At 71.3% G+C, this 57354-nt stretch carries 48 protein-coding genes and 1 pseudogene (2 of these 49 running past the window's edge); 17 read left to right on the forward strand and 32 right to left on the reverse strand.

Annotated features, from left to right (window positions below; genetic code table 11):
• The 5 genes from manA to ACQEU8_RS32030 form a co-directional block, all read right to left on the reverse strand.
• Positions 1-798 carry the 5' portion of a mannose-6-phosphate isomerase, class I gene (gene manA / locus ACQEU8_RS32010; RefSeq protein ID WP_433107298.1) on the reverse strand. It extends 384 nt beyond the left edge of the window, so only the first 798 of its 1182 coding nucleotides appear in the window; the start codon lies at positions 796-798; its stop codon lies off the left edge, out of view.
• Between the two features lie 84 nt (positions 799-882).
• A complete protein-coding gene (locus ACQEU8_RS32015) occupies positions 883-2187 on the reverse strand; it encodes an SIS domain-containing protein (RefSeq protein WP_433107300.1) in 1305 nt (434 codons plus the stop codon).
• 91 nt (positions 2188-2278) lie between these two features.
• Positions 2279-2452: a Trm112 family protein gene (locus tag ACQEU8_RS32020; RefSeq protein ID WP_078514689.1), complete on the reverse strand. Its 174-nt coding sequence runs from the start codon at positions 2450-2452 to the stop codon at positions 2279-2281.
• 109 nt (positions 2453-2561) lie between these two features.
• Entirely contained in the window at positions 2562-3947 is a 1386-nt protein-coding gene (locus ACQEU8_RS32025) for a phosphomannomutase/phosphoglucomutase (RefSeq protein ID WP_433107303.1), read from the reverse strand.
• Positions 3948-4032: 85 nt separating this feature from the next.
• A complete protein-coding gene (locus ACQEU8_RS32030; protein WP_433107305.1) occupies positions 4033-4479 on the reverse strand; it encodes a DUF3499 domain-containing protein in 447 nt (148 codons plus the stop codon).
• A gap of 289 nt (positions 4480-4768) precedes the next feature.
• On the opposite strand from ACQEU8_RS32030, the gene ACQEU8_RS32035 reads away from it, so the two are divergent.
• On the forward strand, positions 4769-5218 hold the full coding sequence (locus tag ACQEU8_RS32035; protein WP_433107307.1) for a metallopeptidase family protein: 450 nt from the start codon (positions 4769-4771) through the stop codon (positions 5216-5218).
• Positions 5219-5381: 163 nt separating this feature from the next.
• Here the strand turns inward: ACQEU8_RS32035 and ACQEU8_RS32040 are convergent, their stop codons facing one another.
• The 3 genes from ACQEU8_RS32040 to ACQEU8_RS32050 form a co-directional block, all read right to left on the reverse strand.
• A complete protein-coding gene (locus ACQEU8_RS32040; RefSeq protein ID WP_433107309.1) occupies positions 5382-7004 on the reverse strand; it encodes a DUF5719 family protein in 1623 nt (540 codons plus the stop codon).
• Complete coding sequence (locus ACQEU8_RS32045) at positions 7001-10768, reverse strand: glycosyltransferase family 2 protein (protein ID WP_433107311.1); 3768 nt, start codon at positions 10766-10768, stop codon at positions 7001-7003. Before ACQEU8_RS32045 ends, ACQEU8_RS32040 begins: the two co-directional genes overlap by 4 nt.
• A gap of 282 nt (positions 10769-11050) precedes the next feature.
• A complete protein-coding gene (locus ACQEU8_RS32050) occupies positions 11051-11314 on the reverse strand; it encodes a WhiB family transcriptional regulator (RefSeq protein WP_004952403.1) in 264 nt (87 codons plus the stop codon).
• Between the two features lie 795 nt (positions 11315-12109).
• Here ACQEU8_RS32050 and ACQEU8_RS32055 point away from each other — a divergent pair.
• The 3 genes from ACQEU8_RS32055 (at position 12110) to ACQEU8_RS32065 (ending at position 15121) form a co-directional block, all read left to right on the forward strand.
• The gene (locus ACQEU8_RS32055; RefSeq protein WP_433107313.1) at positions 12110-12604 is read left to right on the forward strand and encodes a cysteine dioxygenase; all 495 of its coding nucleotides are present in this window, start codon (positions 12110-12112) and stop codon (positions 12602-12604) included.
• Positions 12605-12710: 106 nt separating this feature from the next.
• On the forward strand, positions 12711-13706 hold the full coding sequence (cofD, locus tag ACQEU8_RS32060; RefSeq protein ID WP_433107315.1) for a 2-phospho-L-lactate transferase: 996 nt from the start codon (positions 12711-12713) through the stop codon (positions 13704-13706).
• Positions 13703-15121, forward strand: a complete 1419-nt coding sequence (locus ACQEU8_RS32065) for a coenzyme F420-0:L-glutamate ligase (RefSeq protein WP_433107317.1) — start codon at positions 13703-13705, stop codon at positions 15119-15121. The genes cofD and ACQEU8_RS32065 overlap by 4 nt, the downstream gene beginning before the upstream one ends.
• 90 nt (positions 15122-15211) lie before the next feature.
• Here ACQEU8_RS32065 and ACQEU8_RS32070 read toward each other — a convergent pair whose 3' ends face one another.
• The 3 genes from ACQEU8_RS32070 to ACQEU8_RS32080 all read right to left on the reverse strand — a co-directional run bounded on the left by ACQEU8_RS32070 (position 15212) and on the right by ACQEU8_RS32080 (position 19074).
• Complete coding sequence (locus tag ACQEU8_RS32070; protein ID WP_433107319.1) at positions 15212-16129, reverse strand: DNA-3-methyladenine glycosylase family protein; 918 nt, start codon at positions 16127-16129, stop codon at positions 15212-15214.
• Between the two features lie 111 nt (positions 16130-16240).
• Positions 16241-17323, reverse strand: a complete 1083-nt coding sequence (locus ACQEU8_RS32075; protein WP_433107321.1) for a sugar phosphate nucleotidyltransferase — start codon at positions 17321-17323, stop codon at positions 16241-16243.
• 185 nt (positions 17324-17508) lie between these two features.
• Entirely contained in the window at positions 17509-19074 is a 1566-nt protein-coding gene (locus ACQEU8_RS32080) for a peptidoglycan recognition protein family protein (RefSeq protein WP_433107323.1), read from the reverse strand.
• A gap of 78 nt (positions 19075-19152) precedes the next feature.
• Here ACQEU8_RS32080 and ACQEU8_RS32085 point away from each other — a divergent pair, with 78 nt between their 5' ends.
• The 4 genes from ACQEU8_RS32085 (at position 19153) to ACQEU8_RS32100 (ending at position 24987) form a co-directional block, all read left to right on the forward strand.
• Positions 19153-19908 carry a TIGR03089 family protein gene (locus ACQEU8_RS32085; RefSeq protein WP_433107325.1) on the forward strand — a complete coding sequence of 252 codons (756 nt, stop codon included), beginning with the start codon at positions 19153-19155 and terminating at the stop codon, positions 19906-19908.
• A gap of 149 nt (positions 19909-20057) precedes the next feature.
• The gene (locus tag ACQEU8_RS32090; RefSeq protein ID WP_433107327.1) at positions 20058-21209 is read left to right on the forward strand and encodes an LCP family protein; all 1152 of its coding nucleotides are present in this window, start codon (positions 20058-20060) and stop codon (positions 21207-21209) included.
• 201 nt (positions 21210-21410) lie between these two features.
• A complete protein-coding gene (locus ACQEU8_RS32095; protein WP_433107329.1) occupies positions 21411-23174 on the forward strand; it encodes an LCP family protein in 1764 nt (587 codons plus the stop codon).
• Positions 23175-23241: 67 nt separating this feature from the next.
• Positions 23242-24987 (forward strand): LCP family protein, encoded by a 1746-nt coding sequence (locus ACQEU8_RS32100; protein WP_433107331.1) that lies wholly within the window; start codon positions 23242-23244, stop codon positions 24985-24987.
• A gap of 110 nt (positions 24988-25097) precedes the next feature.
• Here the strand turns inward: ACQEU8_RS32100 and ACQEU8_RS32105 are convergent, their stop codons facing one another.
• The gene (locus ACQEU8_RS32105) at positions 25098-26153 is read right to left on the reverse strand and encodes a glycosyltransferase family 2 protein (protein WP_433107333.1); all 1056 of its coding nucleotides are present in this window, start codon (positions 26151-26153) and stop codon (positions 25098-25100) included.
• Between the two features lie 193 nt (positions 26154-26346).
• On the opposite strand from ACQEU8_RS32105, the gene ACQEU8_RS32110 reads away from it, so the two are divergent.
• The gene (locus tag ACQEU8_RS32110; RefSeq protein ID WP_433107335.1) at positions 26347-27762 is read left to right on the forward strand and encodes an LCP family protein; all 1416 of its coding nucleotides are present in this window, start codon (positions 26347-26349) and stop codon (positions 27760-27762) included.
• Between the two features lie 33 nt (positions 27763-27795).
• On the opposite strand, the gene ACQEU8_RS32115 is transcribed toward ACQEU8_RS32110, so the two are convergent.
• Positions 27796-28332 carry an acyl-CoA thioesterase gene (locus ACQEU8_RS32115; RefSeq protein WP_433107337.1) on the reverse strand — a complete coding sequence of 179 codons (537 nt, stop codon included), beginning with the start codon at positions 28330-28332 and terminating at the stop codon, positions 27796-27798.
• A gap of 129 nt (positions 28333-28461) precedes the next feature.
• Here ACQEU8_RS32115 and ACQEU8_RS32120 point away from each other — a divergent pair, with 129 nt between their 5' ends.
• On the forward strand, positions 28462-29733 hold the full coding sequence (locus tag ACQEU8_RS32120) for an LCP family protein (protein WP_433107339.1): 1272 nt from the start codon (positions 28462-28464) through the stop codon (positions 29731-29733).
• A gap of 75 nt (positions 29734-29808) precedes the next feature.
• Here the strand turns inward: ACQEU8_RS32120 and ACQEU8_RS32125 are convergent, their stop codons facing one another.
• Positions 29809-30192 (reverse strand): VOC family protein, encoded by a 384-nt coding sequence (locus ACQEU8_RS32125; RefSeq protein WP_433107341.1) that lies wholly within the window; start codon positions 30190-30192, stop codon positions 29809-29811.
• 134 nt (positions 30193-30326) lie between these two features.
• On the opposite strand from ACQEU8_RS32125, the gene ACQEU8_RS32130 reads away from it, so the two are divergent.
• Positions 30327-30872, forward strand: coding sequence for a CGNR zinc finger domain-containing protein (locus tag ACQEU8_RS32130; protein ID WP_433107343.1), 546 nt, complete (start codon positions 30327-30329; stop codon positions 30870-30872).
• A gap of 57 nt (positions 30873-30929) precedes the next feature.
• Here ACQEU8_RS32130 and ACQEU8_RS32135 read toward each other — a convergent pair whose 3' ends face one another.
• Positions 30930-32273 (reverse strand): UDP-glucose dehydrogenase family protein, encoded by a 1344-nt coding sequence (locus ACQEU8_RS32135; RefSeq protein ID WP_433107345.1) that lies wholly within the window; start codon positions 32271-32273, stop codon positions 30930-30932.
• 234 nt (positions 32274-32507) lie between these two features.
• On the opposite strand from ACQEU8_RS32135, the gene ACQEU8_RS32140 reads away from it, so the two are divergent.
• On the forward strand, positions 32508-33674 hold the full coding sequence (locus ACQEU8_RS32140) for an acyl-CoA dehydrogenase (protein WP_433107347.1): 1167 nt from the start codon (positions 32508-32510) through the stop codon (positions 33672-33674).
• A gap of 60 nt (positions 33675-33734) precedes the next feature.
• On the opposite strand, the gene ACQEU8_RS32145 is transcribed toward ACQEU8_RS32140, so the two are convergent.
• From ACQEU8_RS32145 to ACQEU8_RS32160, 4 genes are all read right to left on the reverse strand, one after another.
• A complete protein-coding gene (locus tag ACQEU8_RS32145; protein ID WP_433107349.1) occupies positions 33735-37010 on the reverse strand; it encodes an amidohydrolase family protein in 3276 nt (1091 codons plus the stop codon).
• A 149-nt stretch (positions 37011-37159) separates the two neighbouring features.
• On the reverse strand, positions 37160-38380 hold the full coding sequence (locus tag ACQEU8_RS32150; RefSeq protein ID WP_433107351.1) for a dipeptidase: 1221 nt from the start codon (positions 38378-38380) through the stop codon (positions 37160-37162).
• Positions 38377-38925 carry a 5-(carboxyamino)imidazole ribonucleotide mutase gene (gene purE / locus ACQEU8_RS32155; RefSeq protein WP_433107353.1) on the reverse strand — a complete coding sequence of 183 codons (549 nt, stop codon included), beginning with the start codon at positions 38923-38925 and terminating at the stop codon, positions 38377-38379. Before purE ends, ACQEU8_RS32150 begins: the two co-directional genes overlap by 4 nt.
• Before the next feature lie 81 nt (positions 38926-39006).
• Positions 39007-40176 carry a 5-(carboxyamino)imidazole ribonucleotide synthase gene (locus tag ACQEU8_RS32160; RefSeq protein WP_433107355.1) on the reverse strand — a complete coding sequence of 390 codons (1170 nt, stop codon included), beginning with the start codon at positions 40174-40176 and terminating at the stop codon, positions 39007-39009.
• 126 nt (positions 40177-40302) lie between these two features.
• On the opposite strand from ACQEU8_RS32160, the gene ACQEU8_RS32165 reads away from it, so the two are divergent.
• Together ACQEU8_RS32165 and ACQEU8_RS32170 are read left to right on the forward strand one after the other, a co-directional pair.
• On the forward strand, positions 40303-40776 hold the full coding sequence (locus ACQEU8_RS32165) for a protease inhibitor I42 family protein (protein ID WP_433107357.1): 474 nt from the start codon (positions 40303-40305) through the stop codon (positions 40774-40776).
• Positions 40777-40981: 205 nt separating this feature from the next.
• Positions 40982-41614, forward strand: coding sequence for a GtrA family protein (locus ACQEU8_RS32170; protein ID WP_433107359.1), 633 nt, complete (start codon positions 40982-40984; stop codon positions 41612-41614).
• On the opposite strand, the gene ACQEU8_RS32175 is transcribed toward ACQEU8_RS32170, so the two are convergent.
• Both ACQEU8_RS32175 and ACQEU8_RS32180 read right to left on the reverse strand, forming a co-directional pair.
• Positions 41534-42823: an ATP-binding protein gene (locus ACQEU8_RS32175; RefSeq protein WP_433107361.1), complete on the reverse strand. Its 1290-nt coding sequence runs from the start codon at positions 42821-42823 to the stop codon at positions 41534-41536. The genes ACQEU8_RS32170 and ACQEU8_RS32175 overlap by 81 nt on opposite strands.
• Positions 42824-42885: 62 nt before the next feature.
• Entirely contained in the window at positions 42886-43566 is a 681-nt protein-coding gene (locus ACQEU8_RS32180) for a response regulator transcription factor (RefSeq protein WP_209237437.1), read from the reverse strand.
• Positions 43567-43885: 319 nt separating this feature from the next.
• On the opposite strand from ACQEU8_RS32180, the gene ACQEU8_RS32185 reads away from it, so the two are divergent.
• The gene (locus tag ACQEU8_RS32185; RefSeq protein WP_433107364.1) at positions 43886-45412 is read left to right on the forward strand and encodes a peptide MFS transporter; all 1527 of its coding nucleotides are present in this window, start codon (positions 43886-43888) and stop codon (positions 45410-45412) included.
• On the opposite strand, the gene ACQEU8_RS32190 is transcribed toward ACQEU8_RS32185, so the two are convergent.
• The 5 genes from ACQEU8_RS32190 to ACQEU8_RS32210 form a co-directional block, all read right to left on the reverse strand.
• Positions 45384-46322 carry a neocarzinostatin apoprotein domain-containing protein gene (locus ACQEU8_RS32190; RefSeq protein ID WP_433107366.1) on the reverse strand — a complete coding sequence of 313 codons (939 nt, stop codon included), beginning with the start codon at positions 46320-46322 and terminating at the stop codon, positions 45384-45386. The two genes, ACQEU8_RS32185 and ACQEU8_RS32190, sit on opposite strands and share 29 nt — an antisense overlap.
• On the reverse strand, positions 46319-47365 hold the full coding sequence (locus tag ACQEU8_RS32195) for a COG1470 family protein (protein WP_433107368.1): 1047 nt from the start codon (positions 47363-47365) through the stop codon (positions 46319-46321). The genes ACQEU8_RS32190 and ACQEU8_RS32195 overlap by 4 nt, the downstream gene beginning before the upstream one ends.
• Positions 47366-47455: 90 nt before the next feature.
• Positions 47456-48214 carry an LPXTG cell wall anchor domain-containing protein gene (locus ACQEU8_RS32200; RefSeq protein WP_433107370.1) on the reverse strand — a complete coding sequence of 253 codons (759 nt, stop codon included), beginning with the start codon at positions 48212-48214 and terminating at the stop codon, positions 47456-47458.
• A gap of 267 nt (positions 48215-48481) precedes the next feature.
• Complete coding sequence (locus ACQEU8_RS32205) at positions 48482-48958, reverse strand: ATP-binding protein (protein WP_433107372.1); 477 nt, start codon at positions 48956-48958, stop codon at positions 48482-48484.
• Positions 48959-49371: 413 nt separating this feature from the next.
• Positions 49372-49770 carry an STAS domain-containing protein gene (locus ACQEU8_RS32210; RefSeq protein WP_433107374.1) on the reverse strand — a complete coding sequence of 133 codons (399 nt, stop codon included), beginning with the start codon at positions 49768-49770 and terminating at the stop codon, positions 49372-49374.
• Positions 49771-50031: 261 nt separating this feature from the next.
• On the opposite strand from ACQEU8_RS32210, the gene ACQEU8_RS32215 reads away from it, so the two are divergent.
• Complete coding sequence (locus tag ACQEU8_RS32215) at positions 50032-51021, forward strand: RNA polymerase sigma factor SigF (RefSeq protein WP_433107376.1); 990 nt, start codon at positions 50032-50034, stop codon at positions 51019-51021.
• Between the two features lie 115 nt (positions 51022-51136).
• On the opposite strand, the gene ACQEU8_RS32220 is transcribed toward ACQEU8_RS32215, so the two are convergent.
• The 3 genes from ACQEU8_RS32220 to ACQEU8_RS32230 are packed head-to-tail and all read right to left on the reverse strand — an operon-like array spanning position 51137 to position 53381.
• Positions 51137-51463 carry an antibiotic biosynthesis monooxygenase family protein gene (locus ACQEU8_RS32220; RefSeq protein ID WP_433107378.1) on the reverse strand — a complete coding sequence of 109 codons (327 nt, stop codon included), beginning with the start codon at positions 51461-51463 and terminating at the stop codon, positions 51137-51139.
• Positions 51460-51903: a MarR family winged helix-turn-helix transcriptional regulator gene (locus ACQEU8_RS32225; protein ID WP_433107380.1), complete on the reverse strand. Its 444-nt coding sequence runs from the start codon at positions 51901-51903 to the stop codon at positions 51460-51462. Before ACQEU8_RS32225 ends, ACQEU8_RS32220 begins: the two co-directional genes overlap by 4 nt.
• Complete coding sequence (locus ACQEU8_RS32230; protein ID WP_433107382.1) at positions 51900-53381, reverse strand: MFS transporter; 1482 nt, start codon at positions 53379-53381, stop codon at positions 51900-51902. The genes ACQEU8_RS32225 and ACQEU8_RS32230 overlap by 4 nt, the downstream gene beginning before the upstream one ends.
• 258 nt (positions 53382-53639) lie before the next feature.
• Here ACQEU8_RS32230 and ACQEU8_RS32235 point away from each other — a divergent pair.
• Positions 53640-53981 (forward strand): annotated as a pseudogene (locus ACQEU8_RS32235) (helix-turn-helix domain-containing protein); the annotation flags it as partial.
• Positions 53982-54051: 70 nt separating this feature from the next.
• Here ACQEU8_RS32235 and hutI read toward each other — a convergent pair.
• The 3 genes in view from hutI to ACQEU8_RS32250 are tightly spaced (at most 43 nt apart) and all read right to left on the reverse strand, a layout consistent with a single transcriptional unit that may run on beyond the window.
• Positions 54052-55236, reverse strand: coding sequence for an imidazolonepropionase (gene hutI / locus ACQEU8_RS32240; RefSeq protein ID WP_433107384.1), 1185 nt, complete (start codon positions 55234-55236; stop codon positions 54052-54054).
• Positions 55237-55279: 43 nt separating this feature from the next.
• Positions 55280-56695: a formimidoylglutamate deiminase gene (locus ACQEU8_RS32245; RefSeq protein WP_433107386.1), complete on the reverse strand. Its 1416-nt coding sequence runs from the start codon at positions 56693-56695 to the stop codon at positions 55280-55282.
• Positions 56696-56707: 12 nt separating this feature from the next.
• On the reverse strand, positions 56708-57354 hold the 3' portion of the coding sequence (locus ACQEU8_RS32250; RefSeq protein WP_433107387.1) for an allantoate amidohydrolase. The gene runs 556 nt beyond the window's last position; only the last 647 of its 1203 coding nucleotides appear in the window; its start codon lies beyond the right edge, outside the window; the stop codon is at positions 56708-56710.

The raw sequence follows: 57354 nt of genomic DNA on the forward strand, positions 1-57354 counted from the left end.
GGCCATGATCTCGACGCCGAGGCCGCTGAGGTAGGCGTGCGGGACGCCCGCTGCGAGGAACAGTGCCTCACCGGGGCGCAGCACGACGTGGTTGAGGAGCATCGCGGCGAGCACCCCGGGGTCGCCCGGGTAGTGGTGGGCGATATCCGCGTAGACGGCGTACTCGGGGCGTTCGGAGGCCGCTTCGGCGGCTTCGGCGACCGTGGCGGCCATCGCCTCCCGCTCGGCCGTCAGGAGAGCCGTCAGGACCTCGCGCAGCGCCTCGCTGCCGGGGCGGGCGCGCAGGATGTCGGCGTACGGCTTGAGCGCGTTCACGCCCAGGCCCTCCAGCAGCGCCGCGGCCTCCTGTGGGTGCCGGAAGCCGCACAGCCCCTCGAACGGGGTGAGGGCGCAGATGAGTTCGGGCTTGTGGTTGTCGTCCTTGTAGTTGCGTTCCGAGGCGTCCAGCGGGACGCCGCGTGCCTCCTCGTCGGCGTAACCCTGGGCCGCCTGCGTGCTGTCGGGGTGTACCTGGAGGGAGAGCGGAGCCGCGGCTGCGAGCAGCTTCAGCAGGAACGGCAGCCGGCGTCCGTACGTGCGCACTGTTGCAACGCCCAGTTCACGCTCCGGGCCGGCAGCGATCACCTCGGTCAGCGGGAGTGGTCCGGTGCCCCTGTCGACGCGGGAGGGTGCGCCGGGGTGGGCACCCATCCACAGTTCGGCCTGCGGCCGGCCGGTGGGCTGCTCGCCGAGCAGTTCCGGGATGGCGGTGGTGGAACCCCAGGCGTACGGCCTGACGGTGTTCTCCAGACGGTCCATAAGGTGTGCTGTTCCTGTCGTGCTCAGAGGAGTCCGTGCGGGGTGCGGAAGTCCGTGCGGGCTGCGGGCTGTCGGGCGCCGCGGTCACGCCCAAGGGGAGTCGCTGTCGGCGAGCGTGAGGTAAACGGCGGAGAAATCGGCGGTGGCGATCAGTTCGGCCGCCGCCTCCAGCGGGCTGCTGCCCTCGGCCGGTTCCAGCTCGCTGAGTGCTGCCTCGTGCGCGTACGCCAGATCGCGGGCCGCCACGGTCGCCGACTCGCCGCCGGGTGCTGCCTCGCGCAGCAGGACGACGCGGGCGCGGGTCGTCTCCGGTTCCTCGACGCGGTCGCGGAAGAAGTCGTCCGGGTTGGAGCCCGGGGCGAAGGGACCCGCCAGCAGCGCGCCGTGCGCTGTCATGGCCTCGGGCAGTTCCGCCGCGAGGGCGGGCCGGCCGCAGAGCGCGGCGAGGACGGCGGACCAGTGGCGCGCGGCGGCGCCCGCGATGCTGCCCTCGCTCCACAGCAGCGGCACGGCGCCCGACAGTTCGACGGCCAGGGTCTTGCCGGGGTTGCTGTAGGGCGCGATGGCGGGGCCGCAGCGTTCGGCGATCTCGTCCAGCCGGTCGGCGAGTGCGGTGAGGGCTGAAGGGCCGGTCTGGGTGAGGCCGAGCCGGTCGGTCAGGAGCAACAGCGGGGTGAGCAGCGCCCAGAACGTGCCGGGTGCGCCGATGGGCTGTCCGGCCTGCGTCGCGAGGGCCTGTCGAGACCCCGGGCCGGACTCCTCGCCGTCCGGACCGGCCCCGGGCCCGGCGTTCGGACCCGTCCCGCCGTTCCGGCCGTTCCCGCCGTCCGGTCCGGCAGGTACGCCCGCGTCCAGAGGGTGCTCGGGGACATCCGGCGAGGGGTAGATGTCGTACGGGCCCGGCGCCAGCGGCACCGCGAGGCCGCGGGTCTCGCCGAGCGCGTCGGCCAGCGGCGCACCCTCCGGCGTGACGGCGACGACGGTGCAGCCGCGGCGGTACGCCTGGTCGACCAGGGCCGTGAGGCCGGGCTCGGTCCCGTCCGGGGTGACGAGCAGCAGGAGGTCCACCGGTCCGGCCCAGCCGGGCAGCGGCCAGCGCAGTGCCCCGGTGGCCGCGTGGGCGCCGGAGGGGCGCAGTCTGGTGACGGGAACGGCGCCGTTGGTGAGGGCGCCGAGCAGGTCGGTGACGCACGCGGTGGCGGGTCCGGGTCCGGCGACCAGCAGCGCGCGGGGGCGGCCCTCAGGCTGGAGCTTGTCCAGGCCCGCCTCGGTGGCGTGGCGCAGCCCCGTGCGGACACGTGCTCCGGCCTGTGCGGCGCCGCGCAGCAGTCCGCGTACGTCGGCTCGGGCCAGAGCCTCGGGGGCATCGAGGAGCGTCTCGTCGAGCATCTTCCGTGGCCTCCGATCGGCTTCCGGTGCTGCGCGTACGGGCGCGTGCTGTGCGGTCCCGGCAGGAGTGCCGGATGACAGCTGGCGCCGACTAGGCGGGGCGGCGGGCCTCGTCCACCAGGAGCACCGGGATGCCGTCGCGCACCGGATACACCAGTCCGCACTCCGCGCCGCCGGTGCACAGCAGTTCGTCGCCCTCCTCGCGCAGCGGCGCGTGGCACGCCGGACAGGCGAGGATCTCAAGGAGTCCGGCTTCGAGCGGCATGTGTTCCTCCAGGTGCGGTGCGCGGCAGCTGTGTGCTGACTGTGCAGCTGTGTGCTGGCTTGTGCGGTCAGGGTACCGCCGGGGGCGGCCGACGGTACCGGGGCGGCTGTCAGACCGCTGAGGTGGGCTCGCCCTCCGCCCGGACGATGGCCAGCACCTCGTCGCGGATGCGCTCGACAGTTGCGGCGTCGCGGGCCTCCACGTTCAGCCGCAGCAGCGGTTCGGTGTTGGAGGGGCGGAGGTTGAACCACCAGTTGACGCCGGTGACGGTGAGTCCGTCCAGTTCGTCCAGTGTGACGCCCTCGCGTCCCGCGAAGGCCGCCTTGACGGCTGCTGTGCGGTTGAACTGGTCCTGGACGGTGCTGTTGATCTCGCCGGAGGAGGCGTAGCGGTCGTAGCGGGCGACGAGCCGGGAGAGCGTGCCGTCCTGCCGCCCCAGCGCGGCCAGTACGTGCAGGGCGGCGAGCATGCCGGTGTCGGCGTTCCAGAAGTCGCGGAAGTAGTAGTGCGCCGAGTGCTCGCCGCCGAAGATCGCGCCTGTCCTGGCCATCTCCTGCTTGATGAAGGAGTGGCCGACCCGGGTGCGGACGGGCATTCCGCCGCTTTCCCTGATGACCTCGGGGACGGACCAGGAGGTGATGAGGTTGTGGATCACGGTGGAGCCGGGCTCCTTGGCCAGCTCGCGGGAGGCGACGAGCGCGGTGATCGCCGACGGGGAGACCGGGTCGCCGTTCTCGTCCACCACGAAGCAGCGGTCGGCGTCGCCGTCGAAGGCCAGTCCGATGTCGGCGCCGACCTCGCGCACCCGGCGCTGGAGGTCGACCAGGTTCTTCGGATCGAGCGGGTTGGCCTCGTGGTTGGGGAACGTGCCGTCCAGCTCGAAGTACATCTCATGGAGTTCGACCGGCAGTCCGGCCAGTACGAAGGGGACGGTGAGGCCGCCCATCCCGTTGCCCGCGTCGACCACGACCTTGAGGGTGCGGATGTCCGCCAGGTCGACCAGGGAGTGCAGATGCGCCGCGTAGTCCTCCAGCATGTCCCGCTCGGTGACGGTGCCTTGGGGCTTGTCGGAGGCGGGCGCGCCGCCCGCGTCGGACCACTGCTCGACCAGGGAGCGGATCTCGGCCAGTCCGGTGTCCTCGCCCACCGGGCTCGCACCGGCTCGGCACATCTTGATGCCGTTGTACTGGGCGGGGTTGTGGCTCGCGGTGAACATCGCGCCAGGCAGGGCGAGTTTACCGCTGGCGAAGTAGAGCTCGTCGGTGGAGCACAGGCCGATCTCGGTGACGTCGGCGCCCTGTCCGGCCGCGCCCTGCCCGAAGGCCCGTACCAGGCCGGGCGAGGAGGGCCGCATGTCGTGTCCGACGACGATGGCGGAGGCCTCGGTGACGCGGACGAACGCGGCGCCGAAGAGCTCCGCTGTCGTCTCGTCCCACTGGTCCGGCACCACACCGCGCACGTCGTACGCCTTCACGAGCTGAGACAGATCAGCCACGGCCAGCCTCTCCTGGGGTCGTCGGTCGGCAACGGGGCCAAATCTACCCGCGCGGGTGAGGGCTGCCGCGAGGCAGCACGGTGCGCTACGGCTCCGGGGACCGCAGGACCCTCAGATGGCCGCGCCGGGCGACCTCCATGGGATCGGCATCGCGTCCGTCCGGGCCGCTGAGCCGGTCCTTGGGGGCGGGCTCCGGCGGCTCGGGGCGCGGCGTCCTGGCCGCTTCCCGCACGGCGTTGGCGAGGGCTTCCAGGTCGTCGCTGCTGGGGCGGGCCGCCGCCGTGTCGACGGCGAGCCTGACCACCTCCCAGCCGCGGGGTGCCGTGAGCCGTTCGGAGTGCTCCGCGCACAGGTCGTAGCAGTGCGGCTCGGCATAGGTGGCGAGGGGGCCCAGGACGGCGGTGGAGTCCGCGTAGACGTACGTCAGCGTCGCGACGGCGGGACGACCGCAAGCGGTGCGCGAACAGCGACGTACAGGGCTCACGACGTTGGACCGTACCGCACTCTTGAGCGGGCTGCGACGACTCTCCATGACGTCACCCTGCCGTGTCGTCCGCGTTCGCCGGAAACGCCTGATCTGCTGAAAGGCGTGCACGGCGACCGGGTGAGCGCCCCCTGGCCGACGGCCCGCGGACACGATCATTCCGCGAAGCGCTCGCCATTCGTCTGATTGCGGTCATTTCCCATGCCTCGTTCCGTCCAGAAGGGCGATCAAAGCGACAGAAAGGGCGAAGAGTCTTCATGCGCTGATATGCGGGAGATGCTCGGCAGCCGCCCGTCGTGCCTCGCACCGGACCAGCGGCGGGCTAGGCTCAGAGGTGATGGACAGCCCCGTACCGCCGCGCCGGGCCGAATCCCGGCCGCGCCGCCGAGACCGCCACGGCCGTGGCATGCGCGGCCCCATCGCCCCTCCCCAAGTGCCGCTCGCCATCAGCCGGGCGGAGGCGTTCGACGATCTGGTGCGCGACTCGGTGACCCGGCTGGAGAGGCACTGGCCGCAGCTGGCCGGCGTCGAGTTCGCCGTCCAGGAAGTGCCGCGGTCCGACAACGGCGAGGTGCGCGAGGGCGACGACGCCGTGCCGCTCGGCCGCGTCACACAGGGCGGCGGCGAGCGTCCGGACCGCGTGATCGTCTTCCGGCGCCCGGTGGAGATCCGCAGCCGGACCAGGGACGAGCGCGCCCTCCTCGTGCACGAGGTCGTCGTGGAACAGGTGGCCGAACTGCTGGGCCTCGCACCCGAGTCGGTCGACCCCCGGTACGGACAGGACTGAGCCCGCGCGCCGGCCGTATCCGCTCCGCACGGCCGTATCCCGCACCGCGGCGTGGGCGTCCTTCGTCCGCGGCCCGGTGGCCCGGCGCAGTAGAGGCGCGAGCGCACCGCTCGCAAGAGGCCGCCCCAAGGCGCAGCGGCTCACCTGTCGTCGGCGCAGCGGCTCACTTGTCGTCGTTCAGCACCGACAGGTCCTGGGCCGACTCCGGGACCGCCACCGTGCTCCGGTCGTCGGGGAGCGTCTGGACGGTGAAGGCCGGAAGGCCGGACTGTTCGCGCTCCAGGGTGCGGGAGGCGTACAACGGGCCGCCGGAGAGGCGCTCCACGGTCACGGCACAGGTGCCCTTGGCGCCGGTGGGCCGGGGCGGGGTGAAGGCCTTGGTGGTGTGGCCCTTGACCGTGACAGTGGTGCTCTTGGGACTGCCGCCGCTGCCGGGCGACGCGGTCACCCGCACCCTCGCCCCGGCCTCCGGCGCGGTCAGCGCCAGGGTGGCACCGGTCGCGCTGGTACCGGCGGCGGTGGCGCGCTTTTGCACCGGTGCCGTCGCGGGGATGAACGCCGTCTCCTGCTTGCCGCCCTTGCCGCGGAGGACCCGCGCAGCAGCCACCACGCCGGGAGCGTCCTCGCCGTCCTCCGTGGGGGAGAGCACCAGTGAACCGGCCTCGCCCTTGGTGAGGTCCTTGAGATCGACGGTGGTGACCATGCCCGCCTTCACATGCAGGGTCTCGTACCCGGCGGGGCTGATCAGCCCGGAGCGGCCCGCGAGCTTCACCTTGAGGTCGGCGTCCTCGCCCCCGGGTGCGAAGACCGACAAGCGGACCGAGGCGGCGTCCTTCGGGATACCGGGCAGCACCAGGCGAGAGCTCGGGTCGGTGGCGGGCGGCAGCCAGTCGCCGCCCAATTTCCGGTCCGAGGCCTGCACTTGCGCACCCACCCGGCCGGACCGTGCGGTCACGTGCAGCGTCACATTGGTGACCGGTTCGGCAGTGAGGGTGGACAGCAGTACGGGGACGGTGGAGTGCGGCGGAACGGTGATGGCCTCACCGGCCCCCTGGCTCGCCCTCTCCTTGCCCTTCTTGCCGTACAGCTCCAGGTCGACGACCGCACTGCTGCTGTCCGGGTTGGTGAGGTGGACGTAGTCCTGCCGGTCCTCTGCCGTGCTGACAGCGGGGAACCAGAACGACGTATCGGGCACCGAGCAGGACGTGCCCTGGAGACCGCGTCCCGCGCCGGCGGCGATACTCGTCGTCTGCTGCACCGTCCAGCCGGGGGCGAACGGACCATCGGCCGTGCCGGTCAGTGCGGGCGCCTTCGGGTCGTCCGTATCGGCGGTCACGGGCGTGCCGGGGCTGCTGAGGGGGAGGAAGGGTTTTCCGCTTCCCTTGTCGGCTGTCTCGCCGCCCCGGCCCTGCTGCCCGGCGTCCTCTTTGTCCTTGTCGCCCTTGTTGTCCTCGTCCTTCTCGTTCTTCTCGCCGTTCTTCCCGTCCTTTCCGTCGGCCGGGCTCTGCGGGGTGTCGGTCTCGGCGAGTTCGGCGGGGTACAGGGCCGCGCTGCCCTTCTTGCCGGAAGTGCCCTTGGGTGTGAACGCCTGGTAGGAGGTCTCCGCGACGTCGGAGGCGCTCGGCTGCGGGCAGACCAGAGTGGAGCGCTCCACGGGCTTGTGAGCGGCCGCCTTGGCGCTCTCGCCGCCCTGTGCCGCCTCGTCCGGCGCGGAGAGCGCGGCAACTCCGGTCACCGCGGCGAGCGCGACGGCGACGGCTCCGAAGCTGAGGACTGTGCGGTTCACTGCTGCTCGCTCCCGTTGCCGTTGCCGTACCTGCTGTCGTAGCCCTGCTGGTAGCCGTAGGGATCGGCGGGCTGCTGAGCCGCGTACTGCTGCGCCTGCCAGTCCTCGTAGGAGGCGGGCTGCTGATACGCGTCGTACCCCGGCTGCTGGTCGTAGGACGGCTGCTCGTAGGGCTGCTGCTGTTCGTACGACTGCTGTTGCTCATACGGCTGCTGCTCGTACGGCTGCTGCGGGACCTGGCCGTAGGAGGGCGCGCCGTAGGCGTCGTGGGAGGGCTGCTCGTACGGGGCGGCCGGGGCGGGCTGCCCGTAACCCGCCTGGTCGGCGTACGGGGGCTGCTGCGGCACATAGGGCTGCTGCTGACCGTACGGGTCGTACGCCGGCTGTTCGGGCACGGGCGGCGGAGCCTGCGGCGTGGGCGGCAGGTCGTGCGGTGCGGGCGGTGTCTGGGCCTCGGCGGCGGCGCGGAGCCTGCGCGCCCTGCGGCCCTCCCCCGCGGCGGACGGCTCCGGCACCGGCGGGGCGTCCGGCAGGTCGTCGTCCACGTGGCGCCGGCGGCCCGGCAGCGCGAGAACGAGGACGACGAGCAGCAGGAAGCCCTGCGTCCAGACCCAGGCCGTGTGCGTGAGCGGGGTTTCGTGACGCAGCTCCAGCTTGCCGCCCTCGGCGGGCAGTTCGAAGCCCTGGGCCCAGCCGTCGACCGTGACGCTGTCGAGCGGGCTGCCGTCGAGTGTGGCCTGCCAGCCGCTGTCGGCACGGTCCGCGAGCCGCAGCACCCGCCCCGAGGGCCCGGACGGCAGCGTCGCGTGCGACTCGACGGGCCCGGCCGGAACGGCCACAGGCGCTGTCACCGCGCCCGCTGAACCGTTCTCCTGCTTGCCGGGGACGATGGAGACGCGGGAGACCTGCCGGTCGACGCGCCACAGCGCGCTGCCGTCCGCCTGGCTGAGCCGGGTCAGCCCCGGCGTGGCGTCCAGGGTGCGGCTCATCTCGCGCGAGGCACCGTCGCGCAGCAGGACGTACTGCACGGCGTAACCGCCCAGCTGGCTGGTCTGGTCGGCGCCGGAGCCCGCGACGAGGCTGGAGACGATGTGGTCCAGACGCGCGTCGTCACCGTCGGCGGTGAGCTCGGCGTCGCCCAGCCGGGCGCCGGAGCCGCGCGCCAGTGTGTAGGTGACACCAGAGGTGCCCTCCGGCCGGTCGAGCACCAGCGTGCGGGCCTGGTCGCTGGTGCTGCTCTCCTCCGCGACGAAAGCGGGCACCTGCACCGGGTCGCGCCGCGAGAGGGGCCCGTCGGCGCCGCGCACCATCCAGCCGAAGGCGGCGCCCAGCGGGGCCAGCACACAGGCCGCGGCGATCAGGGCGGCCACCGGCTGGCGCCAGCCGAAGCTCTGTGCGGCCACCCGCTCCTTGGCCCCCTCGGCACCGACCGCGGCGGCGCACAGCAGCGCGAGCCCGTACACGAGCGTGGCGGGCCCGGCCCAGGCCGAGCTGTTGGACAGTGCCGCCGCCAGCAGTCCGGCCAGGGCCGCGACCCAGGCGGCGCGTACGGCCAGCTGCCGCTCGGTGCGCAGCAGTGCCGCGAGTCCGGCCAGCACCAGGCCGACGAGGAACAGCCCGTCCGTGGTGCCCGGGCCACCGGGCGAGAGGGTCAGCAGGTCGAGGGGGGAGGCCGCGCCGGTGCCGTACTCCAGTCCTGCCTCGCCCAGGAACCGCCCGGGGTCGGTGAACAGCGACAGCGACCAGGGGGCGAGCAGCACCAGCGGCGTCACCAGGACGACGGCCAGCCGGGCGGCGAGCGCACCGAGCGAGGCACCGTCAGCCCGGCGCGCCGCGAGTGCCGCCGGCGCCAGCACAGCGGCGAGCAGCCAGACGACAGGGGTGAACGCCATCGTGAGGGTCAGCAGCAGCGCGTACGCCCATGCTGCCCGCCAGCCGCCCTTGCCGCGCAGCCCACTCGCCGCCACGGCGGCACGTGCCAGCAGGGGCAGCAGTACGGCGAGCACAGCGGTACCGATATGGCCCTGGGCGAGCGCGCCGGTGGCGGCGGGCAGGAACGCGTAGGCGACGCTCCCCCAGGCGCGCACCAGGCGGGAGTCGACCAGTGGACGGGAGGCGAAGTAGGCGGTGACACCGGCGAGCGGAACGGAGCACACCAGCAGCAGCGTCAGCGCCAGGCCCGTACTGCCGAACAGCAGGGTCGCGAACGTGGCGAGGACGGCCAGATAGGGCGGCGCGGACTGGACGCCGCCCGTGCCGACGGGATGCCAGCCTTCCGTGTAGCGCGCCCAGAGATCCGACACCCCGTCAGGCACCGGCAGCAGCGCACCGCCCGCGAGCGCACCACCGCCGAGCAGTGCCCGGCAGGCCACCAGGGAGACAACCAGCAGTACGGCGAAAAGGACGGGACCCGGCTTCTGCGCGAGCCGCCTGAAGCGCGCGAACTGTTCGACCTCCAGGAAGTCCGCGTCCTCGTCTCCCGGCCCCGACTCGACGGCACCGTGCCGGCCCCCGGCGGAGGAGTCCGGCTCCGAGCGCCCGCTGAAGCTGCTGGTGACCTGTTCCAGGGTCGCCCGCAGGGTGGCTCCGGGCGGTGGGAAGAGGGGGCGCAGCTCCTTGTGCGTCACTGCCGGCCTGCCCCGTCTGCGGCGTGCGGACAGGATGCGCCCGCCGAGCAGCAGAGTGCCGGACAGTCCGGCGATTTCGTCCAGAGCTTGCCTGGGCACCTTGCCGACCAGATAGGCGAGAGTGCGCAGCAGTGTGCCGACAACGAGGCGCAGCAGTACCCAGGGAAGCAGTGCGCCGGGCATGTTGGCGAGCAGTGTGTAGACGGCGCCCGCCTTGTCGACGCGGTGCGGGCTGGCGCCGCCCCGGCTGGCGCGGCCGACACAGTCGACCGGGCGGCGCTCCCGCGAGGCCGCCTCGGCGTGCCGCATCACGGCGTCCGGCGCGGTCAGCACCCGGTGCCCCGCGGCCTGGGCGCGCCAGCACAGGTCGACGTCGTCCCGCATCAGCGGCAGTCGGCGGTCGAATCCGCCGAGCTGGTCGAAGACATCGCGGCGGATGAGCATGCCCGCGGAGGAGACGGCCAGCACGGGGCGCACCTGGTCGTGCTGCCCCTGGTCCTGCTCGCGCCGTTCGATGCCCGTCCAGCGCCGCCCGCTGTTGGCGATGGTGACGCCCGCTTCCAGCAGCTGTCTGCGGTCGTACCAGCCGCGCAGCTTGGGCCCGGTGACGGCGACCGACGGATCGGCGTCGACGACACGCAGCAGCTGCGTCAGGGTGTCCGGCTCGGGCGCACAGTCGTCGTGCAGCAGCCACAGCCACTGCACGGGTTCGCCGTAGGGCAGCTCCGGCATGTCGTACGCGTCGTCGCGCCAGGTGCGGTTGACCGGGTCCCAGCCGCTGGGCCGCTTGAGATACGGAAGGTCGTCGGGGGTGAGCCAGCGCGCGGTGCGGGCGGCCTCCTCTACGGCGGTGCCGAATCCGGTGCGCCGCGCCATGTGCAGTACGCGCTCGGCGCCGAGCGCGTCGGTCAGCAACTGGGCGGAGTTGTCCGCGCTGCCGGTGTCCGCGGCGATGATGTTCTGCACCGGGCGGCTCTGCTCCAGCAACCCGCTCAGCGCGTCGGGAAGCCAGCGTGCGCCGTCGTGGGCAACGATGACAGCGGTGACGACGTGCCGGGGGAACTCGGGCGGCTCCACGGGGGCCAACCCTGCTGCGGCCGCCTCGTAGTGGGCCGCCATATGGCTGTGCACGGACATCGAGGTAGGGGCCCTCCCCGGGTGCCGGGGCCTCGCGGCAGTGCCGCGGTCTGGCTGCAAGCCCCCGGAAGACGCGTATCGGAGCGGTGAACGCACGCCCTTGCCAGGGTGGTGCGTCGCGGACGGCCCCACACTAACGGCTCGTCCTTGCGCGTCCGGCGGTCCGTGGCAACTGTTCCGGGCGGGCTCCTGGTTGCCCGGGCGAGCGGTGCGAGGGGCACGGCTCGGGTTGCGGGGTGCTGCTGAGCTGTGGCTGGTCGGACGGTCCGATGGGGAACCGGGTCAGACAGCGGCTTTCTTCAGACGGCGCCGTTCACGTTCGGACAGGCCGCCCCAAATACCGAAACGCTCGTCATTCGCGAGGGCGTATTCGAGGCATTCGGAACGCACTTCACACGCGAGACAGACTTTTTTCGCCTCGCGGGTAGATCCGCCCTTCTCGGGGAAGAACGACTCAGGGTCGGTCTGAGCGCACAAGGCGCGCTCCTGCCAGCCCAGCTCCTCGTCCGCCTCTTCGACCAGCAGTTGTTGGAACAGCTCGGTCATGTGCGCCCCTCGATCCGTCTCTTCGACCCCGTGATGCTGTCGTTATCGAACCCTCTTGAACGACACGAGTGAAATTACAAGTGTGCCGATCCGGGGCAGTCAAGCCGAGATCTGCTATTGAGCCCGTTATTCACCCGGCGGAACCAAGCCTTCGCAGTAAGTGTTCAAATCACTACGAACTATGACACTCGCGCTTGGAGTCAGGGGGTTTTGCCCGACTCCTGTATTCAGAACGCGATGACCTGCGATCACGTTCCGCACCACCGCCCGGATGGCCCTGATCACACTCTGATCACGGAAGTGCAACGGCGCACAGGGGCGGCTGGGGCGCCACCTCTCCGGCACGGGGCGGCACAAACCTTTCGCCGCCCATGGGGACCGGAAGGAATGAAAGATTCGCCACAAACGCGACAACAGGTTGACACCTGGGGCACGGGGGCGCTGTTCTGTAGCGCATGGCAGTGACCTCTGAGACCCGTACGGCCCGTGGCGCCCTCGCCGCGCGGCCTGCCGGGGGTGCGCCCGCGCGCCTCCGCGCCGCTTCTCACGTCCTGGAGTCCCACCGCTGTCGCTGTCCGCGCGGCTGTCACGCACGCTGTTGCTGACGCCCGGCTCGGCCTGAGCCGAGCGCCGGCCCCGCTGCCGTCGAGCAACCGCTCCGGCTGAGCGTGCCGCGCTCCACCGCACTCCCCGCCGCGCCCCCGCGCGATCTCCACCGGCCCCGGCCTACCGCCGGTGTCGGTCCCGCCCTCCGTCCGGCCACCGGCCGGCTCTCGTACAAAGGCACTTCCGCACGTGAACAGCGACCTCGAAATCGCCGGCGACCCGCTCGCCATCCCGCACCTTCTCCCCCCTGCCCCCGCGCATCCCGCCACCGTCGCGGACTTCGCCGGGCTGATCCATGAGCTCGCCGCCGACCGGGCCGGCTGGGCGCCGCTGGTGCGCTACGACCCGACCCTGCGCTGGTACCACCGGCTGCGCACAGGCCCCGGCTACGAGGTGTGGCTGCTCAGCTGGCTGCCCGGGCAGGGCAGTGGACGACACGATCACGGGCGCTCGTTCGGCGTGTTCGGCGTACTTGAGGGCGAGTTGACCGAACACGGGCAAGGCAAACGTGTGCTCGGCACCGGAACGGTGCGCGTCTTCGCACCCGGATATGTGCACGAAGTGGTCAACGACGGTCTCGAACCGGTCGTGAGCGTCCACGTCTACGCCCCGGGGCTGACCGAGATGCCGCAGCACTGCTCCGTCGGGCCCGCCGCCGCGCGGGATGTGGCGCAGGCCCACTGACCATGTCGTCCTGGCGCCGTGTCCCGGTGCCGGATGCGGGCGGATGCTGACGGAGGCGTGGCGGACCTGATGTCGGGGGCGGGCACCGGGCTGCGAGACTGTGCCCATGCAGCGCATTGTGGTTCTGGCCGGGGGCATCGGCGGTGCCCGCTTTCTGCGCGGGCTCAGGTCCGCGGTGCCCGACGCGGAGATCACCGTCGTCGGCAACACCGGTGACGACATTCATCTGTTCGGCCTGAAGGTCTGTCCCGACCTCGACACCGTGATGTACACCCTGGGCGGGGGCATCCACGAGGAACAGGGCTGGGGCCGGGCCGAGGAGACCTTCACGGTCAAGGAGGAACTGGCCGCCTACGGCGTGGGCCCCGAGTGGTTCGGGCTGGGCGACCGGGACTTCGCCACGCACATCGTCCGCACCCAGATGATCTCCGCGGGGTATCCGCTCAGCGCCGTCACCGAGGCACTGTGCGCACGCTGGCAGCCCGGGGTGCGGCTGCTGCCGATGACGGACGACCGGGTCGAGACGCATGTGCTGATCGACGACCCGGACGCGGACGGCGGCGAGGGCACTGAGGGTGGCAGCGGCGGCCGCAAGGCGGTGCACTTCCAGGAGTACTGGGTGCGGCTGCGGGCCTCCGTGGACGCACACGCCGTGGTGCCCGTCGGCGCCGACGCGGCCAAGCCCGCGCCGGGGGTGCTGGAGGCCATCGCCGAGGCCGACACCATCATCTTCCCGCCGTCCAACCCGGTCGTCAGCGTCGGCACGATCCTGGCCGTACCCGGCATCCGGGAGGCCATCGCCGACGCGGGCGTTCCCGTCGTCGGGCTCTCGCCCATCGTGGGGAACGCGCCGGTGCGCGGCATGGCGGACAAGGTGCTGGCGGCTGTCGGGGTGGAGACCACCGCGGCGGCCGTCGCGGCGCACTACGGCTCGGGGCTGCTGGACGGCTGGCTCGTGGACACGGTGGACGCCGGTGCGGTCCAGGCCGTCGAGGACGCGGGCATCCGCTGCCGTGCCGTTCCGCTGCTGATGCGCGACGAACAGGCCACGGCTGTGATGGCGCGGCAGGCGCTGGAGCTCGCCGAGGAGGTACGGGCATGACCGCGGCGGTGACCACTCAGACGGCGGACGCCGCCGAGGCCGCTGAGACGACGGAAGAGGCGGGCGTCGGCGGGAGCGTTCCCGGCACCTCGTACGAGGTGTGGGCGCTGCCCGGCATTCCGGAGGTGCGCCCCGGTGACGACCTGGTGGAGCTCATCGTGGACGCCGCCGCCGCTCCGGGCGGGCGGGGGCTGGTGGACGGCGACGTGCTCGTCGTCACCTCGAAGATCGTGAGCAAGGCCGAGGGCCGCATCGTGCAGGCCGACGACCGCGAGGCCGCCATCGACGCCGAGACGGTACGCGTCGTCGCGCGGCGCGGCCCGGCCCGTATCGTGGAGTCCCGGCACGGCTTCGTGATGGCGGCCGCCGGGGTCGACGCCTCCAACACGCCCAAGGGCACCGTGCTGCTGCTGCCCGAGGACCCGGACTCCACCGCGCGGCAGGTGCGGGACGGAGTGCGGGACGCGCTCGGCGTCACCGTCGGCGTCGTCGTCACCGACACCTTCGGACGGCCCTGGCGCGAGGGGCAGACCGATGTGGCGATCGGCGCCGCCGGGGTGCGGGTCCTGGACGATCTGCGCGGCAGCGTCGACATGTACGGCAACCCGCTGGGGGTGACCGTCACCGCCGTCGGCGACGAACTGGCGGCGGCGGGCGAACTGGTCAAGGGCAAGGCGAGCGGGCTGCCCGTCGCAGTAGTGCGCGGACTGGCGCAGCATGTGCTGCCCGCGGACGAGCGGGGCGGCGACGGTGCCAGGGAGACGGCGCGGGCGCTGGTGCGCGAGGCCGCCAACGACATGTTCCGGCTGGGCACTTCGGAAGCCGTACGGGAGGCGGTGACGCTGCGCAGGACCGTGCGGGAGTTCACCGCGGAGCCGGTCGACGGACAGGCCGTACGGCGCGCGGTCGCCGCCGCCGTGACCGCACCGGCGCCGCACCACACCACGCCGTGGCGGTTCGTGCTGCTGGAGAGCGCCGAGTCCAGCACCCGGCTGCTGGACGCCATGCGGGACGCATGGATCACCGATCTGCGGGGCGACGGAAAAAGTGAACAGAGCATCGCCAAACGCGTCAGGCGTGGCGATGTGCTGCGCAACGCGCCCTGTCTGGCCGTGCCCTGCCTGGTGATGGACGGCTCGCACACCTATCCGGACGACCGCAGGAACGCCGCCGAGCGGGAGATGTTCGTGGTGGCGACCGGCGCGGGCATCCAGAACTTCCTCGTCGCGCTGGCCGGGGAACGGCTGGGGTCTGCCTGGATCTCCTCCACGATGTTCTGCCGCGATGTGGTGCGCGAGGTGCTCGAACTGCCCGATGACTGGGACCCGATGGGCGCCGTCGCCATCGGCCACCCGGCGGCTCCGCCCCGGGAGCGCCCGGCGCGCTCGGCGGCGGACTTCATCGTGGAGCGGTGAGGCGGCGCTCCCGAGGTCTTACGGCACGCCGCTCCGAGGTCTTGCGGCGCGCCGCTCCCGATGCCTTCACGGCGCGGCGCTCCCGCAGCCTTACAGCGGCGCTATGTTCCCCACCGGGAAGCGGGGCTGACGGCGTGGCATGCGCGGACCGCCCAGCAGGATGAGGCGGCCGGCCCGGTGCCGCTGCCCCGCGTAGGGGGCCAGCAGTTCCAGCATGCCGTCGTCGTCGGTGCCCCGGGCGCCGGTGAGCGCGTAGCCGATCAGGCGCGGCAGATGCAGATCGCCGACCGTGATGGCGTCCGGCTCCCCGTTCGAGCGTTGCAGCACCTCCGCCGCCGTCCAGGGACCGATTCCGGGGATGGCCTGGAGGCGGGCCAGCGCGGCGTCCAGCTCCATGTGTGCGGCCTCCTCCATCCGGCTCGCCCGCTGGAGGGCGCGCAGGATGGCGGCGGAGCGCTTCTGGTCGACACCGGCGCGGTGCCACTCCCAGGAGGGGATGCGCAGCCAGTCGCGAGGATGCGGCATCACCCAGAGGTTCGGGTGCGGTCCCGGGGCGCGCTGGCCGAACCGGCGGACGAGCAACAGCCAGGCGCGGTACGCCTCCTCCGTGGTGATCTTCTGCTCCAGGACGGTGGGGATCAGCGCCTCCAGCACCCGTCGCGTACGGATGAGCCGCAGCCCGGGGTTACGGCGGTGCGCCTCGTGGGTGATGGCGTGGTGCGGGACGAAGGCGTCCGGGTCGTCCTCGGCACCGAGCAGCGCGGGCAGCCCGTCCAGCAGCCACCCCGCCCCCGGCCCCCACGCCTGAGCGCTGACCACACCGTCCGTACCGCCCCGCCTGACGCACACGCGGAGCGTCGCCGGGCCGTCCGGGGTGCGGGTGCCGCGCCAGATCGTGCCGCCCTCGGTGCGGTACGTCGGGTCGTACGGTCCACGGCGCAGCACGCGCAGACTGCCGTGCAGGTCGTACGGGCCCGGCGGGGTCCAGGTGCGGGTGAGTGGCGACACGGGCAGCAAGCGTACGGGCCCGCACCGACAGCCCGGCCGCCCGGCTGCCCCGCTGCGCCGCTGCGCCGCTGCGCCGCTGCGCCGCTGCGCCGCTGCGCCGCTGCCGGGTGGCTACTGGTCCGAGGAGAAGCGCACCGCGCCGGCCGGTATGCGCGCGTCGCACCAGACGCGGATGCCGCCGCGCAGTTCGTTGCCCTCGCCGATGACGGCCCCGTCGCCGATGACGGCTCCGTCCAGCACGGTGTCGGCGCCGATGTGTGCGCCGGCGCCGATCAGCGAGTCCCTGATCCGCGCTCCGGGTGCCACTACCGCACCGTCCAGCAGTGCGCTGCCGTCGATCCGGGCACCTGCTCCGACCTCGGCTCTTTCCCCGGCGACGGTTCCACCGGTGAGCTTCGCGTCCCCCGCCACCGCCGCGCTGCCCAGTATCAGCCGCTCCCCGCATCTGCCGGGTACGGCGGGCGAGGGTGCGCGGCCCAGTACGAGGTCGGCGGAGCCGCGTACGAACGACTCGGGGGTGCCCAGGTCGAGCCAGTAGGTGGAGTCGACCATTCCGTGCAGCTTCGCCCCGGCCGCGAGCAGCCCGGGGAAGGTCTCCCGCTCGACGGAGACGGGCCGCCCGGCGGGGATGGTGTCGATGACGGAACGGGTGAAGACATAGGCGCCGGCGTTGATCTGGTCGGTGACGATCTCCTCCGGCGTCTGCGGCTTCTCCAGGAACGCCGTCACGCGGCCGGTGCTGTCCGTGGGGACGAGCCCGAACGCGCGCGGGTCGGTCACCCGCGTCAGATGCAGCGACACGTCCGCGCCGGCCCGGGTGTGCTGGTCGACCAGGGCCCGGATGTCGAGGCCGGAGAGGATGTCGCCGTTGAAGACGAGCACCGGCTCGTCGGGGCGGGAGTAGAGCCGGGACGCGACATTCCGGATGGCTCCGCCCGTGCCGAGCGGCTCCTCCTCGGTGACGTACTCCAGGTGCAGTCCCAACTGGGACCCGTCACCGAAGTACGGCTCGAAGACCTCGGCGAGGTAGGAGGTGGCCATCACCACATGGTCGACGCCCGCGGCGCGGGCCCGGGCCAGTTGGTGGCTGAGGAAGGGCACGCCCGCGGCGGGGACCATGGGCTTGGGGGTGTTCACCGTGAGCGGACGCAGCCGGGTGCCCTTGCCCCCGACCAGAAGGATCGCTTCTGTCACCTGTTGTCTCTGCTTCCTGCCGGGGTCCGCCGACCGCCCTTCGGATGGCCGGCGGACAGTGTATGCAGACACGTACGAACGCATGAGCGCCCCCGTTCGCCTGTCCCCGGCAGACGCCGTCGGCGGCTCGGCGGTTCACCGGCCCGGCTGCCGAGCCGGGCCGAGCAGGTGGGCGGGCGGATGGCTCAGCGGCCTTGCAGGCGGGCCGCCGCGGTGCGGATCGCACCGAGCTTGCCGTAGAGGCGGGCGCCGGGGCACTCGGTGACATACCCGTCCTTGTGCCCGGAGACCGCGTGGAACCTGATCCTGCTTCCCTTCTTGAACTTGTTGCCGCCGCCGGATTTGAGCCAGGTCTTCTCGCCCGCCCTGACGCCGAAGAGGCCCAGCTTCCAGGCGCTGAGCCGGGCGATGGCTTTGACGGTGCGCTTGGAGGGCTTCTTCTTGTCGTAGGAGCCGAGGACGGCGATGCCTGTGCTGTTGGTGTTGAACCCGTATGTGTGGGCCCCCATCACGGGTTTGGCCACGCCGCCGGCCCGGCCTTCGTAGATGGTGCCGCACTTGTCGACGAGGAAGTTGTAGCCGATGTCCCGCCACTTGCTGCTCTTGACGTGGTATCGGTACATCGCGCGAATGATGGAGGGCGCCTGAGAGCACGCGTAGCTGTTCGTCATGGCGGTGTGGTGCACGAAGGCGGCCTTCACCGTCTTGGTGTACGCGTATCCGGCTTCGCGGAGCTTCTCATCCGCTCCCCAGCCCTTGCGGGTGACGATGCGCGGGCGGGGTCCGACGCGCGCCTCAAGGGTTGGGTACTGGGCCTGGGTCGCCTCCTTGGAGAGCTCGGGCAGCACGGCGCCGCTCGCGACCTGGGCACTCGCGGAGCCAGTTCCGGTTCCGGGTCCGGTGCCCGCTTCCGACCCGGGTTCGGTGCCGGTGCCGGGTTCGGTGCCGGGTTCGGCACCGGTTCCGGTCCCGGGTTCGGTCCCCGTTTCGGCTCCGGTCCCGGTTTCTCCGGCCCCGGTTCCGGTTCCAGTTCCCGTTCCGGTTTCTGTTCCCGTGTCGGCTCCGGTGTCGGTTCCGGTGTCGGTTCCGGCTCCCTCGGGGGCAGTACCGGCCGCGTTGTCCCGCTCCCCTCCCGCGGGCACGTCCGCTGTGCCGGGTGCCTTGTCCGGAGCGGGGGCCTCGCCCGTGGCGGGGGCCTTGCTCGGGCCTGGGTCGACCAGTTCCAGGCGGAGCCCTTCCGGCAGCGGCTGGTGGGTGTTCCGGTCCGGCAGGATCCGGGCCTCGACCCCGTCGGAGCGCCCGACCCACAGCGGGGCCGTCGCGCCCCGGGCGTCTCTGCCCTCGGCGCGCTGTACGCCGCTGGCGTGGACGTCCAGTTGCTGCCAGTCCGACCAACGGCCGCTGTCCGCATCGCGGGTGCGGACCTGGACGTGCCCCGGCAACGGCTGGGCCGCGCGGTCCCAGACGACACCGAGGAGGGAGTACGGACGCACCGTACGGGCCCCGAGCCGTACCGCTGAGCCCGTCTCGCCGGGAGCACGGGCCCCCGGCGTCCCCGCGGCCGGCTCACCGAAGGAGAGCGACTGGGTGTGGCCCGGTACCCCGGACGAGGAGGGGGAGGTGGAGGTCGACGGGGAGGCCGCGGAGGGGGACAGCGCGGCTGCCGTGGCGAGAGGGGCGAGGGGAACGAGCGGCAGCAGCAGGGCAGCCGCACTCGCGACACCGATCGATTGAGCGAGATTCGCACGCATACCCATGATCATGGACATATGTGATCATTCCTGTCTATTGACGCACCGCCAGCTGGGCGCCCGCGTACGCTTGCGCGAATGAACGACTCCGACCGGACCCCCGCCGACCTGCTGCGGACCGCACTGTCCGACGACCCGTCACGTCCCCTGGTGACCTACTACGACGACGCCACGGGCGAACGCGTCGAGCTCTCCGTGGCGACCTTCGCCAACTGGGTGTCGAAGACCGCGAACCTCCTTCAGGACGAGCTCTCGGCCGAGCCAGGCGACCGGCTCGCGCTGCTGCTGCCCGCGCACTGGCAGACCGCCGTGTGGCTGCTGGCCTGCTCCTCGGTGGGCGTCGTCGCCGAACTGGGCGGTGACGCGGCCCGCGCCGATCTGGCGGTGAGCGGACCGGACACGCTGGAGGCGGCCCGCGCTTGCTCCGGCGAGCGGGTGGCGCTCAGCCTGCGACCGATGGGCGGGCGGTTCCCGCAGCCGCCGGAGGGGTTCGTGGACTACGCGGTCGAGGTGCCGGGCCAAGGCGACCAGTTCGCCCCGTACGTCCCTGTCGACCCGGACGCGCCCGCGCTGGCGCTGCCGGAGGGCGGCGAGCTGACGGGTGCGCAGGTGGTGGAGTGGGCGCGCGCGGATGCCGCGGCGCGCGGGCTGGGACCCGGCGGGCGACTGCTGTCCGCGCTGCCGTACGACGGCTGGGACGGCATCAGCGCGGGGCTGCTGGCGCCGCTGGCGGCGGGCGGTTCTGTGGTGCTCGCGCCGCGGCTGGAGCGACTGGACGCCGCCTCTCTCGCGCAGCGCAAGGAGAACGAGCGGGTGACGCACACCGCCGGGTGACCGAGTGGGTGCCCGTACCAGCGGGCCGGTGGTCCGTACAACCTTGCGAGTGGTTCAGGCGTCTGTCTTCGTGACCGGCGCGCCCGTACGTGTGTACGCCCAGTACTCCGTGCGCTCCGGCACCGCCGCCACTCGAGGGATGAACAGTCGTGACCGATCCGGGCACCATCGAAGCCGATTCCGACGCGTCGAGCGCGGCTTCCGCCCGCCCCCGTGGGCGCCGCTGGCTGCGCTGGGGTGCGCTCGTCGCCTCGGTGCTCGTACTGGCGGTCGCGGCCACCGGCTGGTCCCTGTACCGGAAGCTGGACGGCAACATCCGCACCGACTCGGACACGGCGCAGGCGCTGGCGCCGTACGAGAAGGAGCGCCCCACTCCGGTGCGGGCGGCGGGTGAGGCGCGCAACATTCTCGTACTCGGCTCGGACAACCGCGGCAACGGGAACGGCGCCTACGGCCGCGACGAGGGCAGCCAGCGCTCGGACACGGCGATCCTGCTGCATCTGGCGGCCGACGGGCGCAGCGCGACGGGGATGTCGATACCGCGCGATCTGATGGTGGACATTCCGGACTGCCAAAAGCCGGACGGTTCGCGGAGCCGCGCGCAGTTCGCACAGTTCAACTGGGCGTTCCAGACGGGCGGTGCGGCCTGCGCCATCCGTACGGTGGAGAAGATGACGGACATCCGCGTCGACCACCATCTGGTCGTGGACTTCAGCGGCTTCAAGAAGCTGGTGGACGCGGTGGGCGGAGTCGAGGTCTGCCTGGCCGAGCCGGTGCACGACCGGGAGGCGAAGCTCGATCTGCCGGCCGGGCGGCAGGCACTGGACGGCGAGGACGCGCTCGGATATGTCCGGGCGCGGCACGGCCTGGGCAACGGAAGCGATACGCAGCGCATCGACCGGCAGCAACGATTCATGGGATCTCTGGTGAAGAAGGTGCGCAGCAACGGCGTCCTGTTGAACCCGACCCGGGCCTATCCCGTACTGGATGCGGCGACCTCCTCATTGACCGCGGATTCCGGCCTTGATTCCCTCTCCGAACTGTACGAACTGGCGCGGAGCGTGCGGGATATCTCGGAGGACCACATACGTTTTCTCACGGTGCCCAGACAGTCGTACGAACTGGACATCAACCGTGACGAGCTGGTGCAGCCCGACGCCGAGAAGCTCTTCACCAAGCTTCGGGAGGACCGCCCGGTGCATGTGAAGGACGGGGATGCGGAGAAGGAGGACGGAAAGGAGAAGGGGGACGGGTCGTACCGTGGGACGACGGCGGACCTGGACATCTGCGCGAACGAATGACGCTGGGAATGCGGCGAATTGACCGTTTCTGGCCGTACGGAATTTGTCACCGGCGTCGCTAGCCGCAGAACCTGCCGGATAGTGTGAGCGCTCCGGTCGGCCCCGGGGCGGCATCAGCAGCCGGTTCTATGGAGGACTTTCGCAATCGTGGACGCGCAAGGCCGTGGGCATGCGGGAGATGTCGATCCCGCGGATCAGTGGGTGTTCAACCCGAACACCGGCAGCTATGAGCTGCGACTGAACCCCGTCGCCGACGACTCCCAGAGTCGGTACGGCTCCCGCCGCACCTCTGCTCCGCGCCAGAGAAGTTCCTCCCCCCAGGACAGCGCCGCCACACCTGCCGAGCCCGGCGCCGGGGAGCGCTCGGGTGGGCGGGCAGCCGAACGGGCGCGCTCCCGCGCCGGTGACCGCTCCGGGGAGCGCGCGGGCGATCGCCCGGGATCCCGTTCCGCCCGGCGCGCCGAATCCCGGCTCCCCTCCCAGCGGCGGGGCCGCGCCGCCGAACGGGCCGGTTCCGACGGCAAGGGTGGCGGCGGCCGGGGGCGCAGGAAGGCCAAGCGGCAGCTCTCCGGCAAGCAGAAGGCCCTGCGCATCGGCGGCGGCATCGTCGGCTTCGCGCTGATCGCGGGGTGCGTCAGCGGCTACGTCTGGTACCAGAAGCTGAACGGCAACATCAACAAGATCGACGTCGGCGAGAACAACCCCGCGGTCAAGAACGGCCCGGTCAACATCCTGGTCATCGGCACCGACGCCCGCTCGGGCAAGGGCAACACCGGCTACGGGGACAAGGGCAGCGTCGGCCACGCGGACACCACGTTCCTCTTCCACGTCTCCAAGGACCGCTCCAACGCCACCGCGCTTTCCATTCCGCGCGACATGATCACCGACATCCCCTCGTGCCAGACCACGCTGAAGGACGGCAGCAAGAAGACCATCCCCGGCCAGCGGCAGGTGCGCTTCAACACCAGCCTGGGGCAGTCGGAGCGGGACCCGGGCTGCACCTGGCGCACCGTCGAGAAGCTGACCGGGGTGGAGATCGACCACTTCATGATGGCGGACTTCAACGCCGTCAAGCAGCTGTCCACCGCGGTCGGCGGCGTCGAGGTCTGCACGCGGAAGCCGATAAAGGACCCCAAGTCGCATCTGAACCTGAAGGCGGGCAAGCACACCGTCAAGGGCGAGCAGGCCCTCGCGTTCGTCCGGACCCGGCATGCGGTGGGCTTCGGCAGCGACCTGGACCGGATCAAGCTCCAGCAGCAGTTCCTCAGCTCGATGATCCGCAAGATGAAGTCCGGTGACACCCTCACCAGCCCCTCCAAGCTCCTCGACCTGAGCGACGTGGCGACCAAGGCGCTGACGGTGGACACGGGCATCGGCAGCGTCAAGAAGCTGATGGCCCTGGCGAACGACCTCAAGCGGGTGAACGTCAAGAACATCACCTTCGCCACGGTTCCGGTCGTCGACAACCCGAACGACCCGGCCACGGTCGTGCTGAACAAGCAGAAGGCCGAGCCGCTCTTCAAGATGGTCCAGCAGGACAAGTCCATGACCGGGAAGGACAAGAAACAGGCCGCGGCCAAGCCGAAGGCGAAGAAGGCCCCCGCGTCCGAGGTGAACGTGTCCATCCTCAACGGCGGCGGCCCCTCGGGGGCGGCGGCCGAGACGGTGGACTATCTGCTGAACAAGGGCGCGGGCAACGCGGCGTCCGGCGGCAACGCGCCGCAGGAGCTGGCGAAGACCCGGCTGGAGTTCGCCCCCTCTCAGGAGGAGAAGGCGGCCAGGCTGGCGGACATGCTGAAGCTGCCGGCCTCGGCGCTGAAGAAGACGGACAGGGTGGGCAAGAGCATGGCGCTGACCCTCGGCAGGGACTTCACAGGGCCGGGCAAGCCGCTCGGCGCACCCGACAAGGCGCCTTCCGGGGTCGAGAAGGTCAACGCCAACGACAAGAACGTGTGCGCGAAGTGACACCAACCCCTCCGGTACGTCCCGCCAGGCGACCGGGGGCAGCACAACCTGAAAACGGGGAGGTCCCGTGCGGCAGAACGACACCGACGGCGGCAGGGAGGCGCAGCGCAGCGCCCCCACCGCCGCCGACCGCGGCTGGGACGAGAGCCTGTACGAAGGGCACCCGGATCAGGGTCCGCGCCACGGCAACGCATCCCCTTCCGGTACCGGTGAAGGACGCGGCAACCGGCGCAGGCAGCGCGGCGCTGGGGGCAGGGATGCCGCCGGGGGCACCTCCGGCAAGGGCGGCGAGAGCGCCGCGGCGGTGAGCCGTGCCAAGCGGCCGAGCCGGGGCCGACGGGTGCTGCGCTGGTCCGCCGCCGTCCTCGCACTGCTCATACTCGGCACCGCGGGAGCGGGCTATCTCTACTACCAGCACCTCAACGGCAATCTCAGCAAGGACGAGCTGAACCTCGGGGACAACAAGCTCCACCGTTCCGACCCGAACGCCGCGGGACAGACCCCGATGAACATCCTGCTGCTGGGCTCCGACTCGCGCTCCTCGAAGGAGAACGTGCGACTGGGCGGCTCCCGCGCCGACCGCGACCGGCCGCCGCTGGCGGACGTACAGATGCTGCTGCACGTCTCGGCCGACCGCAGCAACATGTCGGTCCTCTCCGTGCCGCGCGACACCAGGACGACGATCCCCAAGTGCACCGACCCGGACGACGGCAAGGTCTATCCGGAGACGACCGACCGGATCAACGCCAGCCTCCAGCACGGCGGCCCGGGATGCACCGTGGCCACCTGGGAGGAGATGACGGGCATCCCGATCGACCACTTCATGATGATCGACTTCTCGGGTGTGGTCTCCATGGCGGACGCGGTCGGTGGTGTGCCGGTCTGCGTCGACAAGAACGTGCACGACCCGAAGTCGAAGCTGAAGCTGAAGAAGGGCAAGTCGGTCGTCAAGGGCGAGCAGGCGCTGCACTGGCTGCGCACCCGGCACGGCTTCGGCGACGGTACGGACATCGGCCGCGCCAAGGCGCAGCACATGTACATGAACTCGATGGTGCGCCAGCTCAAGGCGGGCACCAAGCTGTCCGACCCGGGCAAGATGCGCGGCCTGGCGGAGGCCGCCACCAAGGCGCTCACCGTCGACAAGGGCATCGGCTCGGTCAAGAAGCTCTACGACCTGGGCAACGACCTCAAGCGCGTACCCACCAAGCGGATCACCATGGCCACCATGCCGTGGGAGTACGGGGCCGGCGGCAGCTATGTGCTGCCCAAGAAGGGCGACTCGGAGCAGATCTTCTCCCTCATCCGGCACGACGTGGCGCTGGACGGGAAGGACAAGAAGAAGGCCGAGGCCAGCAAGTCGGCGCAGCCCACCGAGCCGTCGCAGCCGAAGGCCGAGATCCCGGTCAGCGTGATGAACGGCACCGGCACCGCACTCCAGCAGCCGGTCAGCGGCCGGGCGAGCGTCGTCGCGGGTGCCCTGGCACGCGAGGGCTTCAGCCAGGCGACGGCCGATCAGACGCCGCAGTCCAGGGCGGACACCACCATCACGTACCCGCGCGAGGAGCAGCGCGGCGACGCACTGGCCGTCGCCAAGGCGCTGGGCGTCCCGGAACGGCTGGTCAAGCACTCCACGGGGGTGCAGCGCGTGACCCTCATCGTCGGCGCCGACTGGCGGGAGGGCACGGCCTACCCCAAGAGCGACAAGGGCGGGGACGGCGAGAAGGACGACCAGAAGGCACCGGACAGCGCGGATGCGCTGCGGGGTGACGAGAAGAAGGCGTGCATGGAGGTCAACCCGGCCTACACGTGGTGACGCGCCACGTACAGCCGACGAGCTACGTACAACCGACGACATGTAAGGGGCGCCCTTCCTTGAAGGGCGCCCCTTACAGCTGTCCTGTCCGCCACGGGGGCGGGACCCGGCTACCCGGTTGCGGCAACCGGCTGCCGGCGGCTCGCGATGACCTTGCGGGCCAGCTTCTTCGGGCTCGTCAGGAAGCCCCATCCCCAGCACATGTGCATGGTGGCGAGCGCCACGGGGATCTGGACGCGGGCCTTCAGCGGCAGCCCCCGGCCCGCGGGCAGCGAACCGGCGACGATGGCCGCCAGATAGCCGCCGGGCACCAACAGCCCCCACGGGGTGACGGCGACGCCCACCACGAGGCCTGCCGCGATGGCGCACACGGCGGCCGGCGGGGCCAGGTAGCGCAGATTGATGGAGCCCGCGTGGTAGCGGGCCACGACGTGCCGCCAGCGGCCGTAGTTGCGGTACTGCTTGGCGAGGGCGCGCACGCTGGGCCGGGGCCGGTAGGAGACCCGCAGCTCGGGCGAGAACCAGATCAGCCCGCCCGCCTCACGGATGCGGAAGTTCAGCTCCCAGTCCTGGGCGCGGATGAACTCCTCGTTGTAGCCGCCCTGCTGCTCCAGTACGTCGCGGCGGAAGACACCCAGATAGACCGTCTCGGCCTCGCCCGCTGTGCCGCCGGTGTGGAAGGCGGCGTTGCCCACGCCGATCTTCGAGGTCATCGCCGCGGCGACAGCGTGCTCCCAGGCGTTCTCACCCTCGGCGTGCATGATGCCGCCGACGTTGGCCGCGCCGGTCTCCTCCAGGAGCCGTACGGCCGTGGCGATGTAGTCCGCGGAGAGCATGCCGTGCCCGTCGACGCGCACCACCACCGGATGCCGGGACGCCTTGATCGCGGCGTTGAGTCCGGCGGGGGTGCGGCCTGTGGGGTTGGGCACCGTGTGCACGCGGGGGTCCTCGGCGACCAGCTCGGCGGCGATCTCGTCCGTGCGGTCCGTGGAGGGCCCCAGCGCGATGACCACCTCCAGCTCACCGTCGTAGCGCTGCTCCAGGATGTGCCGCACTGAGCTGCGCAGATGCCGTTCCTCGTTGAGGACCGGCATGATCACGGAGACGGGGGGCTGGGCTGCGTCCGGGGAGGAGTCCGGGGAAGGACGTCGGTTCTCGCGAGTCACGGCGCTCACGTTACCGCGATCGGGCGAACGGTCCGTACGGCCCGCGCCCCTCCGGGGGCCGGTCCCGGGACGCGACGGCGTGTACGCACGATCCGGAGATCGTACCGGCATACAGTGTGGGAACTCTAAGTGACGTAATTGTTACGCTAAGTACTGCCTCTGTTCACACTCCCTCTGCGGAAGGTGGCCACTGTTGCCTCGTCGCGCCTCCTCCCCCCACCAAGGCCCGCGCTGGGGCCTGCGGATCGCCACGGGCACCTCCGTGCTGCTGCTGGCCGCCGGCGGCGTCGGGCACACGATGGTGACGGGGTTGAGCGCGGACGTGCGCAGGGTCGACCCGTTCCACGGACTCGACAGCCGCCCCAAGGTCGACAACGGCGTCAACTTCCTCGTCGTCGGCACCGACCGGAGAGACGGCCTCTCGGCCGGCCAGAAGGAGCGGTACAAGCTCGGCGGCGCGGCCTGCGACTGCACGGACACGATGCTGCTGGTGCACCTGTCCGGCGACCGGGAGCGGGCCACCGTCATCAGCCTCCCCCGCGACACCTATACCCGGCTGCCGCCGCACAAGGACCGCGCCACCGGCAGACAGGTGACCGAACGCCCCGCCAAGCTCAACTCCGCCTACACGGCCGGCGGCGCCCCGCTGACCGTCCGGGCCGTGGAGAAGCTGACGGACGTGCACGTCGACCACTATCTGGAGGTCGACTTCACCAGCTTCATGAGCACCGTGGACGTCCTTGGCGGGGTGCCGGTCTGTACGACGAAACCGCTCAAGGACAGCTACTCGGGGCTCGACCTGCCCAAGGGCACCACCAAGCTGAACGGCGGACAGGCGCTCCAGTACGTACGGGCGCGGCATCTGGACGGCGGCTCGGACCTGACCCGGATGAAGCGCCAGCAGCACTTCCTCGCCTCGGTCATCTCGCAGGCCACCGACACCGGCGTGCTGATGAACCCGGTGCGCTTCAACAAGGTCGCCGCCACCCTGCTGGAGTCCGTACGCGCCGATCAGGGCTTCGGCACCGAGCAGATGATGGCCCTGGGGCAGGCGATGCGCGGCTTCAACCCGGCGTCCTCGGAGTTCGCCTCCGTGCCGCTGGCCGACGCCGACCACCGGGTGCGCGGCCTCGGCTCGACGGTCGAATGGGACCGGCCCAAGGCGGCGAAGCTGTTCGACGCGCTGCGCGAGGACCGGCCGCTCTCCGCGCCCGCCGAGCCCGCGCGGGGCGGGCCGCCGCAGGTCGAGGTCGCCCCGCGGAACATCAGCGTCGAGGTCGCCAACGCCACCGGCCGGCAGGGGCTCGGGGCCCGGATCGACCGGAAACTGCGCGGCGCGGGCTACGCCACCACCGGTGTCCCCACCAACGCCCGGCACACCGAGCGCGCCCGTACGACCATCGCCTACGACCCGCGCTGGAACCGCTCCGCCCGCTCCCTCGCCGCCGCGCTGCCCGGTGCCGAGCTGGTGAAGGCGGGCCACCGGGGCGCCCGGATGAGGGTCACGATCGGCGACCCGGACCAGTCCGTACGCCGCGTCCGCCCGCCGGACGAGAGCATCAGCCCGGACGAGGCCCCGATGCGGGGGGACGAGGTCGAGTGCGAGTAGCCGCCGCGGCCCTTCCTTTGTGGCGGGGCGGCGTCAGCTCGCCGAGCGGCTGGCGCGGAGCTCCTTGATGGCGCGGCGGCGGGCCAGCCGATGGGTCCGCCGGATCTGCGCCTCCTGGTAGCGGCGCCGGTCCGCTTCGGTCTCGGGTATCACCGGCGGGACGGTCCGCGGCTTGCCGTTCTCGTCGATCGCCGCGAAGACGAGATACGCGGAGCCGACCTGGGTGGCGGGCGTCGACTCGTTCCAGCGCTCGGCCAGCACCCGCACCCCGACCTCCATCGAGGTCCGCCCGGTCCAGTTGACCTGGGCTTTCACATGAACAAGATCCCCCACCCTGACCGGCTCCAGGAAGACCATCTCGTCCATGGAGGCGGTGACGGCCGGGCCCTCGGAGTGGCGTCCGGCGACGGCACCGGCCGCGTCGTCGGCCAGTTTCATGATCACGCCACCGTGCACGGTCCCGAGCAGATTGGTGTCGCTCGCGGTCATGATGTGGGACAGGGTCGTGCGGGAGGCGGCGGTCGGCTTGCCCGGGAGCTCGTCGTGCGCCGTGTGCGCCTGGTGGGTCATGCCCACCACCTTATGCGCGCGGAGGAAGCCCCTCAGACCCCGGCATTTTGCATCGAAACTGCTACAGCCTTACCCCGAAGTGGTACCCACCCTGTGTTCCGCCGTCCGAGTGCAGGCACACTGCCGTGCATGAATGAGTGGCCCGATGGTTGGAACGACAGCTCGCGGGGCCGGGAAGGTCGTGGCCGCGACGCGTCCCGTCCCGACCCCACACGTGTCATGCCCCATACATCGGCCCCCGGTGTTCCTCCGCAGACCCGGGGCCCGGGCCAGGGCTCCGGTTACGGCCAGGGGGGACCCGGATACGACCCCGGCTACGGTCAGCCGCAGGACGGCTACGACTCCGGCTACAACGAGGGCCAGGTCTACGGCGGCCGGGGCGGCGGCCGCGGCGACTACGACGACCGGCCCCGTCCTGACTGGCGCCGCCGCTCCAAGTGGACGCTGATCACGCTGGTCGTCGTCGTACTGGCCTGGTCGATCGGCACCTACTTCTGGGCGGACTCCAAGCTGCGCCGCGAGGTGGACCTCAGCATCGTCGAGGACCGTCCCGAGGGCGGCGACGGCACCAACTACCTGATCGTCGGCTCGGACAGCCGCGAGGGCATGTCCCAGCAGGAGAAGAAGGACCTGCACACCGGAGGCCCCACCGATGAGGGCCGCACCGACTCGATCATGATTCTGCACGTCGGCAGCAACGGGAACACAATGATCTCGCTGCCCCGCGACTCCGACGTCGAGATCCCGTCCTTCACCGGCTCGGAGTCGGGCAAGCGCTACCCCGCCCAGGGCAAGCACACCAAGATCAACGCGACGTATGCGATGGACGGCCCCGAGCTGCTCGTCCGTACGGTCGAGCACAACACCGGGCTGAAGATCGACCACTACGCGGAGATCGGCTTCGGCGGTTTCGCGAAGATCGTGGACGCGGTGGGCGGCGTGGAGATGGACATCCCGCGCGACATCAAGGACGAGAAGTCCGGCGCCGACCTCAAGAAGGGCAAGCAGACCCTGGACGGCAAGGACGCGCTGGCCTTCGTCCGTACCCGCTACGCACTGCCCGGCAGCGATCTGGACCGCACCAAGAACCAGCAGAAGTTCCTCTCCGCGCTGGCGAACCAGACCGCGACCCCGAGCACCATCCTCAACCCGTTCAAGCTCTACCCGACGATGGGTGCCGGGCTGGACACGCTCAAGGTCGACAAGGACATGAGCCTGTGGAACGTCGCCTCGATGTTCTGGGCGATGAAGGGTGTCTCGGGCGGGGACGGCAAGTCGATGAACATGCCGATCGCGGGCTCGGCGCCCGGGGGCAACCTCCAGTGGGACAAGGCGAAGGTCAAGCAGCTGGTCAACCAGCTCAACAACGATGAGAAGGTGACCGTCACCTCCAACCGGTGAGGAGTGACCTTCGAGAGCGGCCGGGCCCTGAGCGCAGGGCCCGGCCGTGGCGTTTGCCGATCTCTCGCGCCCGGCTCAGCGGTCGACGAGACAGAGACAGAAGGGGTGCCCGGCCGGGTCGAGGTAGACGCGGAAGTCCCGCTCGCCGTCCCCGTCGTCCTGGACGAGCCGCGCGCCCAGCGCCAGCACCTCCTGCTCGGCTTCGTCGATCCGCGACGGTGGCACGTCCAGGTCGAGATGGAACTGCTGCGAGTGCTCCTCGCTAGGCCACTGCGGCGGGACGAACCCCGGCGCCTGCTGGAACGCCAGCCGCCTGCGGCCTTCCTCGTCGAGCACCTCCGTCCACTCGCTGTCGCTCTCCGGGTCGATCTTCCAGCCCAGCATCTGCGCGTAGAACTCCGCCAGACGCCCGGTGTCGGGGCAGTCCAGCACGACAACGCCCATCTTGGGGATGGCCATCGTGAATCCTCTCTCGGTCGCTCGCCGTCTGCGGCCGCGGTGTGGTTACCGCCACCTGAGTTACCGCTACAGGGCTTCAACCGGTAACGGCCTCGGTTACCACATGATGGCGTTACACCGGTAACGTCACAAGAGTGGGAGACAGACAGGCGCCGGAACCACTCCTTTTGGTGCAGGAGTTGGCAAACACCCTGGACATCGAAACCGGTACGGACCACCTCGCCACGCCGGAGGACTTGGACCGGTTCGTCGACGACCACGAGTTGACGCGGTTCCGGCTCGGCAAACGCGATCTGGCGGGGCTGCGCGAGCTCCGCGAGGCGCTGCGTGCCGCCTGTCTGGCCCACGCGGGGATTCCGGTGCCACCGGAGGCGGCCGAGGGGCTGGAGCGGCACGTCGGCGCCGCGCCGCTGACCGTGCGGATCGAGACGCGGGGCGAGGCCGTACTCCGGCCCGCGCCCGGCCTCACCGGTCTCACCGGCCTGACCGCCCACCTCGCCGCCCGGATCGCCACCGCGGCGAACGACGGCACCTGGCAGCGGCTGAAGGCCTGTGTGACCCACGACTGCCAGTGGGTCTACTACGACCGCAGCCCGGCCGGCCGCAGCCGCTGGTGCACCATGTCCGTCTGCGGCAGCCGCGCCAAAATGCGCACCTATCGCGCGCGCCGCGCCCGATAGCGATCGGGAGGGCGACCGGCCCTCCCGATCACGCCAGAGGGCTACGGGTGGGTGGGATCACAGCGTGGGCCGCCCGAGGGCGCGGAAGGTCCAGCCCTCCTTGCGCCAGAGAACGGGATCCAGGGTGTTGCGGCCGTCGAGGATGTGGCGGGTGGCGACGACGTCGCCCACCCTCGCGGGGTCGAGCTCCTTGAACTCGGTCCACTCCGTCAGATGCAGCACCACATCGGCCCCGCGGGCGGCGTCCAGGGCGCTGTCCGCGTAGCCCAGCGTCGGGAAGACGGCCCGCGCGTTCTCCATGCCCTTCGGGTCGTACACCGTCACCTGCGCGCCCTGGAGGTGCAGCTGCCCGGCGACGTTGAGCGCGGGCGAGTCCCGTACGTCGTCGGAGTCGGGCTTGAAGGTGGCGCCCAGCACGGCGATGCGCTTGCCCAGCAGCGCGCCGCCCAGCGCGTCGCGCGCCAGCTCGACCATCTGGGCGCGGCGCCGCATGTTGATCGAGTCGACCTCCCGCAGGAAGGTCAGCGCCTCTGAGGCGCCCAGCTCACCGGCGCGGGCCATGAAGGCGCGGATGTCCTTGGGCAGGCAGCCGCCGCCGAAGCCGATCCCGGCGCGCAGGAACTTGTGGCCGATGCGGTCGTCGTAGCCGATGGCCTCGGCGAGCTTCACCACGTCGCCGCCGGCGGTCTCGCAGACCTCGGCCATGGCGTTGATGAAGGAGATCTTCGTGGCCAGGAACGAATTGGCGGAGGTCTTCACCAGCTCGGCCGTCGGGAAGTCGGTGACCAGGAACGGCGTGCCCTCGGCGATGGGCCGTGCGTACACCTCGCGCAGCAGCCCCTCGCCGCGCGGCCCGCCGACGCCGACGACGATGCGGTCGGGGTGCAGGGTGTCCTTGACGGCGAAGCTCTCCCGCAGGAACTCGGGGTTCCAGGCCAGCTCGGCCTCCTCGCCCGCGGGGGCCAGCGCGGCGATCCGGGCCGCGAGCCGCTCCGCGCTGCCGACCGGCACGGTGGACTTGCCGACGACGAGCGCGGGCCCGTGCAGCTGCGGCGCGAGGGAGTCGACGGCACGCTCGACGTAGCTCATGTCGGCGGCGAACTCGCCGTGCTTCTGCGGGGTGTTGACGCACAGGAAGTGGACGTCACCGAAGGCGCCGATCTCCTCCCAGGAGTCGGTGAAGCGCAGTCGGCCGGTCGAGCCCTCGACGCCGGCGACGTGTGCGCGCAGCAGCTCCTCGAGGCCCGGCTCGAACATGGGGGCCTGCCCCTGCTCCAGCTTGCGCATCTTCTCCGGTGCGACGTCCAGGCCCAGCACCTCGAAGCCCAGCTCGGCCATGGCGGCCGCGTGGGTGGCGCCGAGGTAGCCGAGGCCAATCACGGTGATCTTGGGCGAGGCCATGCGGGTAGCTCCTTGTGACGGCAGAACGCTGTCCGCGAGCATAACGGGACCGCTCCTGTCGTGAACCTCACGTACCCCGGAGGAGCTCTCGGCCACTAAAATCTGGGTTACTTAACGGTAATTAGCAATCCGGACAACCGGCGAGCAGAACCCCCACGCAAGCACCCCCGGCAAGCACCCAGGCAATCTCCAGCAACCCAGGCATTCCGCATGCTCTCAAAGGAGTGAGACACCTTGGCGTCTGATTTCGACCTCTACCGGCCGTCCGAGGAGCACGAGATGCTCCGCGACTCGGTGCGCGCGCTCGCCGAGGCGAAGATCGCGCCGTACGCCGCCGAGGTGGACGAGGAGGCACGGTTCCCGCAGGAGGCGCTGGACGCGCTGGTCGCCAACGATCTGCACGCGGTGCATGTGCCGGAGGCGTACGGGGGCGCGGGCGCCGACGCGCTGGCCACCGTGATCGTCATCGAGGAGGTCGCCCGGGTCTGCGGCTCCTCCTCGCTCATCCCGGCCGTCAACAAGCTCGGCTCGCTCCCGGTGATCCTCTCCGCCTCGGAGGACCTCAAGAAGCGCTGTCTGACGCCGCTGGCCAAGGGCGAGGCGATGTTCTCGTACTGTCTGAGCGAGCCGGACGCCGGTTCGGACGCGGGCGGTATGAAGACCAAGGCCGTACGGGACGGGGACAGCTGGGTCCTCAACGGCGTCAAGCGCTGGATCACCAACGCCGGGGTCTCCGACTACTACACGGTGATGGCCGTCACCGACCCGGACAAGCGCACCAAGGGCATCTCCGCGTTCGTCGTGGAGAAGGACGACGAGGGCGTCTCCTTCGGCGCCCCGGAGAAGAAGCTGGGCATCAAGGGCTCACCCACCCGCGAGGTCTACCTGGACAACGTGCGCATCCCGGCCGACCGGATGATCGGCGCCGAGGGCACCGGCTTCGCCACCGCCATGAAGACCCTCGACCACACCCGCATCACCATCGCCGCACAGGCGCTCGGTATCGCGCAGGGCGCGCTGGACTACGCGAAGGGGTATGTGCAGGAGCGCAAGCAGTTCGGCAAGCCCATCGGCGACTTCCAGGGCGTGCAGTTCATGCTCGCCGACATGGCCATGAAGATCGAGGCGGCCCGGCAGCTCACCTACGCCGCCGCCGCGCGCTCCGAGCGGGTCTCCGAGGGCAGCGACAAGGAGGACCTGACCTTCTTCGGCGCCGCCGCCAAGTGCTACGCCTCGGATGCCGCCATGGAGATCACCACGGACGCCGTCCAACTGCTCGGCGGTTACGGCTACACGCGCGACTACCCGGTCGAGCGGATGATGCGGGACGCCAAGATCACACAGATCTATGAGGGCACCAACCAGGTGCAGCGGATCGTCATGGCGCGCAACCTGCCGTGACGGGTCCCATGTGACCAGCGGTGAGGGGCCGGCGTGCGGAACGCCGGCCCCTCACGCACGTCAGTGCCCCATGTCGCAGCAGCCGTCCCGGCGCAGCTGGCGGCTCACCTGCCGCCAGTGCGCCTGCTGCCCCTCGTCACGGGTGCGCACCTGTGCGGTGCTGTAGGCGTCGATCAGGTCCTTCTGCTCGTAGGGGACGCCGCCGCGTACGACTGTCACTGTGCGCACCAGTGAGTCGAAGTCGGTCAGCGGGTTGCCATCCACCAGGGTGAGGTCGGCCAGCTTGCCCTCCTCCACGGTGCCGAGTTCGCGCTCGGCGCCGAACGCCCTGGCCGGCAGCACGGTGGCCGTACGCAGCGCCTCGTGCGGCTTGAGCCCGGCGCGGTGCAGGGCGCGCAGGGCCAGATGGAGGTGGAGCCCGACCGGCACCAGCGGCTGGTCGGTGCCGAGCGCGACGATGCCGCCCGCGGCGAGAACGCGCCGGTAGACGGCGGTCTCCACGTCGAGTGTGGCCAGTTGCTCCTTGGTGGGCGGAGTGGCCGCGCCCTGGCGTACGAGTTGCACGTCCCACGGCGGCAGCAGCCGGGTCACCCGCTCGTCCTCGGCCAGCTCCGGGTGGGCGCCCAGCAGTGGGGCCGCGGTGAAGGGCGTGGCGACGAGATGGAAGTCGCCCGGCGTGCTGTAGATGCCGACGACGTCCTCGCCTGCGTGCCCGGTGCCGGTCGTTGCGTGCCCGAACTCCAGCCGCTGGGTGGCCTGGAGGTGGGTCGTCAGGTCCTGGCCGATCTGTACGCCCGGGGTGCACAGATGGCTTCCGGAGCGGACGCCGAGCTCCTCGTGCGCGTACTGCGCCGCCTGCCGCATCGCGGTGGCGGATGCGCGTACGTACGTCTTGACGAAGTCCCAGTCGAGCGCGCCCCCGCGCTCCAGGGAGCGCCGTAGCCCTTCTGCCGTGCGGTGGGCGCGGCCCATGCTGTACGCGACGCGGGCGCCGTCCAGCAGCTCGCCGGTTGTCAGCAGTCGTGGTCCGGCCAGCTGTCCTGCGGCCACCGCCTCGCGCAGCCGGACCTGTTCGTAGGCGAAGCCGCCGAAGGAGACTGCTGTGGTGATGCCGTAGGCGAGCTGGGCGACGGTCTGCCTGCCGCCGTACGTCGTCTGCCAGGGGTGCGTGTGGGTGTCCCACAGGCCCGGCAGCACGGTCAGTTCTGAGGCGTCCAGCCGGCGCTCGGCGCGCCGCCCTGAGCGGTGTGGGGCGATCTCGGCGATACGCCCGTCACGCAGCACCAGGTCGACGTCCTCGCGTACGCCCTCTCCTGTGCCGTCCCACAGCCGTCCGGCGTGCACGACGGTCTGCTTGGGGGCGGGCCGCCGCCAGGACATCTCCAGCCGGACAGTGCGCGCATTTCCGCCCTTCACGTCGCGCAGCCGCAGCTTGCCCGCCGACAGGTACAGCAGTGTGCGGGAATCGCCCGCCCAGGAGGGGTGGTCGGCGCTCTCGTCGGACAGCCGGCGGGCCTTCCCTGCCGGGCTGCCGTCGTCGCGTACGGGCAGCACCCACAGCGCCGACTCGGACACGGCCGCCATCCACTTCCCGTCCGGTGACCAGACGGGCCCCGAGGCGTAGCGGTCGGCGAGCGAGGCGTACGGGGCGAGCGGGTGCAGTACCTCCGCGCCGCTGTCGGTGTCGAGGACGCGGATGAGGTTGTAGCCCTCGCGGAAGCGGTAGTTGAGCCGGTTGCGGTCGCACAGCGCGAGACGGCGGCCGTCCGGCGACCAGCTGGGCGGACCCGGGATACCGCCGCCGCCCAGCGGCTTGGCCAGGGTGCGCTCCTGGCCGTCGGCCAGGTCCTTGACCAGCAGGTTGCCCGCCATGTCCAGGCAGGCCAGCTTGGCGCCGTCTGGGGAGAGCGCGCCGAAGACGCGGCCGCCTGCGGCGAGTTCCGTCTCCTTGCCGGAGTCGAGTTCTCTGCGGCGTACGGCCAGCAGTCCGCCGCGGTCGTCGCTGTAGAGCAGCGCTTTGCCGTCCCGGGTGAAGGAGGGCGCGCAGATGTAGCGGGCCTCGGACGCCTGGACGAGCTTGGTGGGGCGGCCCCGGCCGTCGGTGCGGGCCAGCCAGAGCGCGTTGAGGGCGACGAAGGCGAAGTGCTTGCCGTCCGGGGAGAGCACCGGCTGCTGCACGCCGCGCACCCGGTGGCTGCCGGGCGCCTCGAATCCGTAGTCCTTGACGCGGTAGCGGGGTCTTTGGGTGGGGAGTTCGGCGGTGAAGGGGATGCGCTCGGCGGACTCGGGGCGGGCCGGGCGCAGCAGCCGGAAGGTGCCGGAGACGGTCAGCAGCAGCGTCTCGCGGTCGGTCCAGCGGGGCGGCACCGGCGCCAGATCGCCCTCGATCCGTACGGCCTTACCGTCGACGACCAGCGTGCAGGACGCCTTGGGCGCGGCGGTGGTGCGCAGGTAGGCCACCTTGCCCGAGGGGGAGACGGCGGGCGTCATCAGCGAGACGCCCGCGGTGTCGTCCTGGTGCTCGGTACGGACGTCCCCGGAGCCGTCAGCGGCGACGGAGACCAGCGTGCGGGCCTGGAGCTGCGGCCCCGTCTCGCCCTTGACGACACTGCCGCGTACGCACAGCACGCGCTCGCCGTCCGGTGACCAGGCCGGGTCGAAGTCCTCCCAGGCGCCGTCCTGCAGCGGCCCGCCCTGGCCCTTCCGGCCGGTGAGGCGGGTCAGTTCGCCGCTGCGTACATCCAGCACCCAGATGCGGTACGGGCTGCCCTTGACCGGGTCGCCCTCGCGCTCGGAGGCGAACGCGATCCGGGTGCCGTCGGGCGACCACGCGGGGCCGCGGTCGTCCCACGGCCCGTCGGTGCGCTGCTTCAGACCGGAGCCGTCCGAGCGCAGGGTCCAGATGTGGAAGCCGCCGTCCCGGTAGGCGCATACGGCCACGGTCCTGCCGTCCGGTGCGAGCACCGGGCGGGTGGGCTCCAGCCCCGGGACGGTCAGTGCGCGGGCTGCGCCGCCCGAACGGGGGATGGACCAGAGGATGTTCTGCATCTCCGCGATCATCCGCTCGGCGCCGGGCACGAGCGTGGCGGCGCCGTTGGTGGCGGCGGAGAAGGAGACGGTGCGGGCTTTGGTGGCGGCCTTCGCCTCAGCCGCGGCCGTCGTGGTGGCGGCGGACGCGGGTGCGGCGGCTGCCGGGGCTGTGAGGGCGGTACCGGAGACGGCGAGGGCGCCGCCTGCCGCGGCTGACGCCTGGAGGAGCCGGCGCCGGGCGAGGGTGCCGGAGTCGCTGTCGGTGGCTGAGTCGATGTGTGAGCCGGATGATTCCGAGGTGGCCAATGATCCTCCCTGGAAGGAGTGGGCCAGCTGATGCTCGCGGGCCCGGGGAGCAAGGTCAAGACCTCACCGCCCGGGCCCGGCCACCTCAAAGGGCGCAGTCACAAGGGAGTTGACCGCTGGTCAACCCTGTGCGGCGAATCGCCGCGGGATCAGCCGTCCAGCTGACCGATCGTGGCGATCGAGGGGCCGCGCTGCGTCTGGAGTGTGCGGGCCACCTCCTCCGCCTCGCGCAGCACCCGCAGGGCGTTGGACCACGTCAGCTTCGCCAGGTCAGCGTCGGACCACTTGCGGTCCAGCAACTCGGCCACCAGGTGCGGATAGCCGGAGACGTCCTCCAGCTGGGCCGGGGTGAAGGCGGTGCCGTCGTAGTCGCCGCCGATGCCGATGTGGTCGATGCCCGCGACCTCGCGCATGTGGTCGAGGTGGTCGGCGACCGTGGCGGCGTCGGGAACCGGCCGCGGGTTGGCCTTCTCGAACTCGCGCTGCACCTTGCGGCCCTCGTCGCTCAGGTCCAGATGGTCCAGGCCGTGGGCGCGCATGTTCTCGTCGGCCGCCAGGGTCCAGGCCACCGCCTCGGGGAGGATGAACTTGGGTACGAAGGTGGCCATCGCCACGCCGCCGTTGGCGGGCAGCTGGGCGAGCACGTCGTCGGGGATGTTGCGCGGGTGGTCGCAGACGGCGCGCGCGGAGGAGTGCGAGAAGATCACGGGCGCCTCGGTCACCCGCAACGCGTCCCGCATGGTGTCGGCCGCCACATGCGAGAGGTCGACCAGCATGCCGAGCCGGTTCATCTCGCGGACGACCTCTTCGCCGAAGCGGCTCAGCCCGCCCGCACGCGGCTCGTCGGTGGCCGAATCGGCCCAGTCCAGCGAGTTGTTGTGGGTGAGCGTCAGATAGCGCACCCCGAGCTGGTACAGGGCGCGCAGCGCGGCCAGCGAGTTGTTGATCGAGTGCCCGCCCTCGGCGCCCATCAGCGAGGCGATGCGCCGCTGGGCGTGCGCGGCCTCCACGTCCTCAGCGGTGAAGGCCAGCTGGAGGTCGTCGGGGTAGCGCGCCGCCAGCAGCCGTACGGCGTCGATCTGCTCCAGGGTCGCGCTCACCGCGTCGTCCCCGGTCAGCTCGCCGGGGACGTAGACGGACCAGAACTGCGCGCCGACGCCGCCGGCGCGCAGCCGCGCGAGGTCGGTGTGCAGCTTCTCGTGCTGCTCCTTGGCGATGTCGAGCTTGTCGAGGTCGTAGCACGCCTGCTCGCGCAGTGCCCATGGCAGGTCGTTGTGCCCGTCCACGACGGGGTGCTCGGTCAGCAGCGCACGGGCGCGCTCCAGGTTGGGGCTGTCGGGGCGCCGCTGCGGGCTGTCGGTACGCGTCACCGGTTGCCTCCCGCGCCGTTGCCGAAGCCGAACCCGGTCTCCCCCGCGGCCTTGGCCCGCAGCCGCTTGCCCTTCTCGGTGGCCTGTGCGTTGAGCTCCTGCTGGAAGTCGCGCATCTTCTCGCGCAGTTCGCCCTCCTGCGCCGCGAGCATCCGTACGGCGAGCAGCCCGGCGTTGCGCGCGCCGCCCACCGAGACGGTGGCGACGGGGACACCCGCGGGCATCTGCACGATGGAGAGCAGCGAGTCCATGCCGTCCAGGTACTTGAGCGGCACGGGCACGCCGATGACGGGCAGCGTGGTGACCGAGGCGAGCATGCCCGGCAGATGTGCCGCACCGCCGGCGCCCGCGATGATCGCCTTCAGTCCGCGGTCCGCTGCGTCCTCGCCGTAGGCGATCATCTCGCGGGGCATCCGGTGCGCGGAGACGACATCGACCTCGTACGGCACCTCGAACTCGTCCAGCGCCTTGGCCGCCTCCTCCATGACGGGCCAGTCCGAGTCGGACCCCATGACGATCCCCACGAGCGGGCTTGGGCTGGTCATACGACTCCTAGGTGAGGGGGTGGTGGGCGGGTGGGCAGGACGCACACTCCCACGGCGGGACAGCCGGCCGACACGGGGAGCTCACTCGGCGATGGTGCCCCGCAAGTATCCCGCGGCGTGCGCGGCGCGCTCCCGTACGTCGGCGAGGTCGTCCCCGTAGACATTGACGTGCCCCACCTTGCGGCCGGGCTTCACGTCCTTCCCGTACATATGGATCTTGAGCCGCGGGTCGCGTGCCATGCAGTGCAGATACGCCGCGTACATGTCGGGGTAGTCGCCGCCCAGCACATTGGCCATCACGGTCCAGCGCTCCCGGCAGCGCGGGTCGCCCAGCGGCAGGTCCAGCACGGCCCGCACATGGTTGGCGAACTGCGAGGTCACAGCGCCGTCCTGGGTCCAGTGCCCGGAGTTGTGCGGCCGCATGGCCAGCTCGTTGACGAGCAGCCGGCCGTCCTTCGTCTCGAACAGCTCGACCGCCAGATGCCCGACGACACCCAGCTCGTGCGCCACCCGCAGCGCCATTTCCTGGGCGCCCAGCGCGGCCTCCTCGGCCAGCGCGGGCGCGGGGGCGATCACGGTGTCGCAGACGCCGTCGACCTGGATGGACTCCACGACGGGGTAGGCGACGGCCTGCCCGTGCGGGGAGCGGACGACGTTCGCGGCCAGCTCCCGCGCGAAGTCGACCTTCTCCTCGGCGAGCACGGGGACGCCCGCCTTGAACGGCTCGGCCGCGGTCGGGTCGTCAGCGCCGCGTACGACCCATACGCCCTTGCCGTCGTAGCCGCCGCGCACCGTCTTGAGGACGACGGGGAAGCCGCCGCTCCCGGGGGCCGACGCGGCCGCGCCCTCCGCCGCGAACGCGGCGACGTCCTCGGGACCGCTGACGATCCGGTTGCGCGGCGCGGGTACGCCGAGTTCGGCGAGCCGGGCGCGCATCACGCCCTTGTCCTGCGCGTGGACGAGCGCGTCCGGGCCCGGGCGGACGGGGATGCCGTCCGCCTCCAGCGCGCGGAGATGCTCGGTGGGCACATGTTCGTGATCGAAAGTGATCACATCGCAGCCCTCGGCGAAGCGCCGCAGCGTGTCCAGATCTCGGTAGTCACCAACGACAACCTCGTTGACGACTTGTGCCGCCGAGTCCTGCGCCGTATCGGAAAGGAGCTTGAATCTGATGCCGAGCGGGATGCCCGCCTCGTGGGTCATACGAGCGAGCTGGCCACCGCCGACCATGCCGACTACCGGGAATGTCACGGTTCCAGGGTACGGGGCCCGAGGGAGCGCTCCGCCCGCCCCTTACGCCTCCGGCGCCTCCTCTATGCTCCGTACTGGTCGGTCTTGAGGTGGACCTGCTGAGAACGGGGGCGCGGGTTGCGGCGTATGAAACAAGCCACACTGACACTGGCCGTCCTGCTGGCCGCCACGGCGTGCGGTGGAGGCGGCGACAACAGCGACAACGGGGACAGCGGCGGCAGCGGCAACGACGGAGCCGACGGCGGCGCCGGCATGCCCCGTCCCCGCGAGTTCGGCATCCACGACACCCGCGTCCAGGTACGCCCGCACGAGCAGTTCGTGCTGAAGGTCCCGTACCGGCCCAGCGAGGGCTACCGCTGGATCGTGCGCGGCGACAAGCCCGACCCGAGGACCGCCACCCTCATCGACACCAGGGCCCAGGGCTTCGACCCCGACCGCATGGGCGACCGCGGCGAACGCTGGTACTCCTACCGCGCCGAGAAGCCCGGCAGGACGAAGCTCGCGCTGCGTGAGTGCTTCCAGTGCGGGACCAGCAACGAGCGGGTCGATGCGGACCACCCCGTGAAGGACGTCACCTTCCACATCACCGTCGCGAACTGACCGGCAGCACGGTCGCGCGCTGACCAGCGGCACCTTCGCCGGCCCTGCCGACAGCACGTCACCGGCCGGGCGGGGCACCGGCAACCATCCGCGCCCCGGCTGCGTCAATCGCCCTACAGAGCGAATGTAGGGCTGGTTAGCATGGGTCAGCCTTCGACGACCGAACGAAACGGGGCTCAGTATCGCTATGGGGAAATGGCGCACGATGCGCCCGGGACTGGAACGGCTCGTGCGCGAACTGGCCAAGTTCGGCGCCGTCGGTGCGCTGGGCTTCCTGGTGAACGTCGCGATCTTCAACCTGTGCATCCACACGTTCCAGCTCGCCCCCATCCGCTCCGGGGTCATCTCGCAGGTCGTCGCCATCGGCACCAACTACCTGGGCAACCGCTACTGGACCTACCGGCACATCGACAAGAACCGGATCCACCGCGAGACGGTCCTCTTCTTCCTCTTCAGCGGCGTCGGGCTGGTGCTGGAGAACGGCATCCTGGCCCTCTCGCACTACGGCTTCGGCTACACCTCGCCGCTCGCCGACAACATCGCCAAGAACGTCATCGGGCTCGCCATCGGCACCGTCTTCCGCTTCTGGGCGTACCGCACCTGGGTGTTCCGGGTCGGCGCCAAGGCCGGTGCCGGCACTGACGCCGGTACGGGGACCGACGCCGAGACCGACGGTGAACCCTCCCCCGGGCTTCGCCCAGCAGGTGCCCCCAGCGACCCCTTCGCCGTCGAACCGGCGGCCGTCGAACCGGCGGCCTCAGCCGGAGCCGGACGCATCGAGGTCGGCCGCCTCGCGGCTGAGGAACAGCGCGAAGACCGGCGGCAGCTGCTGAAGTAGCTCCAGCCGCCCGCCGTCCGCCTCCGCGAGATCGCGGGCGACGGCGAGGCCGAGGCCGGTGGAGTTGTGGCCGCTGACGGTCCGTTCGAAGACCCGCGAGCCCAGCGCCTCGTCCACCCCGGGGCCCTCGTCCGTGACCTCCACCACCACCTGGTTGCCGGTGACCCGGGTACGCAGCGCGACCGTACCGGCGCCGTGCATCAGCGAGTTCTCGATCAGCGTCGCCAGCACCTGCGCCACCGCGCCGGGCGTACCCACCGCGCGGAGCCCGGTCTTGCCGGAGCGCACGATGGCCCGGCCCGCGCTGCGGTAGGCGGGCTTCCACTCCTCGATCTGCTGCTTGACGACCTCGTCCAGGTCGAAGCTGACGGCCGAGCCGGTGCGCGGGTCGCGGGAGTTGGTCAGCAGCCGCTGCACCACGTCGGTGAGCCGCTCGACCTGGGCGAGCGCGATGGTCGCCTCCTCCTTGACGACGGCACGGTCCTCGGGTTCGTCGCCGTCGGCCATGGTGATGATCTCCTCCAGCCGCATCGACAGCGCCGTCAGCGGGGTGCGCAGCTGGTGCGAGGCGTCGGCCGCCAGCCGCCGCTCGGCGGTGAGCATCCGGCCGATCCGGTCCGCGCTGGCGTCCAGCACGTCCGCGACCCGGTCCAGCTCCGGCACCCCGTAGCGGCGGTGCCGCGGGCGCGGGTCGCCGGAGCCGAGCCGTTCGGCGGTCTCGGCCAGGTCGGTGAGCGGGGCCGCGACGCGGTGTGCCTGGCGTACGGCCAGCACGGCGGCGGCGATCACGGCGAGCAGCGCGACCGCGGCGATGATCAGCAGGGTGCGGCCGACCTCGGCGCGCACCGCGGACCGCGACGCCTGCACGGTGACGTGCTCGCCGTGCGCGCCGGTCTCCCTCGCCTCGACGACATCGCCCGCGGGCCGTTCGCCGACCTCGATGGGCCGCCGCCGGTCGGGCAGGTCGATGCGGATGTAGCGGACGATGCGGTCCTTGGAGGTGGTGACGCCGATGGACTCCTTCGTCACCCTCTCCTTGGCCACCAGCCGGTTCTCGACGGTGGAGACCAGGCGGATCGCCTCGGAGCGGACGTTCTCCCTGGTGCTGTTCTCGATCGTGCGGGACTCGACGATGACGAGGGAGATGCCGAAGACCGCGACGACGACGAGTACGACCGCGAGGATGGACAGGATGAGCCGACGGCGCACGTGCTGGCTTCTTTCCTAGCTGTTCCGGGGGCTCAATCTGGTTCCGGCTCCTCGAAGGTGCCCTAGCTCTTCTCGAAGCGGAAGCCGACGCCGCGCACAGTGGCGATGTAGCGGGGGTTGGCCGCGTCGTCGCCGAGCTTCTTGCGCAGCCAGGAGATGTGCATGTCGAGTGTCTTGGTCGACGACCACCAGGTGGTGTCCCACACCTCGCGCATCAGCTGGTCCCGGGTGACGACCCGGCCCGCGTCCCGCACCAGCACCCGCAGCAGGTCGAACTCCTTGGCGGTCAGCTGCAACTCCTCATCGCCCATCCACGCCCGGTGCGACTCGACGTCGATCCGCACGCCGTGTGTGGCCGGGGGCTGGGCCGGTTCGGCGGGGGTGCCGCGGCGCAGCAGGGCGCGGACCCGGGCCAGCAGCTCGGCGAGCCGGAAGGGCTTGGTGACGTAGTCGTCGGCACCCGCGTCGAGGCCGACGACGGTGTCCACCTCGTCGGCACGCGCGGTCAGTACGAGGACGGGGAAGCTGTGGCCCTCGTTGCGCAGCCTGCGGCACACCTCGAGACCGTCCATACCGGGCAGCCCCAGGTCGAGCACGACCAGGTCGATGCCCTCGCGCAGCCCGGCGTCGAGTGCGGTGGGGCCGTCCTCGCGCACCTCGACCTCGTAGCCCTCCCGGCGCAGGGCGCGGGCCAGCGGCTCCGAGATCGACGCATCATCCTCGGCGAGCAGTACACGGGTCATGGACCGATGGTAGTCCGCGTGGCCGAGCGTCAGTGTGGATACGGTGCGCTGCCCTCCGGTTCTGACAATCCTCAGGTGAGATGGACACGTCACCAACGAATACGCGCCTGGGTTGCACCTTTCACCTGTGATGTATCTCGCAAGCTCTTCCCCGGGGGCATGGCCGGTGACTTATGGTGAATGCACTTATGTAAGTGAACGTCGAGGACTCCTGGCGCCCACGCACCACCGGCCGGGGGTCCTTTTCCGTGTACGGGTCCCGCCTGCGAGCAGCGCCGCTGGGCAGCGCGGCCCCAGCGCAATGGCAAGGAACACCGATATGGCGCCCAGCCTGACGAAGGACGCCCCCGGCACCACCGGCGGCAAGACCTTCTTCGGCCACCCACGAGGTCTGGCCACGCTCTTCATGACGGAGATGTGGGAGCGCTTCAGCTTCTACGGCCTTCGCGCACTGCTCGTCGTCTACCTCGTGGCCGGCGGGCCCGACGCGGGTGAGGGCGGCGCCGGAAGCCAGGGTGGCGGCCTCGCCATGGACCTGGCCACGGCCACGGCGATCTACTCCGTCTACAACGCCATGGTCTATCTGCTGACCATGCCGGGCGGCTGGTTCGGCGACCGGCTCTGGGGCCCCCGCAAGACCGTCACCGTGGGCGCCGGCATCATCATGATCGGCCACCTCACCCTGGCCCTGCCGGGCGAGGCGTCGTTCTTCACCGGTCTCGCCTGCGTGGCCACCGGCTCCGGGCTGCTGAAGGCCAACATCTCCAAGATGGTCGGCGATCTGTACAACGGCCCCGACGACCCGCGCCGCGACGGCGGCTTCACGGTCTTCTACATGGGCATCAACGCGGGTTCGTTCCTTGCCCCGTTCGCCATCGGCACCGTCGGCCAGACCGTCAACTGGCATCTGGGCTTCGGCATGGCCGCCGTCGGTATGGGCCTCGGCCTGGTCCAGTTCCTCATCGGCTCGCGCCATCTGGACCCCAGGAGCAGCCAGGTCCCAGCGCCGCTGTCGGCGCCGGAGAAGACGGCCGTACTGCGCAAGTCGCTGCTGTGGCTGGTCGTCGCCGTCGTCTTCTACGGCGTCGTGGTGGCCACCGGCACCTTCACCCTCAACTGGGCGATGATCCCGCTCACCGTGCTGGGCCTGCTCATACCGCTCGGGATGCTGGTGCGGATCAAGCGCGACAAGGACCTCACCCAGGCCGAGCAGGGCCGGATGACCGGCTACATCTGGTTCTTCGCCGCCGCGGCGATCTTCTGGATGATCTACGACCAGGGCGCCTCCACCGTCCAGGCGTTCGGTGACGCCAAGACGTCCACCTCGATCCTGGGCTGGCACTTCCCCTCGACCTGGTTCCAGTCGATCAACCCGCTCTTCATCATCCTGCTCGCCCCGGTCTTCGCCGCGCTGTGGCTGGCGCTCAACCGGCGCGGCAAGGAGCCGACGACCACCGCGAAGTTCGCCTTCGCGCTGGTGGTGACCGGCCTGTCGTTCTTCGTCTTCGTCATCCCGATGGCATCGGCCTCCGACGGTACGAAGGTGACCCCGCTGTGGCTGGTCCTCATCTTCCTGATGCACACCGTCGCGGAGCTGTGCCTGTCGCCCGTCGGCCTGTCGGTGACCACCAAGCTGGCCCCCGCGAAGTATGCGAGCCAGCTCATGGGTGTCTGGTTCCTCGCCGTGACCGCGGGTGACAGCATCACCGGCCTGCTGTCCATCGGCGGCGTTGACCTCAGCACCACGGGCGTCGTCGCCCTCGAAGCCGCCCTCGCGGTGCTGGCCGGATTCGCGGTGTACATGTACCGGCGGCAGATCACCGCGACGATGACCGAAGTGAAGTAGCCGCACCCTGGGCGCCCCCTCCTTGGGGGGCGCCCTCACCGGCAGAGCGCCGCGAAGGTGGGGCGAGCCGTGAGACAAGCGCCATGCCGAGCCGGAACACCGCCAGCGGGACCACCACGCACAGCAGCAGCCAGAACAGCGTCACCCCCCAGGGCCGCCCCACATCCCAGGGCTGTTCGGTCAGTACGCGGCCGTCGAGCTTGGCCGCGACCGTGTACTCCCCGTGGGCGCCCGAGGCCAGCTCGACGGGCAGCTCGACCCGCGCCTTCTTGCCCGGATCGATCGTGCCCCGCCACTGCTGGCGCTCCCACTCGGGGGCGAGGACGCCGTGCGAGGTGCCCACCTCGAAGACCGGGTCCCGGGCGCGGTCGGCACCCAGATTGCCGACCGTGAGCACCAGTTTCCGCTGCTCGGGGGCGCCGAACCAGTTGAGCAGCCCGCTCTCCCCCTCCAGCCGCGCCGCCAGCACGCTGAGCCGCCCGCCCGTGCGCCTCTCGGGCAGCGGTTTCACCGGGTGGCCCGCGACCCGGAACGCCGCGTTCGCCGCCGCGTAGGCGCCCGTCACCGTGGTGGCCCGTACGACGCACGGGCAGGCCTTCGGCGGCTCGGCGACGGGAATCGCCTTGCGGAAGCGGCCGTTCTTGTCCGTGGTGACGGCCCGTCCCTCGGCGTTGGCGCAGGCGTTGGTGCCGCCGATGGCCTTCTGACCGCACATCAGCAGGGTGAGCAGGGTGTCGGGGCGCCATCCGGCGCCGCGCACCGTGACGTTCGCCCCCGCGCCCGCCTCGCTCTTGGAGAGCGTGATCTTCGGCTGCTGCGTCTTGGCGGTGCCTGCCGTCGCCTGGTTCGGTGCCGCCACCATGATGAGGCAACCCAGCAGGACTGCGACTCGCCGGATGTCCGTCCTCACTTCGCGGCTCCCCTCATGGCGCCGGACGTCGGGGCTGCGGCAGTGGCGCCCACCGTCGGCCCCTCGGGGGTTTCGTCCCCGCGCCCCCGGTCGGGACGGGGCGCCGGCCCCCGGCCGGAGCCGGCTCCCTCACCCGGGGTCGGCCGCCGGTCCTCGCCCGACGAAGCGCCGCGGCTGCGACGGACGTACCAGCCAACGCCCGTACCGGCGAGGGCGACGAGCACCCCGACTACCCACCCCCAGGGCACAGCCGTGTACGAGGCCGTACCGGAATCCCGCGCTCCGTCCTCGGCCAGCACCACAAGGCGGACGTCCGCCACATCCGCCGCGGGCGGGTGCGGCCACCGCTCCTGGCGGGTGACGCGCTGGCCGGGGAGCAGTTCGACGGGCAGAGTCCTGGCCGGTTGCCGTACCAGCGGACCGAAGAGGCCGTCGGCGTGGACGGCGAGCCGGGGCCGCAGCGCGGTGTTGCCGCGGTTGACCAGGGTGTAGCCGATCAGCGCGGCACCGTCGTCGGCCTTCTCCACTTGGACGTTCTCCACGCTCAGCGCCGCCAGCGTCGGCCCGCTCACCCGCAGATGCATCCGTACCCCCACCGTCCGCCTGCCGTCGCTGACGACGAGCGCGGCGGGATGGTCGCCCGGCACGGCGCTGTCGGGGACGGTCACGCTCAGCGGCACCTCGGCGCGGGTGTGCGGCGGCACCTCGACGGTGTCCTTCGCGAGGGCGATCCACTTGCCGGGGCCCTTGCTGCGGCCCTCCTCCCGCACGGCGAACCCGCCGCCGCGTGCGTTGTACGCGTCAGCCCCGCGCAGCCGGAAGGTGCGGGGTGCTCCGCCCTCGTTGGTGAGCGCGACGGAGTCCCGGAGCACGGTGCCGGGGCCGCCCTCCAGATAGAAGAACGAGCGTGCGTCGGACGCCGCGGTGCCCGCGGGCGGGGAGGGCGCCGCCGACCACGGGGGCTCGCCCTCGCCGGGTGTCGCCGCGCGGGCGGGGCTGTCCGCTCCCAGCAGGCAGAGCACGGCGAGTGCACAGACCAGCACCCCCCGGGTGCGGCCCGGGAGCGATCCCCGGGTGCGGGGGGCCGGTGCGCTGCGGGCGCCTTGGCGGGGCGGGGTGCGGCCCACCACGGGCTAGTGCCGTACCGCGGCCCTGCGCCGCGTCACCCACAGTGCTCCGCCGATTCCGGCCAGCAGCACGGTGCCGCCGAGGGTGCCGAGGGCGACTGCGGAGTCGGTGGGGCCGGTCTTGGGCAGTTCGCCGCCGCTGGGCGCTGCTCCGCCGGTGGCCGCCGCGCCGCCGGAGGCGTCACCTCCGCCGCTCGCCGTGCCGCCGGTGTCACCGCCGCCCGAGCCGCCGCTGCCGCCCGCCGCGGTCACATCGAGGGTGAGGGAGGGTTTCGGGTTGTTCTTCGGGTTGCAGGTGGTGGTCGTACCCATCGCCTTGATGGTGAGTGTGCCGGCGGTGAAGGTGACCTTGCCGCTCTTCTTCGGTGTGTAGGTCCCGCTCAAGTCAGGGATCTTGATCGGGGTGTTGGCCGGGATGGCCTTGTCGTTCGGCGGACCGCTCACCGGCACATCGCCGGTCTCGGCGCCGCCGAGCTTGATCTTGGCGCTGGGCTTCATCACGCCCTTGCCGAGTTCGACGGGGCTGGAGGAGACGCCCTTCTCGAACGACATGGTGAGCTTGTAACCGCTGCCGCTCTTGGTGGACTTGATGTCGATGGGCGAGACGGCGCTCTTGTCCCCGATCGGGGTCTTGCACTGGTAGTCGACGTCGACCGTCGTGGCGCTCGCCGCGGGGGCCGACAGCAGTACGGCCGAGCCGGCGAGGGCTGTTGCCGCCACCGTGGCGGCGGCCGTGCGGGTGTGGCGTTTCTTGCTGTGGGACACGGGGGTTCCCCCTTCATCCGGACTCGCAAGTTACTGACGACACATCAGATTTGCGCCGACAGTAGCTCCAGCCCCTTGCCGAGGGAAGAGCGCCTGCACCGTGAGTCAGCGGGGAGCCGAAGAGTTGGGGCGGGAAACAGGCGAGAAACACCCGCGCCCGTTTCGCGTCGTAACACCCGCGCCATGTCGCGTCATACGAGCGTCAGAGCGGAGCCGCGAGCGTCAGATCGGAGCCGCGAGCTCGCCCACACCCCGTCATACGGAGCGTCAGTGCGGAGCCGCGAGCTCCGCCCACACCGTCTTGCCCGGGCCCTCCGCGTTGCGTACCACGCCCCAGTCGAGGCACAGCCGCTGGACGATGAACATCCCGTGTCCGCCGGGCCGGCCGGCGCGGTGCGGCGTACGGGGGGACGGGGAGCCGCTGCCCAGGTCGACGATCTCCAGGCGCAGCACCTTCGCGTTGGCGCCGACCCGCAGTTCCTCGGGGCCGTTGGCGTGCAGGCACGCGTTGGTGACCAGTTCCGAGACGACGAGCAGCACGTCCTCAGCCGCCGCGCGCTGGTCGGCCGTGGCGGCGGGCAGCCAGCCCCAGTCCTGGAGGGCCCGGCGGGTGAAGTCACGGGCACGCGGCACGGCGCCGCTGGCGCCGACCAGTCGCAGCCTGCGGACCTGCCGCATCGGCTGTCCTGCCTGGCGTGCGGTCCCCGCGGCGGCCGAGGCCGCACTCTCCGCAGCGGTCCCCATGGCGCCACTCCCCCCTTCGGGTTCGGGCGTGGAAGCGCTCCCGGAAGTGGAAGCGTCCCCGGGAGCGCCACCGGAATCGGAGATCCCGAGGGCTGGCTCACGCCCCGTGTCCGTACCGGCACGCACTCGTGCGTCAGCACCCCCGGCCGCGGCACACCCCGGGCCCGCGGTGGCCGGAGTGCCCTCGGACTCCGGACCACGGTCGCCCGCCGGTTGCGGCCGGGTGGTGCTCATCAGTGGTTCACCTCACCGATCACCGGTTACGTTTCGCCGTCCCGCGCCGTTCCGCACCCCTGCGGAACCTTGACGCGCTGTACACGAATGTCTGACAGATTCGAAGGACTCCTGCCCGGACGCACCGTGAGAACACTTACGGATTCAGCCGGACCTGTGTGATGCGCGTAACGCCCTGGTTACGCCTCTGGCCGGGATTCCGGGCCCGAGGAATTCCCCAGCGCCGAGGCGAGATCGTCGTGCACGGTGAAGACCGCGCTCGCACCGGTGATCTCGAAGACGCGCGCCACTACGGGGAGCATCCCCGCCAGATGGACACCGCCGCCGGCCTCCTCCGCCTTCAGGCGGGCGCCGAGCAGTACGTTCAACCCCGTGGAGTCGCAGAACTCGAGCCGTGAGCAGTCCACGACGAGGCGGCTGTAGCCCTCCTCGACGCTCCGCTCCAACGGCTCGCGCAACAGCTCCGCGGTGTGGTGATCGAGCTCACCCTCGGGGGTCACCACGGCACTGATTCCCTCGTGCCGTACCTCGACCGTCAGCCGGCCCTGGCTCGTGCTGCCGGGCATCCCGCGGTCCATGCACACCCCTTCTGTTTCGCGTGAGGGCCTTCACTGCTTCCCCCCGTCGAGCGGTTCGAACCCTACGCCTTCGTGGCCCTTACCGGTAGCCGAACATTGGACAGATTGGCCACATACGGACATATGGAGCTTGCTCTTGCTGTACAGGAGCAGGTAGGTCTAGTAGGGATACCGAACCACGTCGGCTCTGGAGGCGCCGCACCCCGTAGTGCACGTCACGGCTTCGGCAGCCATATGCCGAGAAAACCATGGAGGACAGCCATGTCACCCCGGCTCGACAACGGGATATCCGACCCCGCGTATACGCAGGTCGCGACCGATCCCGCCGTTCCGGAGCAGCACAGCACGGACCGGCTGCCGGATTCCCCGTCCCTGACCCCCGAAACGCTCACCGATCGGACGAGCACCGACCAGATCGCGGAAGCGGTTGAAGCCGACCTCTTCGACCAGCTTCAGCTCCCCGAGATCCCACCCTACGACGAGGTCGGTCCGCTGGACGCGCGGGCCCTGTCCAAGACGCTGTTCGAGCGGCTGGAGAACCTCGAAGAGGGCACCCACGAATACGCGTACGTACGCAACACCCTGGTCGAACTCAACCTCGCCCTGGTGAAGTTCGCGGCCTCCAGATTCCGCTCGCGCAGCGAGCCCATGGAGGACATCGTCCAGGTCGGCACCATCGGCCTCATCAAGGCGATCGACCGCTTCGAGCTGAACCGCGGCGTCGAGTTCCCCACCTTCGCGATGCCGACCATCGTCGGCGAGATCAAGCGCTTCTTCCGCGACACGTCCTGGTCGGTGCGGGTACCCCGGCGCCTCCAGGAGCTCCGGCTCGACCTGGCCAAGGCAGGCGACGAACTCGCCCAGAAGCTGGACCGGGCACCGACCGCCGAGGAGCTGGCCCAGCGGCTCAACATATCCAGCGAGGAAGTCATCGAGGGCATGGCGGCGAGCAACGCCTACACCGCCAGCTCGCTGGACGCGCAGCCCGAGGAGGACGACACCGAGGGCGCGCTGGCCGACCGGATCGGCTACGAGGACCACGGGCTCGAAGGCATCGAGTACGTCGAGTCGTTGAAGCCGCTGATCGCCGAACTGCCCGCGCGGGACCGCAGAATCCTCTCGCTGCGCTTCGTGGCGAACATGACCCAGTCGGAGATCGGTGAGGAGCTCGGCATCTCCCAGATGCACGTCTCCCGGCTGCTCTCCCGCACGCTGGGCAAGCTCCGCAAGGGGCTGATGATCGAGGAGTGACGCGGGGTGCCGCCCGACGGGGTGCGGCCTCTCCGCGTGCCGAGGGCCCGGCCGGACTGTGCACACTGTCCGGCCGGGCCCTCGGCGTTGCTCAGCACTGCGGGCGGAACTCCGCTCAGAACTCCGCGACTATGTCGTACAGCCCGGTGTTCGGGCGCAGCGGTGTGTCCGTGGCCTGCTGCGCCGCCTGGGCGCGGCTCGCGAAGTCCATGGATGCGCTGGCTGCTTCCCACGCCTCCTGGCTCTCCCAGTGAGCGACGTTCACCAGCTGGAAGCGGCCCTCGGGCGAACGGGCCTTGTGCAGCCGGGAGTCGAGGAATCCGGGCTTGGTGCTCATCACCGCGGCGCGCTCGCGCCACTTGGCGGCGACTGCGTCGGCGTCCTCGGGGGCCACCTCGAAGATATTGATGAACGTGACGAACGGCTGGTCGTCCTGCGTCATGAGTTGCCCTCCTGGGCGGTGAGTTTTGTGAGGATGCGGTCCAGGGCCGCCAGGTCCTCGGCGTCGAGCGCGCGCAGGGCCTGGGGCGGGGTGTCGGTGAGACGGATCATCTCGGCCACTGCCGCCGCGCCCTCCGCCGTGACCTGGACCAGCTTCGAGCGGCGGTCGTCGGGATGCGGGGTGCGCGTGGCGAGGCCGCGCTTGACCAGGTGGTCGACGGTGATCGTGGTGTAGGGCGCATCGGCCATCAGCCCCGTCGACAGCTCCTTCAGTGTGAGGGGCCCCTCGGTCGCGATCAGTCGCAGTGCCTTGGCGCGGAAGAAGCTCATGCCGAGCGCATCCATGACCTGCTTGCGTTTGTCGGCGCTCTCCAGGACGTACGTACGCATCGCACGCCAGGCGCGTACGGCCACCTCCGGCTCCGCGTCCTGGGAACTCATCGCGGTGCCACCTCGCTCTGCCGGGGCGCGGCCGGTGCGGCGTGCCCTTCGTCCCCCAGATTCCGCGCGGCCCGCTCCGCAGTGGCACGCGCCCGGCGGCCCGTGGTGAGCGCCCCGAGGACGAGAACGGCGAGGCCGCAGCCCGCGACGATCCACCACGCCATGCGCTGATCGGCCACGAAGCTCCCCGTGGCGCCCCCGCCGGTCACCGTCGCCGAGGCCATCACGGCGCCGATGACGGCCACCCCCAAGGAGGAGCCGACCTGTCTGCTGGTGGAGGCGACGGCGGCGGCAACACCTGCCTGGGCACGGGGCATGCCAGAGACGGCGGTGTTGGTGATCGGCGCGTTGACCAGCCCGAAGCCGATGCCGAAGAGTACGTATCCGGCGAAGAGCACCCACAGCGGCACGTCGGCCGAAGCGGTCCCGGCAAGCAGCACCCCCGCCGCCGTCATTCCCGCCCCCGCCGCCAGCAGCGGCAGCCGGGGGCCGCGGGAGCCCACCAAGCGGCCGGACAACGGCGCGCAGAACAGGGTCATCAGCGCCATCGGCAGCATGCACAGCCCCGCATGCAGTGCGTTCATGCCGCGGATGTCCTGGAGGAACAGCGAGGTCACGAAGAGGAAGCCGCCCAGCGCGGCGAAGGCGCACACCGCCGTCGCCGTCGCGCCCGCGAACGGGACGCTGCGGAAGAAGCGCGGGTCGATGAGGGGTTCGGCGCGGCGCGACTCGTACACCAGCAGTGCCAACAGGGCGACGAGCGCCGCGGTCAGGCAGCCGAGCACCAGCGGCGAGGCGAACCCGCTGTGCGGGCTCTCGATGATTCCGTAGGTGAGGGAGCCCAGCAGGACGATCACCAGCAGCTGACCCACCGGGTCCACCCGGCGGGCTCTGGGCGCGCGGGACTCGGGTACGAACAGCGTCGTCAGCACCAGTGCGGCCAGCCCGACCGGCACGTTCACCCAGAAGATCGCCTGCCAGCCGCTGGCGTCGACCAGCAGTCCGCCGAGGATGGGGCCGGCCGCCATGCTGATGCCGACGACCCCGCCCCATACGCCTATCGCGCGGGCGCGCTCGCGTGGCTCGGTGAAGGTGTTGGTGATGATCGACATCGCGACGGGGTTGAGCATCGAACCGCCCACCGCCTGCACGGCGCGGGCCGCCACCAGCCAGCCGAGTCCCGGCGCCAGGCTGCACAGCAGCGACCCCACGACGAAGAGCGCGAGCCCCCAGCGGAAGACCCGTCGGCGCCCCAGCCGGTCGGCCGTCGAACCGGACAGCATCAGCAGGGCCGCAAGCACCAGGGTGTACGCGTCGATCACCCATTGCAGGCCCGACACCGAAGCGCCCAGGTCGGCACGGATGTCGGGCAACGCCACGTTGAGAGCCGTCGTGTCGAGGCTGACGATCAGCAGCGACATGCAGCAGATCGCCAGGACCAGCAGCCTGCGGCGCGGCGTGAGTTCGGCGTCGGACAAGACTCCCCCCGGATTGCTTGTAAGACCAAAACAATTGTGACTCTACAACCAACCACCGACTACCGCCTCAGGACCATCCCGCCACCGCCTCAACCCCTGGTTGCACGCCGGAGTTGGAACCTGTACGGGATTCGCCGCGGCCTGCGGTTTCCTATCGTCGGGCGGGCTGGAACAGCTTCTGACCGTCCGGGGGAGACATTGGTGCCCTGCCAGAAAGAACGCCCGGTGGCGGCCGGCGTCCGGGACACCGTCGACCACCGCCGCGCCCTGTTCGCCCGGATCCAGAGCTTCATCTGGGAGCACTTGGGCGACCCCGGTCTGTGCCCCGACACCGTCGCCGCGGCGCACCACATCTCGACCCGGACCCTGCACCGGCTCTTTCAGCGCCAGGGCTGCACGGTCAGTTCGTGGATCCGCCGCCAGCGGCTCAATCGGGCCCGGCGCGATCTGGCCGATCCGGAGCTCGGCGGGCTCACCATTCAGGCCATCGCCGCCAGTTGGGGCTTCGCCCGGGCCGCCGACTTCACTCGGGCCTTCCGCGGGGCGTACGGGGTCACCCCGCAATCCTTTCGCGCCGACGCCCTGGTCCGGGCCCCGTGAGGGGGTGCCCCTGCCCGTCGCTTGCGGGCTGCAGGTGGGATGTGGCTGGTCGCGCAGTTCCCCGCGCCCCTTACACGCGTACGCCCTCCCGCCACACCGCCGCGACCAGCGGGACGCCCGGGCGGTAGGAGAGGTGGACGTGTGAAGGGGCGTCCAGCAGTGCGAGGTCGGCGCGGGAGCCGGGGGTCAGCCGGCCGACGTCCGTGCGGCGCAGTGCCTGGGCACCGCCCGCGGTGGCGGACCACAGTGCCTGGTCCGGCGTCATGTTCATCTCCCGTACGGCGATCGCGATGCAGAACGGCATCGAGGAGGTGTACGAGGAGCCCGGGTTGCAGTCGGTGGACAGCGCGACCGTGACGCCCGCCTCCAGCAGTCGGCGGGCGTCCGGGTAGACGGCGCGGGTGGAGAACTCGCAGCCGGGCAGCAAGGTCGCCACTGTCGTGCTGTTCGCCAGCGCGTCGACATCCGCGTCGCTGAGGTGCGTGCAGTGGTCCGCCGATGCCGCGCCCACCTCCACGGCCAGTTGGACACCCGGACCGTGGGTGAGCTGGTTGGCGTGGACGCGGGGGATGAGGCCCTCGGCCTTGCCCGCCAGGAGGATCGCCCGCGACCGGTCCTCGTCGAACGCGCCCTCCTCGCAGAAGACATCCACCCAGCGGACGTACGGGGCACACGCCTTGAGCATCTCGCCGGCGACGAGCGCGGTGTACCCGTCGGGGTCCGCCGCGTACTCGGGCGGAACGATGTGGGCGCCGAGATAGGTGACCTCGTCCACGCCGGACTCGGCCGCCACCCGCAGGGCACGGGCCTCGTGTTCGGGGGAGAGCCCGTAGCCCGACTTCGTCTCGACGGTGGTCGTGCCCTGCGCCCGCATCTCGCGCAGATGCGCTTCCAGGTTTGCCGCCAGCGCCTCGTCGGTGGCCTCGCGGGTCGCCTGCACGGTGGTGCGGATACCGCCCGCCGTGTAGGGGCGGCCGGACATCCGGGCGTTGAACTCCTGGGTGCGGTCGCCCGCGTAGAGCAGGTGTGAGTGGCTGTCGACGAAACCCGGGATCGCGGCCCTGCCGCCCGCGTCGTACGTCTCGTCCGCCGCCGGCGCGCGGTGGCCGGGGCCGACCCAGGCCACCTTGCCGTCCTCGATGACGAGTGCGGCGTTCTCGACGATGCCGAGCGGGCTGCCGTCGCCCTGGGCGGGGTCGTTGGTGACGAGGGCGGCGATGTTGGTGAGGGAGAGGGAGGTGGGGGCTTCGGGCATGGTGGGGTCGGTCCTTGGTCGGGGGAGGGGGCTTCGGTCCGGCTCAGGCGCGTAGGGCGGCAATGGCCTCCGTGAGGGCCTTGGGGACGGAGTCGAGGAGGGTGTGCGAGCCGTCCCGCACCACATGCCGGCCGCCCACCACCGTGTGGCGGACATCGGCGGCCGTGGCCGCGAACACGGCCGTCTCGGCCCCCAGCCGCACCACCGGCCCGGCCGTACGCACGGAATCCAGCGCGACGGTGACGAAGTCGGCCAGCGCCCCCGTCTCCAGGCGGCTCGCCTCTGGCCAGCCCAGCGCGGCGTGCCCGCCCTCGGTGGCGGCCCGCAGCAGCTGTCCGGCAGTCCAGTGGCCCCGGGTGCGGCTGGCGAGGCGCTCGTTCAGCTCCAGAGCGCGGGCCTCCTCGAACAGGTCGATGACGGCGTGGCTGTCGCTGCCCAGCGACAGTCCTGCCCCGGCACGGTCGAGCGCCGGCGCAGGACCGATGCCGTCGGCCAGATCGCGTTCGGTGGTCGGGCACATGCACACGCCTGTTCCGGAGCCGCCCACCGCACGGATGTCGTCCCCCGTCAGATGGGTGGCGTGGACGGCGGTGGTCCGCGGGCCGAGCACGCCGTGCTCGGCGAGCAGCGCGGTCGGCGTCAGACCGTGCACGCTCCGGCACGCCTCGTTCTCCGCGGTCTGCTCGGACAGATGGACGTGCAGCGGCGCGCTCCGCTGGTCGGCCCACTCGGCGACCGTGCGCAACTCCCGTGCGGGTACGGCGCGTACGGAGTGCACGGCGGCGCCGACCCGCGCGTGGTCACCGGCCGGCCGGAACGCGGAGGCGCGTTCGGCCCACGCCTCGGCGGTGCCGTCGCTGAAGCGCAACTGCTGCCGCGTGGGCGGCTCGCCGCGGCCCTTCCGGCCGATGCCGGAGGCGAGGTAGGCGGTGTCGAGCAGGGTGATGCGGATGCCCGCGTCGGCCGCGGCGGCGACCAGCGCGTGCCCCATGGCGTTGGGGTCCTCGTAACGTTCCCCGCCCGGCGCGTGGTGCAGATAGTGGAACTCGCCGACGCAGGTGATCCCGGCCAGCGCCATCTCGGCGTACACCGCGCGGGCCAGCGCGTAGTAGCTGTCCGGGGTGAGCAGCGACGCCGTCTGGTACATGGTGTCGCGCCACGTCCAGAAGGTGCCGGAGCCGACCTGGACGGTGCCGCGCAGCGCCCGGTGGAACGCGTGCGAGTGGGCGTTCGCCAGTCCGGGCAGCGTCAGCCCGCGCAGGGTGACCGCGCCGGGCGGCGGCGCCTGGACGCCGGTACGGACGGCGCCGAGCCGGCCCTGTGCGGTCACCTCCAGTACGACGTGCGGTTCGACGGTGCCGTTGAGCCACGCGTGCTCGCACCAGTAGAGCTTCTCGGCCGGAACGCCACCGGGGTCGGGCCCCGTCGCGTTGGGGTTGGTCCTAGTCCTCGTCGTCACACCGGTTCACCTTCACAGCAGGCCTTCCAGTACGTCGGCGAGCGCGCCGACGCCCGCCGCACAGTCGTCCTCTTCGGCGAACTCGGCGGGCGAGTGCGAGACACCGGTCGGGTTGCGGACATACAGCATCGCCGTAGGCACCGAAGCGGACAAAATACCCGCGTCGTGTCCGGCGCCGGTGGGCAGCACGGGGACGTCCCCACCCAGCAGACCGACCAGTCGGTCGCGCAGCACATGGTCGAACTCCACCAGCGGCGTCCGGGACTCCCGCGCGACCTCGACGTCCACGCCGTCGCGCCCGCCCCGCTCGGCTGCCGCGCGTTCGATCTCGGCGACGACGGCCGCCAGCGTCTCCCCGTCCGGAGCCCGCGCGTCCAGCCAGCCCCTGACCATGGACGGCACGGCGTTCACCCCGTTCGGCTCCACCGCCACCTTGCCGAAGGTGGCCAGCGCCCCCGCCAGCCGCGCCTTCTTACGGGCCGCGAGCACGGTGTTGGCGTAGGTGAGCATCGGGTCCCTGCGGTCCTCCAGCCGGGTGGTGCCCGCGTGGTTGGCCTCGCCCCGGAAGTCGAACCGCCAGCGCCCGTGCGGCCAGATCGCGGAGGCGACGGCGACCGGGTGCGGCGTCCCGGACAGCGCGCGGCCCTGCTCGATGTGCA

Source organism: Streptomyces sp. CA-250714 (genome assembly GCF_050936705.1).
In the GTDB taxonomy this organism is placed as follows: domain Bacteria; phylum Actinomycetota; class Actinomycetes; order Streptomycetales; family Streptomycetaceae; genus Streptomyces.

What these genes read in the sequence shown, in the direction of transcription:
- ACQEU8_RS32015 (WP_433107300.1), bottom strand. Translation starts at nt 2,187, where the DNA reads ATGCTCGACGAGACGCTCCTCGATGCCCCCGAGGCTCTGGCCCGAGCC.
- ACQEU8_RS32020 (WP_078514689.1), bottom strand. Translation starts at nt 2,452, where the DNA reads ATGCCGCTCGAAGCCGGACTCCTTGAGATCCTCGCCTGTCCGGCGTGC.
- ACQEU8_RS32030 (WP_433107305.1), bottom strand. Translation starts at nt 4,479, where the DNA reads ATGGAGAGTCGTCGCAGCCCGCTCAAGAGTGCGGTACGGTCCAACGTC.
- ACQEU8_RS32035 (WP_433107307.1), top strand. Translation starts at nt 4,769, where the DNA reads ATGGACAGCCCCGTACCGCCGCGCCGGGCCGAATCCCGGCCGCGCCGC.
- ACQEU8_RS32045 (WP_433107311.1), bottom strand. Translation starts at nt 10,768, where the DNA reads ATGTCCGTGCACAGCCATATGGCGGCCCACTACGAGGCGGCCGCAGCA.
- ACQEU8_RS32050 (WP_004952403.1), bottom strand. Translation starts at nt 11,314, where the DNA reads ATGACCGAGCTGTTCCAACAACTGCTGGTCGAAGAGGCGGACGAGGAG.
- cofD (WP_433107315.1), top strand. Translation starts at nt 12,711, where the DNA reads ATGCAGCGCATTGTGGTTCTGGCCGGGGGCATCGGCGGTGCCCGCTTT.
- ACQEU8_RS32065 (WP_433107317.1), top strand. Translation starts at nt 13,703, where the DNA reads ATGACCGCGGCGGTGACCACTCAGACGGCGGACGCCGCCGAGGCCGCT.
- ACQEU8_RS32080 (WP_433107323.1), bottom strand. Translation starts at nt 19,074, where the DNA reads ATGCGTGCGAATCTCGCTCAATCGATCGGTGTCGCGAGTGCGGCTGCC.
- ACQEU8_RS32085 (WP_433107325.1), top strand. Translation starts at nt 19,153, where the DNA reads ATGAACGACTCCGACCGGACCCCCGCCGACCTGCTGCGGACCGCACTG.
- ACQEU8_RS32115 (WP_433107337.1), bottom strand. Translation starts at nt 28,332, where the DNA reads ATGACCCACCAGGCGCACACGGCGCACGACGAGCTCCCGGGCAAGCCG.
- ACQEU8_RS32120 (WP_433107339.1), top strand. Translation starts at nt 28,462, where the DNA reads ATGAATGAGTGGCCCGATGGTTGGAACGACAGCTCGCGGGGCCGGGAA.
- ACQEU8_RS32125 (WP_433107341.1), bottom strand. Translation starts at nt 30,192, where the DNA reads ATGGCCATCCCCAAGATGGGCGTTGTCGTGCTGGACTGCCCCGACACC.
- ACQEU8_RS32135 (WP_433107345.1), bottom strand. Translation starts at nt 32,273, where the DNA reads ATGGCCTCGCCCAAGATCACCGTGATTGGCCTCGGCTACCTCGGCGCC.
- purE (WP_433107353.1), bottom strand. Translation starts at nt 38,925, where the DNA reads ATGACCAGCCCAAGCCCGCTCGTGGGGATCGTCATGGGGTCCGACTCG.
- ACQEU8_RS32165 (WP_433107357.1), top strand. Translation starts at nt 40,303, where the DNA reads ATGAAACAAGCCACACTGACACTGGCCGTCCTGCTGGCCGCCACGGCG.
- ACQEU8_RS32170 (WP_433107359.1), top strand. Translation starts at nt 40,982, where the DNA reads ATGCGCCCGGGACTGGAACGGCTCGTGCGCGAACTGGCCAAGTTCGGC.
- ACQEU8_RS32180 (WP_209237437.1), bottom strand. Translation starts at nt 43,566, where the DNA reads ATGACCCGTGTACTGCTCGCCGAGGATGATGCGTCGATCTCGGAGCCG.
- ACQEU8_RS32185 (WP_433107364.1), top strand. Translation starts at nt 43,886, where the DNA reads ATGGCGCCCAGCCTGACGAAGGACGCCCCCGGCACCACCGGCGGCAAG.
- ACQEU8_RS32205 (WP_433107372.1), bottom strand. Translation starts at nt 48,958, where the DNA reads ATGGGGACCGCTGCGGAGAGTGCGGCCTCGGCCGCCGCGGGGACCGCA.
- ACQEU8_RS32210 (WP_433107374.1), bottom strand. Translation starts at nt 49,770, where the DNA reads ATGGACCGCGGGATGCCCGGCAGCACGAGCCAGGGCCGGCTGACGGTC.
- ACQEU8_RS32215 (WP_433107376.1), top strand. Translation starts at nt 50,032, where the DNA reads ATGTCACCCCGGCTCGACAACGGGATATCCGACCCCGCGTATACGCAG.
- ACQEU8_RS32220 (WP_433107378.1), bottom strand. Translation starts at nt 51,463, where the DNA reads ATGACGCAGGACGACCAGCCGTTCGTCACGTTCATCAATATCTTCGAG.
- ACQEU8_RS32225 (WP_433107380.1), bottom strand. Translation starts at nt 51,903, where the DNA reads ATGAGTTCCCAGGACGCGGAGCCGGAGGTGGCCGTACGCGCCTGGCGT.
- hutI (WP_433107384.1), bottom strand. Translation starts at nt 55,236, where the DNA reads ATGCCCGAAGCCCCCACCTCCCTCTCCCTCACCAACATCGCCGCCCTC.